The 57,671-nt window shown below is 56.4% G+C and carries 48 protein-coding genes (2 of these 48 running past the window's edge); 11 read left to right on the top strand and 37 right to left on the bottom strand.

Translation table 11 applies throughout. The features are described 5' to 3' along the window. The 11 genes from AC6T8Q_RS02430 to AC6T8Q_RS02380 form a co-directional block, all read right to left on the bottom strand. On the bottom strand, nt 1-971 hold the 5' end (the start) of the coding sequence (locus AC6T8Q_RS02430) for a glycoside hydrolase family 127 protein (RefSeq protein ID WP_500677579.1). 1,408 nt of this gene lie to the left of the window's left edge; only the first 971 of its 2,379 coding nucleotides appear in the window; its start codon is at nt 969-971; its stop codon lies off the left edge, out of view. Between the two features lie 217 nt (nt 972-1,188). Then, the gene (locus AC6T8Q_RS02425) at nt 1,189-1,425 is read right to left on the bottom strand and encodes a hypothetical protein (protein WP_500677578.1); all 237 of its coding nucleotides are present in this window, start codon (nt 1,423-1,425) and stop codon (nt 1,189-1,191) included. Between the two features lie 114 nt (nt 1,426-1,539). Continuing rightward, nucleotides 1,540-2,367, bottom strand: coding sequence for a hypothetical protein (locus AC6T8Q_RS02420; RefSeq protein ID WP_500677577.1), 828 nt, complete (start codon nt 2,365-2,367; stop codon nt 1,540-1,542). Nucleotides 2,368-2,387: 20 nt separating this feature from the next. Next, nucleotides 2,388-2,885, bottom strand: coding sequence for an ExbD/TolR family protein (locus AC6T8Q_RS02415; protein WP_500677576.1), 498 nt, complete (start codon nt 2,883-2,885; stop codon nt 2,388-2,390). Nucleotides 2,886-2,899: 14 nt separating this feature from the next. Continuing rightward, nucleotides 2,900-3,379, bottom strand: coding sequence for an ExbD/TolR family protein (locus tag AC6T8Q_RS02410; protein WP_500677575.1), 480 nt, complete (start codon nt 3,377-3,379; stop codon nt 2,900-2,902). A gap of 21 nt (nt 3,380-3,400) precedes the next feature. Then, a complete protein-coding gene (locus AC6T8Q_RS02405; RefSeq protein WP_500677574.1) occupies nt 3,401-4,189 on the bottom strand; it encodes a MotA/TolQ/ExbB proton channel family protein in 789 nt (262 codons plus the stop codon). A gap of 56 nt (nt 4,190-4,245) precedes the next feature. Then, nucleotides 4,246-5,460, bottom strand: coding sequence for a MotA/TolQ/ExbB proton channel family protein (locus tag AC6T8Q_RS02400; protein WP_500677573.1), 1,215 nt, complete (start codon nt 5,458-5,460; stop codon nt 4,246-4,248). Nucleotides 5,461-5,516: 56 nt separating this feature from the next. Further along, nucleotides 5,517-5,975, bottom strand: a complete 459-nt coding sequence (locus AC6T8Q_RS02395) for a hypothetical protein (RefSeq protein WP_500677572.1) — start codon at nt 5,973-5,975, stop codon at nt 5,517-5,519. An 18-nt stretch (nt 5,976-5,993) separates the two neighbouring features. Continuing rightward, nucleotides 5,994-6,653 (bottom strand): MotA/TolQ/ExbB proton channel family protein, encoded by a 660-nt coding sequence (locus AC6T8Q_RS02390; RefSeq protein WP_500677571.1) that lies wholly within the window; start codon nt 6,651-6,653, stop codon nt 5,994-5,996. A gap of 235 nt (nt 6,654-6,888) precedes the next feature. Beyond that, nucleotides 6,889-9,396: a WD40 repeat domain-containing protein gene (locus AC6T8Q_RS02385; protein WP_500677570.1), complete on the bottom strand. Its 2,508-nt coding sequence runs from the start codon at nt 9,394-9,396 to the stop codon at nt 6,889-6,891. A gap of 202 nt (nt 9,397-9,598) precedes the next feature. Next, nucleotides 9,599-11,257, bottom strand: coding sequence for a sigma-70 family RNA polymerase sigma factor (locus AC6T8Q_RS02380; protein ID WP_500677569.1), 1,659 nt, complete (start codon nt 11,255-11,257; stop codon nt 9,599-9,601). A gap of 604 nt (nt 11,258-11,861) precedes the next feature. Between AC6T8Q_RS02380 and AC6T8Q_RS02375 the strand changes: the two genes are divergently transcribed. Together AC6T8Q_RS02375 and AC6T8Q_RS02370 are read left to right on the top strand one after the other, a co-directional pair. Further along, nucleotides 11,862-13,244 (top strand): hypothetical protein, encoded by a 1,383-nt coding sequence (locus AC6T8Q_RS02375; RefSeq protein ID WP_500677568.1) that lies wholly within the window; start codon nt 11,862-11,864, stop codon nt 13,242-13,244. Between the two features lie 532 nt (nt 13,245-13,776). Further along, the gene (locus AC6T8Q_RS02370) at nt 13,777-14,040 is read left to right on the top strand and encodes a hypothetical protein (RefSeq protein ID WP_500677567.1); all 264 of its coding nucleotides are present in this window, start codon (nt 13,777-13,779) and stop codon (nt 14,038-14,040) included. Between the two features lie 53 nt (nt 14,041-14,093). On the opposite strand, the gene glgC is transcribed toward AC6T8Q_RS02370, so the two are convergent. Then, complete coding sequence (gene glgC, locus AC6T8Q_RS02365) at nt 14,094-15,329, bottom strand: glucose-1-phosphate adenylyltransferase (RefSeq protein WP_500677566.1); 1,236 nt, start codon at nt 15,327-15,329, stop codon at nt 14,094-14,096. A 350-nt stretch (nt 15,330-15,679) separates the two neighbouring features. Between glgC and AC6T8Q_RS02360 the strand changes: the two genes are divergently transcribed. Continuing rightward, complete coding sequence (locus AC6T8Q_RS02360; RefSeq protein WP_500677565.1) at nt 15,680-15,889, top strand: hypothetical protein; 210 nt, start codon at nt 15,680-15,682, stop codon at nt 15,887-15,889. Nucleotides 15,890-15,929: 40 nt separating this feature from the next. Here AC6T8Q_RS02360 and AC6T8Q_RS02355 read toward each other — a convergent pair whose 3' ends face one another. Both AC6T8Q_RS02355 and AC6T8Q_RS02350 read right to left on the bottom strand, forming a co-directional pair. Continuing rightward, on the bottom strand, nt 15,930-17,201 hold the full coding sequence (locus tag AC6T8Q_RS02355; protein ID WP_500677564.1) for a phospholipase D-like domain-containing protein: 1,272 nt from the start codon (nt 17,199-17,201) through the stop codon (nt 15,930-15,932). Further along, complete coding sequence (locus AC6T8Q_RS02350; RefSeq protein WP_500677563.1) at nt 17,183-18,310, bottom strand: glycosyltransferase family 4 protein; 1,128 nt, start codon at nt 18,308-18,310, stop codon at nt 17,183-17,185. The genes AC6T8Q_RS02355 and AC6T8Q_RS02350 overlap by 19 nt, the downstream gene beginning before the upstream one ends. A gap of 34 nt (nt 18,311-18,344) precedes the next feature. On the opposite strand from AC6T8Q_RS02350, the gene AC6T8Q_RS02345 reads away from it, so the two are divergent. Then, nucleotides 18,345-19,151 (top strand): alpha/beta hydrolase-fold protein, encoded by an 807-nt coding sequence (locus AC6T8Q_RS02345; RefSeq protein ID WP_500677562.1) that lies wholly within the window; start codon nt 18,345-18,347, stop codon nt 19,149-19,151. 9 nt (nt 19,152-19,160) lie between these two features. On the opposite strand, the gene AC6T8Q_RS02340 is transcribed toward AC6T8Q_RS02345, so the two are convergent. The 10 genes from AC6T8Q_RS02340 to carB all read right to left on the bottom strand — a co-directional run bounded on the left by AC6T8Q_RS02340 (nt 19,161) and on the right by carB (nt 34,110). Then, a complete protein-coding gene (locus tag AC6T8Q_RS02340) occupies nt 19,161-22,181 on the bottom strand; it encodes a hypothetical protein (protein WP_500677561.1) in 3,021 nt (1,006 codons plus the stop codon). Nucleotides 22,182-22,237: 56 nt separating this feature from the next. Next, on the bottom strand, nt 22,238-22,759 hold the full coding sequence (locus tag AC6T8Q_RS02335) for a KdsC family phosphatase (RefSeq protein WP_500677560.1): 522 nt from the start codon (nt 22,757-22,759) through the stop codon (nt 22,238-22,240). A gap of 136 nt (nt 22,760-22,895) precedes the next feature. Continuing rightward, nucleotides 22,896-24,005 (bottom strand): KpsF/GutQ family sugar-phosphate isomerase, encoded by a 1,110-nt coding sequence (locus AC6T8Q_RS02330; protein ID WP_500677559.1) that lies wholly within the window; start codon nt 24,003-24,005, stop codon nt 22,896-22,898. Nucleotides 24,006-24,098: 93 nt separating this feature from the next. Beyond that, complete coding sequence (locus tag AC6T8Q_RS02325; protein ID WP_500677558.1) at nt 24,099-24,860, bottom strand: hypothetical protein; 762 nt, start codon at nt 24,858-24,860, stop codon at nt 24,099-24,101. Between the two features lie 60 nt (nt 24,861-24,920). Continuing rightward, nucleotides 24,921-25,667 (bottom strand): DUF6624 domain-containing protein, encoded by a 747-nt coding sequence (locus AC6T8Q_RS02320; RefSeq protein ID WP_500677557.1) that lies wholly within the window; start codon nt 25,665-25,667, stop codon nt 24,921-24,923. Continuing rightward, nucleotides 25,645-26,064, bottom strand: coding sequence for a PadR family transcriptional regulator (locus tag AC6T8Q_RS02315; RefSeq protein WP_500677556.1), 420 nt, complete (start codon nt 26,062-26,064; stop codon nt 25,645-25,647). Before AC6T8Q_RS02315 ends, AC6T8Q_RS02320 begins: the two co-directional genes overlap by 23 nt. A gap of 67 nt (nt 26,065-26,131) precedes the next feature. After that, nucleotides 26,132-28,504, bottom strand: a complete 2,373-nt coding sequence (locus AC6T8Q_RS02310; RefSeq protein ID WP_500677555.1) for a hypothetical protein — start codon at nt 28,502-28,504, stop codon at nt 26,132-26,134. A gap of 1,056 nt (nt 28,505-29,560) precedes the next feature. Next, entirely contained in the window at nt 29,561-29,989 is a 429-nt protein-coding gene (locus tag AC6T8Q_RS02305; RefSeq protein ID WP_500677554.1) for a DUF4332 domain-containing protein, read from the bottom strand. A gap of 47 nt (nt 29,990-30,036) precedes the next feature. After that, complete coding sequence (locus tag AC6T8Q_RS02300; protein WP_500677553.1) at nt 30,037-30,645, bottom strand: Uma2 family endonuclease; 609 nt, start codon at nt 30,643-30,645, stop codon at nt 30,037-30,039. Nucleotides 30,646-30,798: 153 nt separating this feature from the next. Next, on the bottom strand, nt 30,799-34,110 hold the full coding sequence (gene carB / locus AC6T8Q_RS02295) for a carbamoyl-phosphate synthase large subunit (protein ID WP_500677552.1): 3,312 nt from the start codon (nt 34,108-34,110) through the stop codon (nt 30,799-30,801). A 280-nt stretch (nt 34,111-34,390) separates the two neighbouring features. On the opposite strand from carB, the gene AC6T8Q_RS02290 reads away from it, so the two are divergent. Both AC6T8Q_RS02290 and AC6T8Q_RS02285 read left to right on the top strand, forming a co-directional pair. Continuing rightward, nucleotides 34,391-35,203 (top strand): hypothetical protein, encoded by an 813-nt coding sequence (locus AC6T8Q_RS02290; protein ID WP_500677551.1) that lies wholly within the window; start codon nt 34,391-34,393, stop codon nt 35,201-35,203. A 17-nt stretch (nt 35,204-35,220) separates the two neighbouring features. Then, entirely contained in the window at nt 35,221-36,879 is a 1,659-nt protein-coding gene (locus tag AC6T8Q_RS02285; RefSeq protein ID WP_500677550.1) for an amidohydrolase, read from the top strand. Between the two features lie 61 nt (nt 36,880-36,940). On the opposite strand, the gene AC6T8Q_RS02280 is transcribed toward AC6T8Q_RS02285, so the two are convergent. From AC6T8Q_RS02280 to AC6T8Q_RS02255, 6 genes are all read right to left on the bottom strand, one after another. Next, nucleotides 36,941-37,723, bottom strand: coding sequence for a hypothetical protein (locus AC6T8Q_RS02280; RefSeq protein ID WP_500677549.1), 783 nt, complete (start codon nt 37,721-37,723; stop codon nt 36,941-36,943). Nucleotides 37,724-37,994: 271 nt separating this feature from the next. Further along, nucleotides 37,995-40,490, bottom strand: a complete 2,496-nt coding sequence (locus AC6T8Q_RS02275; RefSeq protein WP_500677548.1) for a DNA gyrase subunit B — start codon at nt 40,488-40,490, stop codon at nt 37,995-37,997. 19 nt (nt 40,491-40,509) lie between these two features. Then, nucleotides 40,510-40,902 (bottom strand): DciA family protein, encoded by a 393-nt coding sequence (locus tag AC6T8Q_RS02270; RefSeq protein ID WP_500677547.1) that lies wholly within the window; start codon nt 40,900-40,902, stop codon nt 40,510-40,512. A gap of 71 nt (nt 40,903-40,973) precedes the next feature. Next, a complete protein-coding gene (gene dnaN, locus AC6T8Q_RS02265) occupies nt 40,974-42,089 on the bottom strand; it encodes a DNA polymerase III subunit beta (protein ID WP_496920830.1) in 1,116 nt (371 codons plus the stop codon). A gap of 386 nt (nt 42,090-42,475) precedes the next feature. Further along, a complete protein-coding gene (locus AC6T8Q_RS02260; RefSeq protein ID WP_500677546.1) occupies nt 42,476-43,534 on the bottom strand; it encodes a DnaA/Hda family protein in 1,059 nt (352 codons plus the stop codon). A 139-nt stretch (nt 43,535-43,673) separates the two neighbouring features. After that, nucleotides 43,674-44,825, bottom strand: a complete 1,152-nt coding sequence (locus AC6T8Q_RS02255) for a cysteine desulfurase family protein (protein ID WP_500677545.1) — start codon at nt 44,823-44,825, stop codon at nt 43,674-43,676. 206 nt (nt 44,826-45,031) lie between these two features. On the opposite strand from AC6T8Q_RS02255, the gene AC6T8Q_RS02250 reads away from it, so the two are divergent. The 3 genes from AC6T8Q_RS02250 to AC6T8Q_RS02240 all read left to right on the top strand — a co-directional run bounded on the left by AC6T8Q_RS02250 (nt 45,032) and on the right by AC6T8Q_RS02240 (nt 46,800). Further along, nucleotides 45,032-45,604: a hypothetical protein gene (locus tag AC6T8Q_RS02250; protein ID WP_500677544.1), complete on the top strand. Its 573-nt coding sequence runs from the start codon at nt 45,032-45,034 to the stop codon at nt 45,602-45,604. Nucleotides 45,605-45,631: 27 nt separating this feature from the next. Next, nucleotides 45,632-46,315, top strand: a complete 684-nt coding sequence (gene scpB / locus AC6T8Q_RS02245) for an SMC-Scp complex subunit ScpB (protein WP_500677543.1) — start codon at nt 45,632-45,634, stop codon at nt 46,313-46,315. 107 nt (nt 46,316-46,422) lie between these two features. Further along, on the top strand, nt 46,423-46,800 hold the full coding sequence (locus tag AC6T8Q_RS02240) for a hypothetical protein (RefSeq protein WP_500677542.1): 378 nt from the start codon (nt 46,423-46,425) through the stop codon (nt 46,798-46,800). Nucleotides 46,801-46,886: 86 nt separating this feature from the next. On the opposite strand, the gene hemA is transcribed toward AC6T8Q_RS02240, so the two are convergent. From hemA to argH, 5 genes are all read right to left on the bottom strand, one after another. Further along, nucleotides 46,887-48,158, bottom strand: coding sequence for a glutamyl-tRNA reductase (gene hemA / locus AC6T8Q_RS02235; protein WP_500677541.1), 1,272 nt, complete (start codon nt 48,156-48,158; stop codon nt 46,887-46,889). Further along, nucleotides 48,155-49,063, bottom strand: a complete 909-nt coding sequence (locus AC6T8Q_RS02230; protein ID WP_500677540.1) for a hypothetical protein — start codon at nt 49,061-49,063, stop codon at nt 48,155-48,157. Before AC6T8Q_RS02230 ends, hemA begins: the two co-directional genes overlap by 4 nt. Nucleotides 49,064-49,112: 49 nt before the next feature. Continuing rightward, a complete protein-coding gene (locus tag AC6T8Q_RS02225; RefSeq protein ID WP_500677640.1) occupies nt 49,113-50,099 on the bottom strand; it encodes a sigma-54 interaction domain-containing protein in 987 nt (328 codons plus the stop codon). 190 nt (nt 50,100-50,289) lie between these two features. Continuing rightward, nucleotides 50,290-52,452 (bottom strand): hypothetical protein, encoded by a 2,163-nt coding sequence (locus AC6T8Q_RS02220; protein WP_500677539.1) that lies wholly within the window; start codon nt 52,450-52,452, stop codon nt 50,290-50,292. A gap of 112 nt (nt 52,453-52,564) precedes the next feature. Beyond that, nucleotides 52,565-53,944, bottom strand: coding sequence for an argininosuccinate lyase (gene argH, locus AC6T8Q_RS02215; protein WP_500677538.1), 1,380 nt, complete (start codon nt 53,942-53,944; stop codon nt 52,565-52,567). Between the two features lie 352 nt (nt 53,945-54,296). Here argH and AC6T8Q_RS02210 point away from each other — a divergent pair, with 352 nt between their 5' ends. Then, nucleotides 54,297-54,560, top strand: a complete 264-nt coding sequence (locus AC6T8Q_RS02210; RefSeq protein ID WP_500677537.1) for a hypothetical protein — start codon at nt 54,297-54,299, stop codon at nt 54,558-54,560. 61 nt (nt 54,561-54,621) lie between these two features. Here the strand turns inward: AC6T8Q_RS02210 and AC6T8Q_RS02205 are convergent, their stop codons facing one another. After that, nucleotides 54,622-55,722, bottom strand: coding sequence for a helix-turn-helix domain-containing protein (locus tag AC6T8Q_RS02205; RefSeq protein ID WP_500677536.1), 1,101 nt, complete (start codon nt 55,720-55,722; stop codon nt 54,622-54,624). An 886-nt stretch (nt 55,723-56,608) separates the two neighbouring features. Here AC6T8Q_RS02205 and AC6T8Q_RS02200 point away from each other — a divergent pair. Then, nucleotides 56,609-57,328: a PEP-CTERM sorting domain-containing protein gene (locus AC6T8Q_RS02200; protein ID WP_500677535.1), complete on the top strand. Its 720-nt coding sequence runs from the start codon at nt 56,609-56,611 to the stop codon at nt 57,326-57,328. 110 nt (nt 57,329-57,438) lie between these two features. Here the strand turns inward: AC6T8Q_RS02200 and AC6T8Q_RS02195 are convergent, their stop codons facing one another. After that, nucleotides 57,439-57,671 carry the end of a PEP-CTERM sorting domain-containing protein gene (locus AC6T8Q_RS02195; RefSeq protein WP_500677534.1) on the bottom strand. Its footprint extends 517 nt past the window's final position, so 233 of the gene's 750 nt are visible here — the last part of the coding sequence; the start codon falls outside the window, past its right edge; the stop codon is at nt 57,439-57,441.

The raw sequence follows: 57,671 nt of genomic DNA, 5'->3' as shown, positions 1-57,671 counted from the left end.
AACACATTTCCCACGGCCGCGCACGTTTCATTGAACGCATCGTCGTTGGGCAAGAAAAAAGCGGGGCCAAAACCTTCGATGCCATGTACAGCCCCCAGCCCCCCGGTAATGTGCATGCGCGTATCAACAATATCACTCCAAATCGCCGTGAGCGCCTCGTTGTAATGGTCGACACCCAAGCTCGCCCCGACGTCGGCCATCCCCGCATAAAGATAAGTCGCCCGCACCGCATGTCCTGCTGGTGAATGTTGATTCACTACGGGCGCATGCTGCTGGGCATAAGTCGGTGAATTGACGCCCTCGCCATGCGGCACATAAGTCACACCGCGAATGTCGACAAATCGCTGTGCTGTTTTTGCATATTCCGGCTTCCCCGTCGCTTCAGCAAGCTTAACAAGCGCGAGTTCAATCTCTTCGTGACCGGGTGCTTGATTCTTAGGTTTGCCGCCGTTGTAATTCGGATCCCCGTCGAAGAACACACGCTGCACATGTTGGGCATTCCGCTCCGCCACATCGAGTAGAGTTCGCTTCCCCGTCGCACGAGAATAAGCGACCGCGGCTTCGTACAGATGGCCAACAATGTACAACTCATGACTGTGATCGACATAGCTGTATTTGCTGTCGCCCATCATCTCAATCGGCGTGTGCGGATAAAGAGTTCGCGTGGCGTTGAGATATCCGTCGGGCTCTTGCGCCCCGGCAATCACCGCGATGATCTCGTCCATTTGAGCTTCGAGCTCGGGATCGCGCTGAACCGCCAACAGATACGCGGCACTTTCCATCACTTTGAACAAATCGCTCGAGCGGTAGCGATGCGGTGGTGGAGGGTTTTTCAACTCACGCCCCGCGAGCACATCCGCCGCAGCCTTGAGATCAGATAGGGCCTCTTCCGTTTGCTCAAACGCATACGGCACAAGAATTCTTCGCTGAGTTTCTAACCGTGGCCGCCAGAAATTATCTGTGAGCGTCACGTGCTCGAAAGAGACGGGTTTCAGCCTATAGCCAACTGAAGTGTCGGCTCTGGTCGGACCGAGACCTAATCCAAGCCACAAAATCCATGCGAATGCCCAAACAAAAGCTTTCACGACGCGCCTCACGGGAAGAGAATCGAACCTGCATTCGATTATCCGTGCGGCGATTCAAGGCGTCATTGAGATTGGTTGTACAACTTATGCCACCGGAAGCGATCTATTTTGGCGATTCTGGCGAAGGCATCTCTTCTTTGGTCGTCATCACTTTTTCGTCGTCTATTTCTTTCCACTTATCCTGCGTGGGATTGCCCGGATTGCCGTCGTGCACCGTGGTTTGGGCATCGCCGCTCGTGCTTTTGCCATCCCCCGTCGTGTCGGGATGGTCCTCATGCACGTTATCGGGTGATTTGGGATCTGTTTTATACTGATCGTGCTTTTGCCATTGCTGAGCCATCACTGTACTCCATCTGATGAGTGAAGATATCACCAGTCTTAAGAAGCAAGTCGCGTGCCAGCTGACAAACTGGCGAGCATTTCTCACACAATGAGCGCCCACGAGACAGCCTGCTTACGACTGTTCCAACCATTCTTCAAAGAGTTGGTCATTCGGGGTGGCGGGGCTATCAGAATGCGCCGGTTTTGCAGATTTAAAGTAGAAGGCCCGCGATACGAACGAGCCTATCAACGAAACCACCAACAGTGAGCCAATCCCGATCCGCCACCAATCCTTTTCGCTGGCAAACGATCTCGTTGGTAACGTGCCGCGTATCATGCGGCCGATCAAAAGTGGTGCCGCACGGGGAGCAAGTTTCGCTTCTGCTCCCGCGGGGATATACCCTTGCAGCTTGAAAAAGTAACCACAGAACTTGGCTCTCTCAAAAACGGAAGCGCCAATTTTCATTCCATCCGGCAACTCCGTGGTCACCATCACGTACAAATTCCCGGGGGCATCGTCGGCCCATCCCCAAACTTCATAGAGACGCTGCGTTGGCCGTGTGCCTTGCTCAACATCGTAGGCCAGAACGCGCCGCACATTGAGTTCCTTCTGCAAAAGCTGTCCGCGAAACGTCTCCGGGCTTTGAAGCAACTGAGAATAGCTCGCTTGAACATGAGGCTGACATTTCAACTCTTCAAACGAAGTGTCTTCGGCATCACGAACGAGCTGCCAATAGGCTGGCATCTCTTCGGCCCCAAGCTCAGTGGTACGGTCGGTAACGGCTTGAAATTCCGGTGATTCGGTTAGCTGCTGAATCAAGGGCTGTTCGACGACGGCTATTTGACTCGATGCGTGTGCCAATGGCTCGGCTTGCCAATGTTGCCAAGCCAAGGCCACCAATGCCACGACTGGCGCGACGTAAGACACAAGCCGCAGGGCGCTAACTCGTGAAATCTTCATGCGATGGCTCGATCCTTGCGTCATTTTGTTTGCAGCTCCACCAACTTCAATTTGGCCAGCGAATCGCCATTGGGCAATTTCTGCTGCGTGCAGATGTCGACTACTTGCATCAACTCTTCGTAGCAAAGGTTGGCATCGACTTGCACGGTGAGCTGTTCACAATCGTCCCCCTCCCGGCAGATCGCATTGTGAACCGAGGAATTCAATTTCGCGAGATCGCTCACGACTTTGCCACCCACGGCCAGTTTTTCGATTTTGCCAGCTTCAGAGCCTTCCACCGTCACGATAATTTCTGAGTGACTTGCCTGCTGAATTTGGGACTCGGTTTGATTCTTCTCGGTAAGTTGAGGTTTCGTCACCGGCTCGGCCGCGGGAATATACGCGGCGAATTGAGCTTCATTCTGAGCCGGGTTGAACGTGAGGATAAAGAACATCAGCAATTGAAACGCCATGTCCAGCATCGCTGCCAGATTCAGCTCGATACCATCAAGCTTTCGTCGTTTGCGTCGTCTTCGCATGGGTTGTTCTTAGACTACAGCGTGCTTGCTTGGTTTGTCAGAGGCTTGTCCAAGACTTTGAGCGAGATCTTGCGAAAGCCCAGCCGTTGGCATGCCATCAAAACGTGATTTAACTTGGTAAACTCGGTTTGCTTGTCGGCACGAATCACGACGGTCGTGGAAAGCTCGTCGCCAAGTTGCAATTTTGGATTCTGCTTCTGGGATTTCTCCAGGCTGAGTCGCGCTTCTTGCTCTAAAAACTTCTCGGCATCTTGCGATTGCCCGTAAACATTCACTTCTCCCGATGCGGCCATGTTTAGCACCAACACGTCCGTTTCGGAATTTGCCGCAACGGGGCGTGCGGAGCCCATCATTGGCAGCTTGATGTTCGGATCGATCGTCGCCGCACGAAAGTTAATTACGAGCATGAAAAAGGTGATCAACTGAAACACCATGTCGAGCATGGGTGTCAGATCAGGCTCAGCCCTCGTCGCATGTTGCATTGCTGCGGACATAATCGCTCTCCGAAGATCCCATTAAGCCGCGATGGAATCACTTGCCGGTGCCGCGGGTGCGGTCCGCAATCGCGCCGCGTGGGCGAATTGACGCAGCAAACTGTCGGCCTGCAACATCGTCGAAACCGAAATCGACGCCACACGGTTACGGAACACGGCATAGAAGTAAATCGCCGGCACCGAAAGAGCCACGCCCTCAAACGTCAGTAACAGCGCTTCCGAAATGCCGCCCGCGACTTCGCTCGCTTTGAGAACCATGTCCGACATCGCGATGACGCTAAAGCTCGCAATCATGCCCTTCAATGTGCCAATCAGACCAATCATTGGACCGAGTGTTCCCAACACGGCAAGCATGCTGATGCGTTTTTCCATCTCCACGGTTTCCGCTTCGCCGTGGCGTTCCATCGTGTCGCGTGCCTCGGCCAGACCGTTGGGAAGTTCCATCAGTCCGATTTTTAGCATGCGGCAAAGATAAGAATCATGCGAGCGAACAAAATTAAACACGCTTTTCAGATCGCGTTGCTGGATAAACTCCTGGCATTGTTCCATCTGTTCGGGCGGCGCAGCGATTTCCATCCGCATCTCGGAAAACAATCGCACCGTGGTCACGACGAAATAGATCGCCAATCCCAATATGAATAAGCCGATTAGGCCGGAAGAATGAATAAACCACTGGATATAGGACTGTGTTTGCTGGACGGCTGCCTCGTTACTAGTAGCAGTTGCCTCCTGTGCCATGGCCGGCACAGTGGCTACTATTCCCAATGCTAACCAGGCAGCCAGCATCAAAGATTTGATCACGGGTTTCATCATGAACCTTTCCAAATATCTTTTGACCGCTTCTCTGCGGCTTGTGAGCCTTGTCCTCAGGCGGAACGCTTCCAAAGATTCGCTTCGCCGTCGTTGCCATCATGCATCCGCAGTTCGGGACGCTGACGGGCTGGCCGGCCGTCTTTCAATTCGTCGTCAATGATGTTGATCAGCTGTTGAACAACTTCCCCTTCGGTCTCTTGCTTCGCTTGCTGCCGGGATAAATAATTTGCCACTTGTTGGAGAGCTTGTTGCAAAGGTTTCCAGCCTGTCATGTCCATTTCACCACCAGAAGAAATCGAGACCTGCGTCGGCTGTTGCTGCAAAGCGTTCGCCATCGCGCGGGCGACCATGCTTTCCATCTTTTGCTCATCGAGTGCAGCACCTTGTTGCCCCGGTGCTCCGCCCTGAACGGCGTTCTTGAATTGAGCCGACTGTTGCTGCTGGGCGAGTTTTTCGGTCGCCTTCACCATGCTTTGCGTAAGCATCCGCAGTTGTTCCATTTGGGCCGACGAGGGATCGACGGTCTCGGCAAGCTGCGCATCGAGTTCTTCCTCCACTTTTCGGTCAACGACCGCCAGCAGCAGTTGCTCGCATTGGGTGTCAACAAACTTGTATAGCACGAGCAGAATCGACATCCCCAATGCCAAGGCAAACGTGTCGAAGGCCTGGGCCAATCCAATCGTGACCCCTTTGATCAGTTCCTCGGAATTCGTGGCGTTGAGTTGCGTGATCGCCGCGGCAATTCCTAAAACGGTCGCCAAGCTCCCCACCGCGGGCAAAGCCCACGTCAGAAACCGCGTCAAATCATAGTGATGTTCCATTTGTGCCCGATCCACATCGGCCAATTCGCTCAAATGACTAGCAAGCGATTTCGTGCCTGCGACGTTGCGGGTAACGAATTGCAAAGCATTCTTCAATCGTCGATGAAGGTAGGTGTTGTTCGAGGTGCTGCTTTCGCTGAGATTTTCGATCATGGCCTCGGCGAAAACAATTGTGCTCTCCTCATCCGAATCTTGGCGAAGCGGTTTGGTGAGCAACACTGCTTGGAAAATGATATCGACAGCCCGAATCGTCAGCGCGGCGAATCCGATCAAGAACAGCGAGGTGCAAAGATAGGCTTCCCAGCGGCTTGTCAGCGCGCGCACCAACCAGGGATCAAGCCGCTCGTCGATCGCGCCCAAGAGCACATAGAAACCGACCGAAAGCAATCCGCCCCAGAGCAGTGCCGATTGAAAGACCCTTTGAACGACGCGGTCCATCATGTTCATGTCCGAAAACTCCAAATAAAGCCTTGCGGCTGAAAGTTTGTCTTAACTCATTGCGCTCAGCTAATCGCTCCACGGGCTGAACGTTGTGGTCGAGTCGATTTTTTCTTCTTCTCTTTGCCGGAGGCTGGCTCCGAACCGTCTGCTGGTTTCAATTCCAACGCGTCGGCGTTGCCTGCGTCCTGCTTGTTCGTCTTTTCTCGGTCGTCTTCGACCGAGCTTTCAGACTTCGCGAGTTTGATAATCGCATTCTCACTCGCCGGCGCGACGGCTAGCTCAAGCCGCACAACCTGTACGACTTCTTCCACGGCAGGTGTCTCGGTTTGGGCAGCCACCTGCTCGACAGGTGTAGGCCCGCTGAAATCCCAAGACCGCAACAAGGCATAAGCCGCCACAACGTGCAGCACCGCACTTCCCACGAACAGCAAGCTCAACCGATTCACGCGCAAACTCGGACGGCAGGCCTTCGATGCCGGAGTTTTTTCGTTCTGTTCTGTGCCGGTTGTTGCCACTCTCATTCCATTCTTCGATGATTGTTAAGCCGCACGAGCGGAGTACTTCGGCTGCGAACCGACACCCGCATTCGCCGTCAACTGAGCCATGACAAACTCCGTGATGAATTCGATTTGGTTCATCGTTTTCTGAACGTGGCTTGTCAGGATGCTGGCCGCGAAGAATGCCGGCGTCGCCGCGAGCAGTCCCGCTGCCAGTGGAGCTAAGACCGAGATCGCGTTGTAATTCATCAGCGTTTTGCCGCTGCTCGATATCCCTGGCGAGTTCAAAAACTCCCACAGATCGAACACCGTTCCCAACAATCCCACCAACAGGGCCGCGAGTCCCAACGACCTTAACAAACCCAAATGCGCATCGAGTCGCAAGCGTTCTCGTGCCGCCGCGGAACGCATCACGGCTTGCACCGCCTGCGGACCAAAATCAACTTGTGATAACCCCGCCAGGACCGTGAGAGCCGGACTCGCCGGTGATTGCTGAGCCAAATCTTGAGCCCCCGACCAATCGTGAGCTCGCATCAGCGGTGCTAATTGACCGGCAAAGAGATCAACGTCGAGATGCCGCTGGACGAAGTACCACACGCGGTCGCAAATCAGCGCAAGGCTGACGATGCTCACCACAAAGAGCACAGCCAGGGCGCATTCCCCGCCAATTCCAGCAAAGCGTCCGATCAAATCGTACAACATGCCCAACAAACCTTTCGCGGGAATGCAGTCGTGAAGCCACATCCGCGCAGACTTTGTCCGAAAACCTGATCCAGCGGGTCGGAACACTAGACGAGCGCGAGAATCGCGTCAAGAGAACGGCCTGCTACCGAAGCAAATTACGGAATAAGGCGTGCTAGCAGCAATATAGTGATTCGTTCAAACAGGCGAGCGGCCGGTGTTAACCGGCTGCACGAAACTCGAACATCAGTATGGTTCACGGTTTTCCAACCGCACGCATTTCTGCCTCATACCGATCAAGCAGGCTCAAATCCGGTGGTAGCTTGTTCAATCGCAGCCACCGTTCAAACGAAACCACTTCCTTCGCCACAGGCAACGGCTTCGTCCACAACAGTCCATCGCCGCCGAAATTCACAAGCGCGTTGCCATCTTTAGAATGGGCCCGCAAAGAGAAGTCGACATCGTCCTTTTCGTAAGTCAGAAACGTGTAATCCTCACCTCGAATCCCTCGGCCATCGTGTTTCCAACCGAGGGCTTCGATCGCCTTCGTATAGATCTCCGCCGCGTTGGCAAGCGTCGATCCATCGATCTGCACCTCAATCGTCTTCTCGAGCGGATCGTATTTGGCGGTTTTCGACGCATTCAGAATGGGGAAATCCGCCGCCTCGATTCCCACGATTTCTGTTTCTTCTTCATCACCCTCCTCTTCTTCTTCAGGTGGCAACGAACCTTCCCACAGCGAGCCGTTCGACTCGCCAACCCGCACTAAGGTTTTGCCATTTTCCAATTTGGTGAGTCCGATCACCACGTTACTTTGATCCCGTAAGTAACTGAGCCAGGCGTACTCTTCCTTCATCGTGTGGCCGCCGAGGCGAATAATCCAACCCTCTCGCGCCATTTCTTTATCGTAGAAATCGCGGGCTTCCTCCAAACTCATTCCTGTGGTCGCAATCAACTTCGGATCGGTCGAACCATCGAACTCAACATACCCCGCGTCCGGCAGGACGGGCACGCTCGCGGTATTTGGAAACAGCGAATACGAAATCGTGTAGCTATCACGGTCGTCAGGGAACTTGCGCACTGACACTTTCAGCGTGGTGCCATTCTTCAGAAAATCCAGATCACGCGCATCGGTTTGCTCGCTATGTGACGTATTGAGCCGCGTGTACGGAATCCACCCCGCCTTGTGCAACAAACGCAGCAGACCCGTTTCTAGGGTCAGTAGGTCGGCTTTTGCACGATAGCTCACCGTATCTTCATTTTCATAAACTATCTCCACCGGTGCGGCGTCAAACTTTGGAATCTCACGAAGGTCTAAGTTGCCTCCGTGATTGATCATGACATTTATCTTGCCGTCGCCTGCATCGTAAAACGAAGCCGTGATCCGAAAGCCGTCCTTCTCGAACACGAGCATCATGGGATTCGGCGACGGCGTGGCCGATTCCTGCCAACCCGCTTTGTTGAGGAAATGGCGATAGAATGTTTTCGCCTCTTCAGCCGAGACCGGTACGATGCAACTCAAATTCCCGCCCCCGGCGATGCTCATCTCACTCCCGGGAAGTCGTGGCAACACGCGTAAGTTGATTACTTCGTGCATTTGCAGCGGCGTGGCGGGCACATCGTATTTCGCCAGCGCCGGGTGCAACGGTGTGAGACCCACGGCTGCACCCTGTTGGGCTGTTGCCCAGATTCTTGTCACGCCAATCTCCGAAGCAATCGCGAGCAAATTTGTCTCCGGCAACCAGCAGACATCGACGATCGCCCAGCCATAGCCCTCGATCACTTGCGTGATCCGCCGCTCGGCGAGATTCCACAACTGTACCGTGCCGCCGCTGTTAGCCGCCAGAAACTTGCCATCTGGCGAAAACACGATCTGCTCACGGCCAGAGACTTCCTGCGTGATCTCCGCCTCGGCCTTGCCGTTTTGGATATTCCAGATCACCAACTTCTCATCGCCGCCGAAGACAAATTTCATCCCATCGGGCGATCGTGCCAGCGCGGTGCTGTAGCGGTCTGCGGAAAGCTCGCGATCCAACTTGCCCGTGCTCGTGTTCCACGCGGAGATCGTCTCCCCCGCGACTGCCAACACTTGAGGCGCTACGTATTCGAGCTGTTTCACAAATTTGGTCGTGACTTCGAACTTTTTCTTTTCATTAAACTCCGGCACACTCCAGATCGTGACTTCATTGTCGTATGAAATCGTGGCAATTTCTTTCCCATCGGGCGAGATCGTAAGATCTTGAATATCGTTCGTGTAAAGCTGCTTCGTGGCGATCTCCGACTTGTCGGCGAGATTCCACGCCCGCAGCGTTCCTTCCGAATCGCCGACGGCAAACCATTGGCCATCCGGCGCGACGGCCAGCGCCTGCTGATGGCGATCGCCATCGTCGCTCGTGAGTTCAAGAAACACATGCGCGGGAGTCTTTGTATCGTCGAGCGACCACAAGATCACCCGTGAGCCAGCCACAATGAAATGCTTCCCATCGGGCAAAGCAGCGATTCGCCAGGTGAAGCTCGTTTTCTCCCATTCATAAATGCCCAAGAGTTCGAGCGGCTCAAATACCGTCGGTGTCCAAAGTGCAATCTGTTCCGCCGTCGCCGCAACGGCAGCCGGCGCGACTGCCGCCGGCGCACTGTTACCGTTAGCCGCCGTCGTCCCGACGGCGCTCTTTGCAGGTTCGCCGTCACTCTCCGCGGGCGAACCACAACCAACAACAAGTGCGAGACACGACAACGACAAAGCGAACAAAGTCAAACACTTCATGGCAATAACCTGGCGACGGGGTGCTCAAAAACCGCGTACAGGATACGTTGAAGGCCTGGCCAAATCAATTAGCGAGAACCATTCTGGTAAAATTGAGACTATGCTGACAGTTCGCACCTTCCCAACAAAAAAAACGCCACGGAGATTACTCTCCGCGGCGTTCATTACGTTTGTTTTAACCAAGCCGGGACGACTTAGCTATTTAAATCTCGAGCGCGATCTTTTCTTCCTGCACGGCCTGACGCAATTTGGTCAGCGCCCGGGCTTCGATCTGGCGGATGCGTTCCTTGGTCACGCCAAGTTCTTCGCCAACTTCTTTCAAAGTCTGCGGTTCCTTGGTGTGGTCCAAACCAAAGCGTCCGACAATGATTGCCCGTTCACGCTCATCGAGGCGGCTCAAGACGCGTTGAATCTTGCTCACACGGTCTTGTTGCACGTTCTCTTCGATGGTCGGGTTGCTGCGATTCTCTTGGGTCAGGTCGAACAACTCGTCATAGCTCGTGCGGAACCGATCGCGTTGGCGGTATTCACCGGGGATCGTCCGGGCAAAGTTCTTCATGATCGCCCAGCTGGCGTACGTGCTGAACTTGTTGCCACGGGCGTAATCGAACTTCTCCACGGCTCGCAGCAGCGACAAATTGCCGTCGCTCACGAGTTCGAAGAAATTCTGATCCGGCTTCACATGCCGCTTGGCAATCGAAACCACCAAACGCAAGTTGCACCGTGCGATCTGATTTTTGGTATCGACAATCTGCTCGTGCAGTTGTTCGATCTCATCCATCAGCGACGACTTCGGCCGTTCGTAATCGAGCTGATCGCGGAGCTTGTTCGCCTTGTACTTCAGGTAGTTGTACAGGCGGAACAAGTGCTGCTCCTGCTCGCGGGTGAGCAAAGGAATCTCATACAGGCTTGCCAAGTAAGGAGGCAAACCCGACGGACGCCGTGCCTTGCGGCCTTGCTCGACCTCGGGCATCGGTCCCAAAATCGCGTTGTCTGCACCCTTCCGCGCGAAGCGGGGGTTGTCGATAAAATCCAACGGCAATTCTTTGATCCGCTCGGCCCGCATCTCGTTGATCACGCGGTAAACGGTCGTCTTCGTGCGGTTGTAATCGCGGCAGAGCTTATCGACCGACACACCCCGACGGTAAGCGCGGAAGATGTTGCTCTTCTGCACGTCGGTCAGCGGACCAGCCCCAGCGGGGAAGATCGCCGATTCGGGATGCTCAGCATCGTAAGTCCGCAGCGCGGCACGCACGGTTTCGACGCTACGACCGGTCCGTTCAGCCAGCAGACGAGCAATCTCGCCCTGGCCGCGACCGGCATGAGCCATCTCACGCGCCCGAGCCACGAATTCATCGCGCTGCTCGTCGGTGAGTTGGCTGAACTTCGCGCCACGCTCAACACGTTCCGCATTGTTCTTGATGAACCGGTCGACGCTCGAACGCAGGAAGCCCACGCGTTTGCGACCATCGAACACCAACCGACGGCTGACAAGCCCCAGGGCTCGCCACCGCGAAATGGTTTTGGTCGACACGTTGAACTGCTTCGCCAGTTCTTCGACGGTGAAGACTTGCTCGCCGACGGCATCCGCGGCCAGCTCGATCATGTCGGACAGATCTTCCACCAACAGGCGGAGATCGTTCACCAGATCGTGACCGCTGATCTTGCGATTGCCAGCTTCGGGGAGTGGCTTGCCGTCGATCTTCGACAAGACTTCGGCAGCCGGATAGCTGTTTTCCAATTCAATGCTGGCAATGAGCTGCTCGGCGGCATCGATCCGCGCAACCATCTCACCACGCGACGCCTGTTGTTGGCTGTCGCGATACCAGCGAATCACGGGATTTTTATATTCGTTATGCATGGTCCACCTCTCTTGCTGCTCGTTCCTCTTGCCCGACCCTTCGCAATACTTGCGTGAGGCCCGCGACAATGGTGTGGTGTTCCTTGCGATTCCGTCCGCCCACGACCTTTATTAAAGGACTAATTGCCAGCTAACTTGTTACACCTTTCTTAGGAATTAAATGACCTTCCGAGCTTGTTCGCTCGACAGCTAGCAATCTTGACGCTTCTCAACCGACTGCTAGCCCTTTGTGGTCAACAGTTTGTACGCAAATAAGTGCTTTTGGGTCGAGAGAAAGTTCACAAATGCCGACAAGATTGCGCTGCTGGCAAACGACGAGAAACAACATAACTCCTTACTGAATAATACCTTGAGAATTAACTGGACATTTCCGAGCCCGACGGGAATTCGCGGAAACTACGTCGGCCAATTGGGGAGATGCGCGGTTTAGCCAAGCTTTGTGTCGTTTCTACCTGGCAGGTGACTGTCCACCTCTGTTCGCGGTGCTCTTCAAGAAACCCGAAATTCTCGCCGCAACATAACTTACATTTCCTCGAAAAAGCTCACTCGCTACACTCCGCAACTCTCGCAAACTTGGCTGACATCTTTTCAGGGAAGAAAAGCAATGAAGTTTTCGTTCTCGCTGGCACTGGTCGGTTGCCTTTCGTTCTGTTCGTTCATCTCGGCGGCCACTCCGAAATACATGCTCAAGGCGGAGCTCGCCCCCGGCGACGCGGCGCACGTGACCGTCAAGCTCGAAGTCGGCGGCGAACTGATCATGCCGACCGAGAAGGACGCCACCGAGGAAAAGGTTGAGAAGAAACTTCCCACGCGAGTCCTCGGCAATCTCGATTACCAGGAACAACTAGTCGCTTGGTCGGCTGATCCCAACGCGGTCGCGCGCTCGATCCGCGATTACAAAACAGCCACGGCCAAGTTCGACGTGGAAGATCAAACCACCGACCGCACGCTTGTCGACGACGAGCGGCTGATGCTCGCCGAAGTTCGCGACGGTTTGAGCAATCTCACCGGCGCGAACGACAAGCTCACTCGCGAACAGCTCGATTTGGTGAATATTGTCGCCAACACGCTCGCCATCGATCGACTGCTCCCCGGCAAGGAACTTGCCGAAGGCGATACTTGGACCCACGATGCCGCAACGCTAGGCGCGCTGCTTTGCATGGATCACGTCGGTGTCTGCGACGTCAGCAGCGTCGTCACGGCCGAGTCCGAACGGCAGGTGCAAATCCGGCTCGCCGGCACGGTTCACGGCACGATCGACGGCACCCCCACCGAGATGGAACTTCGTGCAGCCTACCTGTTTCACCTCGACAAAAAGCGGATCACCCGTTTCAACTTCGCGATCAAGGAAACACGCAAGTCGAGCGACATCGTCCCCGGCCTCGACGTGGTGGCCAAGGCGTTTGTCGAAATTGACCCCGATCAAAAACCGCTCACCGTTCCCCCAGCCGTCAAAAAACTCGCCGAGCGGACGAGCGAACCACTCACGCGCACTCTCGTTTACGAATCGCCCAAAAACGACTTCCGTTTTGAATACGACGCGGCCTGGTTTATCACGGCCGAGGAACGCGATATGTATTCGTTTCGTTACTTGCACGATCATGAGCTCACGGCCCATTGCAATTTAAGTGTTCTGGCCCCCCGTTCCGCCGGTCGTCACACGCCGCTCGACGAATTCGAGCGTGATGTCCGCCAATCGCTCGGCGATAAACTCGGATCGGTGACCGCCGCGACCGAATGGCAAACCAAACGGGGTTACAACTGCCTGGGCGTGATCGCCGAAGGCAAGGTGAACGACGTGCCGATCCAATGGCGCAACTATCTTGTGTCGACCGACAACGCTCCCCGCTTATCGCTAGCCGTCACCCTGGAAAAGGATCGCGGCGACAAATTCGCCGACGCCGAACGGCAAATCATCGACAGCATCGAGCTCGTGCCAATGACCACCGCCACGACGGCCAACAAAAAGGAAGGCGTGAGTCGTTAGAGCTGGTGTGTGGTAATGTCGTAGGCCGGAACAAGCTCCGCGCAGTTCCGGCAAAGCATTGAGTGTCCTACTTCCTTGCCGGAACTCGCACTACTCGTTCCGGCCTACAGTCTCGCCCAACCGCTAACAGCTTTTCAGGTTTGCCAGCTTGGCGAGGTTTGCTTGGTTTGCGGCCTCCAAATTGTTGCCAAGCTGGAACTTTGTCATCTTGATCAACTTATTCAACTTGATCACGACTCGTCGATGAGCAAGTTGAAATAGGTAATATTCCCGTAGGCCGGAACAAGCTCCGCGCAGTTCCTGCATGCAGCAGAGCACGCGGCCCTACCCACGCGGGAGGCTCGTAACGAACATAGCATAGTGCGCGGCCAAATTCATTTGAAATATTTGGCTGCCTCTGAAGAATAGTTTCACGCGGAGGCGCTGAGGACGCAGAGAGAATTTTTCGGCTTCAATCGACGCAAGGTCGATCCAAGAAATCACTGCGCTGAGCGAATACCTCTCATGTCTCGCTTCAAAGACAATGTTGCAAATGTATTGGCCGCTGGTCGTTGGAGTGTTGCTGTTTATTCCCGCGGCGTGGAAATACTATTCGCTGGGTCAATGGGAAGCGCAGGCCGGGTCGGCGGCAGTGGCGGTATTGGGGCTCGTCTCCATGCTCGCGCCCGACGAAGTTGCTTCGTGGACGGGGCGCTACGGCTGGACTTACGACAGCTTCTGGAACTACCCTCCGACTTATGTAAGATTCTTCGGACTCGCTCTGCAGATTGGGGTGCTCGTGTTTGGGTTTCGGTGAGAGTCTTAAACACGGCATCGGGACGATGCCGGCTAACGCGCACTTCAATTTAGTTAACGGGCGAAAATCTCTTCTGCGGCTTCGATCACTGGCACGACGACGATTCCCCCTTCGGTGATCGTGAACCCGCGGCGGATGTCCTGTTCCAGGTCGACGCCGATCTGTGCGCCGTCGGGGATCTGCACGTACTTATCGATGATCGCGTTGCGTACGATGGCCCCTTTGCCGACCGTCACACCCCGGAACAGGATCGAATTGGTAACCTCGGCCCGCTCTTCGACACGCACCCGCGGACCTAACACGCTTCGCTTCACCTTGCCGCCGGAGATGATTGACCCGGCTGAGATGATGCTGTCGGTGGCGATGCCACGTCGGCCTGTGTCTTCGTCAAAGACGAATTTCGGCGGTGGCAAGTTCGGCTGGTCGGTCCGCACGGGCCAGTGATAGTCGTACAAATTCAACAGCGGTTCGACGTCGGTGAGTTCCAGATTCGATTGATAGTAAGCGTCGAGCGTGCCAACGTCCCGCCAGTAGCAATCGGCCTTCGAGTTTTCATCGATGAAGGGATACGCCATCAAGCGGTGCGTCTTGATTATCGACGGAATGATGTTGCGGCCAAAATCGTGGGCGCTGTTTTGCAACGTCGCATCCTGACACAACTGGTCGAACAAAAAGTGCGCGTTAAAAACGTAAATGCCCATCGACGCGAGGCAATTTTTGTCGTCACCTGGCATCGTCTTGGGATTGGCTGGCTTTTCTTCAAAACCAACGAGGCGGTTGCTGGCGTCGGTCTGCATGACGCCGAACTGCGTGGCTTCTTCTTTGTTGACGCGCAAGGCCGCGATCGTGAGATCGGCGTTGTTGTCCTTGTGGAACTCAACCATTTTGGCGTAATCCATCTTGTAGATATGATCGCCGGCGAGAATCACCACGTGCTCAGGCCGTTCTTTTTCGAGCGTATAGATATTTTGATAGACCGCGTCGGCGGTCCCTTGATACCACTGCTCGTCGATCCGCTGTTGCGGCGGGACAATGTCGATGAATTCGCCCAGCTCGCGGCTGAGCAAATGCCGCCAACCGGTGGCCAGATGGCGGTCGAGGCTCATCGCCTTGTACTGGGTGAGCACCAAAATGCGACGAATGCCGCTGTTGATGCAGTTGGAGAGCGTGAAGTCGATAATTCGATAGTTGCCGCCAAAGGGAACGGCCGGTTTGGCGCGTTCGCGAGTCAAAGGTTCGAGCCGGGTTCCCTTGCCCCCCGCGAGAACCACGGCCAATACGTCTTTCATCACAGTTGCGTACCCTCCCTGCTAGAAAACGGCACGTACTTGCGCCGCTGAAAAGTGCCGGACCGGCGTTGCGGTATGGCTTTGTGTCCCGCCCGTGGAATAGAAGCGTAATTTTAGTGTGTCGAGCCATTTCGGCAAAGCTCGCTCGGAGCGGCGAAAAGTCACGCGATATTCGCAGAGAATTCGCAAAACCTAAACAAAATCCCAACGAAGTGGGGTTACAGTTTGCTCAAGCTTGCCGCCCACCAGGGCCAAGAGCTGCAATAGATGCCCAATCCTAGCCCGCCCGAAGTGGTTCTTGGCCCTGGTTCTTTCCAATTCGGAGTCCAGACAATCTGGAGCCTTAGCCCATGAAAGCTGTCCCTGACTACCTGCCGACGCCTCGCCAGATTCGCATCGAATGCGCGGAGATCCGTCGCCAATGGACCCCCGCCGAATTGCGCCGCCGCACGGTGGGTTACGCCCTGCAACTGCAAGAGGTTCGCTGGCTGCCGCCGATGATCGATACGGCATCCTGCACGTCGCGCGTGCGGCGGATTGCCTGCGAACAATCGGCGTAATCTCGAAGACCGGCGAACCGTCGGTTCGCGGCTATTGAGCTTAAACTTGCGACTTGAACAGTCCGGCGAGATTTTCGATCAATTTTTCGTGCCAAGGGCGCTTTCGCCATTCTTCTAATGTCACGCGACGAGAGACTTGTTTGTCTTGCTCGAAAATGGCGGTCTGCTCCGCGGCGAATTTTTCATTCATCACGTTGAGATTCGCTTCGTCGTTGAGCCGGAACGAGCGGTTGTCGAAATTCGCCGAGCCGACCGAGACCCAGCGGTCGTCGATGATCATCATTTTGCAGTGAAACATGGTCGGCTGATATTCGTAGATCGCAATGCCCGCTTCCAAAAGCGGTCCCCACTGAGAACGCGATGCCCGGCGGGTGAGGTGCGTATCGATAATCGGTCCGGCGAGGACAATTTCCACCTGCACACCGCGCCGAGCGGCGGAGACCAATTCGCGGCTTGTGCGGCTGTCGGGCACAAAATAGGAATTGGCGATTAGAATCCGTTCACGCGCACCGGCAAGCGACAATAAGAACATCAGCCGCGCGCTGTCGCCCCCTTCGCGAGGCGAGCTCTTAAATACCTGCGCGGCGCAATCTCCGACTTCTGCAAGTTCCGGATAGTAATCGCCGTGATTCAGGACGTTCGCGCGGGTTTTGAGCCAATTGTCGGTGAACGCGGCCTGCAAATGGGCGACTACAGGCCCTTCGACTTCGTAATGATTGTCGCGCCAATTCTCCGCATTCTCGGCATTGCCCGACCACTCGTCGGCAATTCCTACCCCGCCAATAAACCCGAGCCGACCATCCACGACTAATATCTTGCGATGCGTGCGGCTATTAAGTCGCGACAAGCTGTACCAATGCAACGGTCGGTAGCGCTCGACCTCCACCCCCGCGGCTTCGAGGAGATCGATCAATGATTGTTCCATCCTGTTACTGCCGATCCAATCCAAGAGAACATGCACTTGCACCCCCGCGCGGGCGCGCTCGGCGAGGGCCTCGGCAAATTCATCGCCGACTTTACCTGACCAATAGATATAAGTCTCGAAGGTGATCGTTTGGCGTGCGGCCCGAATCGCGGCGAGCATGGCGGGGAAAATCTCGTCGCCATTGTTGAGCGTCGTGATGCGGTTGCCACCCACGAGCGGCGGACCTAGTAAATGCCCCATGCAGCGTTCGAAGATCGGCTCGTGGACCGCAAGGTCAGCCAACTGATAGTCGAGCTTACGCTCCGGCGTAGCCAGATTGCGAAATATAAGCGTGGCCAACAACGTCGCCAGCGCGGTCGAGAAAATAATTAGGAACGTGCTGAGCATGAAGTCAATTTCGTGGCGATGAGCTGGGAATAAAGTTGGCTGTAAGCGCGAGTCATGGCCGACAGGGCGAAGCCGTCGCCTACTCTTTGACGGGCTACTTGTGCAAATTTGGTGCGCAGTTGTTCGCTGCGGAGCAGTTGATCTGTATGACGAGCCCAAACAGCCCGCTTCGCGGCAGGAACGAGAAAACCGTTCTGTTCATGCTGAATTACGGCCTGATGCGCGGGGACATCGCTGGCCACCACGGGGAGGCCACTGGCCATCGCGGCAAGCAGCGCCGAGGGAATGGCTTGGCTGGTGCCGGGCTGCCAATAGATTTCGCTGTGAGCGAGCAGGTCGGGAAGCACCGCTTGGTGAGCGACGAAACGCACGGCTTGGGGATCGGTCACCTGTCGGGTGAAGCGTTCGAGGCGGCCAAGTTCGGGTCCGTCGCCAACGATCACCAGCGCGGTGTGATCGTGCAAAATCCGAATCAACTCGAAACTCCAAATCGCTTCGTCGACCAATTGCCAACGCTCGAGCGGTCCAGCCACGGCAATCAAGCGACTCTCCGAGGGCAAACCAAGATGCGTCAGTAATTCGCGGCGGGTGTGAGTTTCGCTCGGCGGTGTGGAAACGCCCGGTGGGATGATGTGGATTTTTTCTTCCCCCTGCCCCGCGTCGACGAATTCCGCGCGAACATCGTCACGCTCGACGGCAATTGCATCCAAGGCATGCAAGCTCTTGTTGGGCCACCAAGGATTGGGGAGCTGCGGCATTCTAACGAGCGTGGCGAGTAGCGCGGCCTCCGGCAGTGCGCGGCGAACGGTGAGCGCGGCCTGCGTGGCGCGCGCTCCCCAGATATGCACGACCGTGGGATTCCACTCTTCCAACGACTGCACAAGTTGCCGCGCGGCGAAAGGATCGTAGCCCCAACGCTTGCGAATAATTTCGGTCTTCACGCCGTGCGATTTGAGAACATCGCGTGCTTCGGAATTCGCCGCAAAGGCGACGACCGTCACTTCCTGCCCGTCGGCAATTTGACCAAGGGCGAGATCGCACAAATACTGCGACGCATCGAACTGGCCGAGCAAGCCGATCAGATGAACAATTTTTTGTGGTGCGTCCATGGCATTCAATCGCGGATGAAGTTGGTATTGTAGTATGGGAAGCCCCGCCGCGATGTCGCAAGCGGCTCAGAGTTTTGGAGCGAATCACGTGCCGACACATGCCGATCAATGGTCGAAAATTTCCGTGACGGGGCATTCCTGCCGCATTTTCGAGCCCACCAACCCGTCGCCACACGGCTACACGATTCTGTATTTGCACGGCAGCCACGTCGAAAATCTCGCCGATTATCCGCGAATCACCCAGCAATTCGAGCAGCATGGCTTGCGGGTGATCGCACCGATCACGGGGGTTACCTGGTGGTCGGACCGCATCGCCGAGGAGTTCGACACTAAGATCACGGTTGAGAAGTACGTGTTGCAGCATGTGCTGCCATTCATCGCGGAGCGTTGGCAATGCACGCCGCCGCGGATCGCGTTGTTGGGACTTAGCATGGGGGGCCAAGGAGCGTTGCGGCTCTCTTATAAGTATCCCAATATTTTCCCCACCGTGGCCGCCGTGTTTCCGGCGATCGATTTTCAAAAGCGAATCGACGAAGGCGATCCCACGCTCTCACGCATGTATCGCGATGCGGAAGACGGCCGACAAGATACGGCCACGCTGCATATTCATCCGCTCAACTGGCCGCGAAATCAATGGTTTTGCTGCGATCCCGACGACGTGCGCTGGTGGGATTCGGCGGACCGATTGCGGATGAAACTCTTCTCGCTCGGCGTGCCGTTTGAATGCGATCTCGAAACCCGCGCGGGGGGGCACACTTGGAAATACTTTTCGCGAATGGCTGAACCGGCGTTCGCGTTTCTGATGGATCGTTTGGAGCGCGAACGTTTGCGCGTGACTTAAACGCAAAGCCTACTTAGCAGGTTGCCCCATATTCAATCCGTTCAATTGACCACGGCCGACGCCGGTGGCTTTCCATTCGTCGGTGGATTGGTTGTATTCGAGCGCGTTGAATGATTGCTCGTCGCGTGGTCCGCCCGGATATTGTTCACGGGTCAGCACGGCAGGGCGAACGCCGTCTCCTTCCAACATGAATTTGGTCTTCTGCTGATCATATTTGGCCCGATGGGCACGAATGTTGAACACCCCCTGCTCGCCGCCGACGCCTTCGATCACAACATCGCCCCCCGGGACGCCAGTTCCCTCGGCCATCAATTCCACCGCCGCCAAGCGGGAATCGCGGTCGAGACGCGCGTTGGGACTCTGTGCGACCTGCAACCGATGGCTTTCTATATATATGGTCTCCGGCCGAAGTGAGCCCTGCGGCATGATTGGCAGTTTTTGTTCCCAGGCATCGACCGGTCCGTAAACCGTGTGAACATTCCCCAGCACTGCCACATAGCGACCTTTTTGTTCTAGCAGATTCCCTTCGACCCCCTTATTGAATTCAATCCGCAAGAATCGCAGCTGTTGCTCTGGGCGTGTTGCCGCAGCCGTTTTGAAATCCGCATCAGGCGTGACATCGACAAACGGCATGGGTTTACGTTCGGTCTTCGACAGATGGACCGATTCCACAAAACCAGGACCCACTCCCGCGACAATGCCCGTGAGTTGATTGGCGGAGATCGATTCGAGCGCCATGCGATGCACCGCCGTTGTCCCCACGGCATCGCGCTGCACGAACTGCGCGGCGATGCCTTCCCAACATTCAATCTGCGCGAGTTGCGTTTGCTCGCGCTGTGTGGCGCCATCAAAGCGAATCGGTTGTGAAAGGACCGCAACCAATCGGTTTGTATTCAATTGACCCGTTGAAGTTCGACCCACGACGTCGCCTTGGAACGTGACGCGGTCGTTCTCCATGTTCATGCCGCCTTGCCAGGTGATCTCAAGGACTTCCGGCTCGCTCAGTTCGTTGCCAGCCAAATCACGGGCCATCGGAATTTGCAACTGGCCGGGCGAATTGATCATCGCACCGCTCGTGCCACGGTTGGCTAAGATTTCTACGGCTTGAATCGACATGCCTTGGGCCGTAATTGACGCGGGTTGGCCTTTCAGCGATAGCTCGGCAGCCGGCGTGTCGGCCTTGCGGACCGTGAGTTCTTTGCCGCGAACAACAAGAGGCTGCGTCCCCGCGTTGCCGAGGGCTTCCTCGCGGAACATCAAATCACCCCGCGCATCAAGCGATCGCACCGCGGCATTGCCCGCGCGGACGACCATCTCCACGGCAAGCGTTTCAGCATTGATGTTATAGGCCCGACCACCCGCGGCACCTCCTCCCAACAGCGAAGAGTTGCCACCCGGTGAACCTGCGCCGCTGGCATTTCCCAGCACCAAATCGCTCGGCGTATAAGCAACGTCAATCACCAGTTCATTGACTTTGCCGCTTAGCTCCGCGGACTGAATATCAACGTGCCCGTTGGCGACCATCCGCGAAGGCACGACTTCCGACGGCAGGAGATCGTCTTCGCTGCCGTCGATGGCTCGTTCGCGCAACGTGAGTTCCAAATCATCCGCCCACAAGCGGCCTCCCGCCATCGTGAGCCGTGGGCGACCGCGAACGTTCAAGACGGGTTGGCCGTTCACGCGGCGAAGTTCCATGCCGTCGGTCCAGCGGACTTCAAACGGTTGCTGCGTGTTGGCAGTGCCGGGGACGCCCTTCAGCCAACCATTCCCCGCGGCGAGTAACGTGCCGATTCGTTGGCCCGAATCTTTAGCAGGCGCCGTGTACTGCACCATCGGGGCGTGAATTTCATTGCCTTGGTAAGTGAGCACGATCTCATCTTGTCCGCTGAAGGAAATTCGTTGCGGCCCCAACTCGATTCGCATCAAACCACATTTTGCCGCGGCATCGTGCGTGTCGGACGACAAATCAACGGGATTAAGCTCCGTGCCATGGGCTTCCACCGTGCCCGCGTGCAAGGCGCTGACCGTGCGTGTGCGACCCGCGATGGAGGTTGCCGCGTTCGGATCATCGACGACGGGGGAAATCGTTTCGTCCTCGGCGGCGAGATAAAGATTCAAAGCATCGCACAGCAAGCGATTCCGCGCGCCGTTGGAATAGGTTTGCAGCACGCGCACCTTGTCGACAAACGAAGCCAGATTCGAAGTGAAGTCGAACTTGAACGAACCATCACAATTGATCTCAACGGGCGGCATTTCTCCTTGGGGCACCTTTTTGCCGTCAAACAAACCGGTGCTTTGTACGGCGAGATGTGCCGAGACATTTTCGCGGATTTCCAACGAATCAATGCCACCAATGCTGGGCCCCGCCGAGGCTTGGCCGCGCTCGATGGCGACCAACCGAATTTCCAAGACCTTGCCCTTGCCCCAATGTTCACCCAGCCGCATATCGACTTCGGCATCGGTGCGAATCAAATCCTGGTTCATGTAGAGGTCGCGGGTCTTGAGCAACAGATCATCCGCGGGGCCGGGCTCGTTCATGTCACTGCGCACGACGATGTCGCCCAACAGCCGGGCCCATTGCAGTCGGCCAACGCCGTTGAATCCCGCCTGAAAGCTTTCGTCGAGTTGAATCACCGCGCCGTGGGGCGCTTCGAGAATGATGGCATCACGCGGCGGTACTTCGCCGGGTTCACGTTCGTGCGGAAAGAACAGCACCGCACATTTATTCACGCGAACTTCGCCGCTGTCGTTGGGTTGATAATCGTCGAGGACGATCATCGCCTGACCGTTGTCAAAACTCTTAGGAGGCGCGGCAAGCGTCCAATGGTTAGCCGGAAAATATGCGGCGAGGAGTTCCCGATGTTTGTGCGTCGGCGTGTAATCGGCAGGGGCTTCCGTGCCGTCGGTGACCTGGGAGATGATCCGCGTGTGAGGCGGCTCGATGAATGGCACCGCCAGCAGCACGTAGAGCTGATAGACCACGACCGTGACGGCAAAGGCGATACCGGCGTGTGTCAGTCGGGCGAGCATGGGGGGAATTTGAGATGTATGATTTAGGATTGATGAATTTGCTAAGCCGCAAGCGGCTAGGCGTAATACTTGCGGAGCGTGGTTTCCCAGCGGTTGGTGTTTTTCAGAATCAATTCGATGATCTCGCGGATGGCTCCCATGCCGCCTGGCTGGCTCGTTACGTAGCCCGCAGCACTTCGCACTTCTTCGGCGGCGTCGGCTACGGAGACTCCCAAGCCTACACTCTGAATTGCTGCCAAGTCGGGCAGGTCATCCCCCACGTAGCAAACTTGGTCGAGTGAAAGCTGATGCTCTGTCGCGATTTCACGCACCGCGGCGAGTTTGTCTTTCGCTCCCTGCCGCAAGATCGCAATATCAAGCTCCTCGGCACGCAGCTTGACGACTTGCGAACTGCGAGCCGTCACGATGCCAAAGGCCAAGCCATTTTGCTGCCACAGGCGAATCCCCTGCCCATCACGGATGTGAAATTGCTTGGCTTCGATCCCTTGGTTGTCATAAATCAACCGCCCGTCGGTCAGCACACCATCGACGTCGGAAAGAATCAAGCGAATCGCGGCGCATTTTTCGGTGAGGGACATTTGTTAGTTCACTGACTCATCAAGACACCGTCATTCCCGCGCAGGCGGAAATCCAGTATGGAACGTCATGAACTGGATCCCCGCCTGCGCGAGGATGACATCAACTTACTCACCCACGCACTTACTCACTCTTCACTCAATCCGCGTACTCATCGGCATCATAGATCCGAATCGAAGGTCGTGCGGCTTTGCGTGTTTGCTTGGCGGCGACTTCCGTGGTTGGCATCATACTCATCAGGTCGGTCACGTCGATCAAACCCACCGGTTTGCCCAAGCCGTCGACGACGGGCAGTTCGCTGATTTTGCGGTCGGCCAACAGATCAACGGCCTCGCACAACTTGGCTCCCACGCCGATGGTCAGCGGGGCTTTGATCATCACCTCTTCCACGGGCCGGTCGAGCGCCACGTCGTGACGCGATTCGATCAACCGCGCCAGATCGCTGTCGGTGAACAAGCCGGTCAGCCGACCTTCGTGATCGGTGAGCATAATCGCCCCGCTGCGGCGACCCGGCTTGGTGCAGGTCACAAGCACTTGGCGAATCGTGAGGTTTTCATTCGCAACGCGGCAATCATCGAGACCACGCATCGAGTCTTCCACGGCGCTGAGTTTCAAGCCGAGCGCTCCACCGGGATGAAACTTCGCGAAATCATCAGCAGCAAAACCACGCAACCGGCTGACCACGAGCGCGAGCGCGTCGCCCAAGGCAAGCATCACGGCCGTGCTTGTGCTTGGCGCAAGGCCCAGCGAACAGGCTTCGTCGATTTGGCCCAGTTGAATCGTAATGTCGGCTTCACGTCCCAGCGTGCTTGTGCGCGAGGAAGTTACCGCGATCAACGGCACGCCCACGCGGCGAAAGCTGGGGATCAGCCCCACGACTTCGCTTGTCTCGCCGCTTTGCGAGAACGCGATCACCACGTCGCCCTGCCGCACGCGGCCAAGATCGCCATGTATCGCTTCGGCCGGATGTAAAAAATGCGCGCGTGTGCCGGTTGAGGAAAACGTGGCGGCCAGCTTCTGACCTATATGGCCCGCTTTGCCCATGCCGGTGATGATCACGTCGCCCGACAGGCGATACATCATCCGCACGGCGCGGAAAAAATTGCTGTCGATTTGCTTGACGAGCTCGTTGAGCGCGCGGGCTTCGGTCCGCACGACTTCGCGGCCCAGCCGCAAGACTTCGTCTTCCGAAAGGGGAGAAAATTGAGGGGCATTCGCTCGTTTGCGGAGCGCAGCTTCCGTGCTCATTGTTGGGTCTTCCTTGACGCAACGAGTGTGATGAAATCCAAGGGCGGATTGTACGTCGGCAGGTGGATTCTCACAACGCGAGCGGAGTGGATGCTAGCACTGCGAAGTCGCGAACTGTGAGCGTTGTCGCCGAATATTTTTCTGCCAGACAAGAACCGTAGCTGTCAGCAGTGGTAGCAACACTTGAGCGATTTGTAGCGGACTGCCGATGTACCACGCAGCAATATCGGTGACCGAGTCGAACGGCATCCCTAGAGGCATTGAAATCATGAACGGATGCTCGACTGTTTCAGGTGATGGCACGAAGCCCGTCCGCACTAAGCCAGCACTGACCGCAATGAGCACCGACGAAGTCGCGATCCAGGCCCAACTCAACCCCGAACGAATTGCCAATCGGAAAAGAATAAAAACGAGCCCAGCGGGTATCACCAACAAGAACCAGCCGACAGCGGCATAGAGAATCACCAGGGAAAGATTGTGGCTGCTTTGAGGAGTTTCCCAGCCGATCGCCGCAAACAGCTTTCCCGTAAAAAACAGTGCCCACAAGCTACTTATCCAAGCAGTGACCAACAACACGACAGGCCCAACTGCGAACGTCGCTATTCGCCAACGTCCGCACCAATGCCGACGTTGATACGCACGAACGGTTTTCTTCACCAGCGACTTCGCATCTCCCAAACGCTCATCAGCCGAAGCGTGCGCTGTCGATTCCGACATACCACCTGACAGGCATTCCTCGACGAGATCGCCATGATGGTCGGCCAATTCCTCGGCCGCACGGCGTGAGTAGTCCACGGGCAATCCGCGGCGAATCAACTCTTGAGTAAAACTACGAAGCGACTCGGGCGTGTTCATGCTTGCCTCCTTGGGAGTCGTTGCTGACGACTATCGGGTATCTATCACCACTGGCGATGATTATTTTTCTGCGGCTGGTGGGCTGGTCAACATTTCTTTGTACATAGCTTTTGAAGTCTGGATATACTCATCCAAGGGTGGCAAACCTACTTTTGCTCGCCGAATGTCGACGTTTTGCGGATCTTCGAGTGGCCGTGGTTTGAAAGCCTCGTCAAATTGAGTTCCGTAACGTTGTGGTTTCTTTTCAGCCACCAAAATTCGATCAGTGAGATATGCGACATGCTGATCCTCGATCTCTCCGTCCGGCATTTTCTCCATGAGGACAAGACACTCCTTTTGGAAGGCGGGATCTAAGTCCGAATGCTGCGCAAGTAGCCATGCTGCGAATGCCCCGTCTTTGCCAACCAAAGACCTGCCAGGCCAACCGTGCCGATCAACGATCTCCTTGAGTTGTTCGCGATTCTCAATATCTACTACTAACAATTTCAATACCTCGTACGCCGCCAGTAGCATCGTCTTCAAATCTTTCATGCCTACGATTTGGTCGCCGGAGATGCCGACCGTCGCCAGCCTCTGCATCATGTGAATGCGTGCTTCTTGATCTACTTTCGCCATGTTCAGCAACTGTTGTCGGAGAGAATCGTTTAAAACCGATGGTTCACCGGCTGCTTGTGTCAAAGCCGCACGGCAACACAATAAGTAAGTCAACACAAAAACAATAACCAACACGAATGATGAGGTCGGGTGATTTCGAATTGCGAGGTAAGCTAAAACTGTATTCTTATCAAGCGACTCGGGCGTGTTCATGCTTGCCTCCTTGCAAGATTTTGTTGATGGCATTCACGATTTGCGACCATTGATCCACGGTCTGCGCTTGTTGCTTGCGACCTGCCGTGGTCACGCGATAGACAACCCGACTCCGCCCCCCCACGTCGATCCGCCGCGAGTTAATTGCTCCACGTTCTTCCAATTTGTGAAGCAAAGGATAAACGCAGCCTTCACCGAAGCGCAGCACATCGCCGCTTTGCGCGCGGATAGCTTGCACAAGTTCGTAGCCATACATGGGGCGCTGGCTTAATAGTTCCAGCACCACAAGTTCGGGCACGCCGTTGAGAAAGTCGGGATTCGTGGTCTTGGTTTTCATGCGGCGGAGGATACCTCGCGGTTTGAGGTATGCCAAGAGCAGTTCGTTTCGTGAGCGCATAAAAAAACCGGACACCGACTTTTGAGGCCGGTGCCCGGAAATCATTGTTGTCAATCAGCGTCCGTTCTTATCGATCACCGCGTCCGCGGCCTCCTCCACCGCCGCCGCCACCGGCGCCACGGCCTCCGCCGCCCATGGGCTTCCCGCCACCGCGACGTCCACCACCCCCTTGGATTTGAGGCCGACCACCGCCCCCTCCGCCGCTACCAACATTCGGAATGCTGCGTTGGATGTTGCGGGGTGCTTGCTGAATCGCACGCTGTCCGCTGCCACCACGCTGAGGTGACTGGATGCTGGGGCGACCCCCTTGAGGAATTTGAACGCTTGGCCGACCTTCCCCACGGTTATAGTTGCCTTGCGGTCGGCTCCCTTCAGGACGCGAACGAAAATTCTGACCTTGGGGCATCACTTCCTGTCCCGATGGCAAACGCATGACGCGCTGTGGGATCGGGCCTTCGATGTTCCGCCCCGCGTTACCAGGAACTTGACCCCGCGGTCTGTCACCAAGTTGTGTTCCTCCCGGCACACGGTTGAACGTGCGATTATCGACTGGAGGAGTTTGATTGGCTCGACTGCGGAGTTGTTGATCCATGTTACGGCGTGCACGGGAAACTTCGTCGTTACCAGTTTCGATTTCGCGCCGTACTTGGCCACGGTTGTTTAAATCGAGTCCCGGGTTCGGTCCGCGAACTTCACTCGGACCGATTCGCGTATTGCCATCGGCACCAACCCGTGCCCGCACGCCTTGATCGGTGCGGATGTTGGTATCAACGCCGGCACGACTTTCGAGTTGACCACGATTACGGCCATCGGGACGTGTTTGTCCATCGACGCCTAGTTGTCCTTCGAGATTACCACGAGGGCGTCCACCTGGACGACCTTGCCCATTGGCGTCGACACCAACTTGGCCTTGAAGATTGCCACGTGGGCGATCCCCTTGGCGAACTTGGCTATCGATTCCGACGCGGCCTTGTCCATTTACACCACCTCGGCCATCACGGCCGCGGACAGCATTATCGATAGCGCCAGTTGCTCCAACATTCGTGTCGGAAATCATATCCCGGCGTGAACGGCCTTGGGCACGCTCGCGATATTGATTGATATCGGTCTGACTCAGATCGCGAGTGCGAATGACATCACGTCCGTTGCGGTTCAAATCGTCAACGGTTGTGACTAATCCGTTTCCACGTCCATCCCGACCGCCGCGTCCATCTCGGTCACCACGGCCATCGGCAATATCGCCGTCGCGGTCACGAGAACCACGACCATCGCCGGGGCGACCATCTCCAGGTCGTCCGTCGCCGGGCCGACCATTGCGATCGCCGTCACGTCCAGGACGTCCGTCCCAATCTCCAGGACGGCCGCCACGGTTACCGCCGCGTCCATCCCAATCGCCACGGCCACGTCCGCGGCCATCCCAGCTGTAGCGATCCCAGTTGTTGCGGTCGTTCCAGAAGTTGTTGTCCCAGTTGTTACGGTTCGACCAACGGAAAGTCGACCACAGGGGATCATATCCAAACTGATTGCCACCACCGTAGCCCCAGCGACCGTAGTTGTAACCCCACGGTTGCAAGTAGCCTGGATAGTTGCCGCCCCAATTGCCGTAGTAATAGTGGCCGTAACCACGATTTACAAACAAGTTAGCAACCAACAAGCCCGTATTGAGCACGCTAGTAGGACGATAAAATCCACCGTACCCACCGCGATATCCACTACCCCAATAAACGGGTGCGTAGAGTAGACCGCGATTCTGCGCTGGGTAGTCCCAATAGCCATTCACGTACACGCTCCCGCGCGAAGAATAGCTGTAATGGTTCGGTACCCACACCCAGTTAGGGTTGCCTTCGTACCAATAGCCGGCTTGCCAAACATAATCGCCGTTCTGATAAGCCCAGTTACCTGGAGCCCACAAATAGTTTTCGCCCGGCGAGGGGCTCGAGGGTCCTGCTTCAAGAGATTCCGGAGGAATGGGCAGCATTGTCAGCTGCTCTTGCTTGGCATCACCCCAAAAACCAGAGACCCATTGATACCCATTATCCACTTCTTGCCATTCACCAGGAATCCAAGTACGGCCTGGCGGAACATCACGCCACATACCGCTGACCCACACGAAGTCGTCGCGGCCATTATCAAACATCCAATAGCCCGATATCCACTGAACGTTCTTACCTTCGGGTTGTTCCGAGGGAGGAAGTTCATTAACGGGTTGCGGTGGTTGTTTGGAAATGATTTCCAGATCTTGCTGGCTCAACGACATGGGCTCGGCAAATGCCTCATGTATCGGGCCGTTGTCCAAGACCTCAGGATCAGGCATGGCGCTTTGTGAGTCTTGCGCAGCAGCCGCCTGCGGAGGCACCGGCGCTTGCGCGGAAGCGTCGTCGCCACGCCAACTCACCAACAGAGCAGCGAGTAGCCCGCTGCCCACAAGGAATTTCTTCATGATCTTTTCTCTCTCCCGAAAATGTGCACTCATCCCCTTAATGGAAGACTGTGCACTAGGGCGCCCCGCGGAAGAGTCGTTCTGGTCGCGGGATTTTGAATGGTTGTGCGGCAAGGTCCCCTCAGCCGCTTATTTTTGAAACCTGGGTCGCGAGCGCAGCTTGAGCTGTGCTAGGGAAAAGCTAGTTGCACTCCGCGTGCCAAAGAGAGTTACAGCGAGAACTATGATTACTCGGGACGAGCAATCATGCTGTTTTAGGTCGTTTGGCAATCATGCTGGACGGTCAGGCTGCCAAAGTTAGAAAAAACCTTATGAAGCGCGGGAAGCCGACTGTCGCGAGCTAGCGGCGCAGCGTCGTCACTTTTTCGAGATTCTCGCCTCAAAGGTTAAGCGCAAACTCGAACCCACCGCTACATCTTCACGTAAACATTCCGTCCGGCGAGCCCGCTTCAGCGGGCGGCGAATAACGCAAAGTTGTAATCCAACAGCGCATAAAAAAAGCTCCCAGAAAAGCACACGTCCCAGGGGGGCAAAGGACGTAGTTACTTTTCCGGGAGCGATTGGACGCAATGACGCTTGCTGTCAGGCGGACAAGTGAGAAGTGTGTCGCATCTCACTCGCCGGTTTGTATCGAGGCGGTGGAAGGCGTCCGTGCCTACCAACCGCTTCGGGGTCGACAATCGCAAGCTAGTCGACCCTTCACGTGTATTGTTGTTTTGATGTTCCTCGCAACGGCAATGACTGCTGTGGCGGCGACGTGATTAAGGAGAGCTTTGAAAAATTTCTTGTGAGCTTTTTTCTTGGCTTCCTTGCCTCGTGCGTCAGCGTCAAACGCGTTGTTCAATCGTTGTGGGGGGGAGAATAAGGCCCTCTCGAAATACGGTCAAGGTCGGTTTTGAAAGTCATGAAAAACTTTTTTGAAACATTCCTGTTGTTGATCAATGCAATAGAGAAATCGTTTGGTTTTATGCTGAATTCTCGTACACCGCGACTTGTGCCTGTTTATGTTCGTTGCCACCAAATAGATTGTGACAGCACGCATAAACGTCGCTAGCATCATGCTGCTTGCGACAAGTTTTGATGTTGTTGATTTGCTAAACCAATCCAAGCACAAATTTCTGCCGTGGATGGTTTTGTTTTCTTCGCGACCCACGATTCGGGCAGCGCATCGCGCCACAGTGCTTCGATCTTCGCGATCAATTCCGTGGGCGTGCTCCGTGCGAGTCGTTCCGCCGAAGCAACTTCAATCGCCGCGAGAACCCGCGCCGCATCGCTCGAAAGTTCCGGCACTCCAACCAGCAATCGTGCTTCACGCTGCCAATCAGCAACGGTTTCCACCGAGAATTGCCGATCCGCAGCCGCTTGCGGCTTAACGGCCAACAATTCCGCCACCGTGCGCACGCCAACGGTCGCAAGCCGCCCCGCAGCACGGGGCCCAAGCCCTAAAACGTCGCACGCATTGCTCTGCCAAGTCCAAGTCACCATGGGGCGGGATGATAGAAATCGCGAGAACCCGCGTGAAGAGCATTTAGCTATTCGCTATCACTCACCAATCGATCGACTTCAGCCCAAAACGTCGCCAAATTCAAGAAAAGTTCGGCCAGCCGCGGCGATTGATACTGATCATCGTGCTGGGGTTGAATTTCGAAGCGGCCATTTCGATTGATCAGAAAATCGAACTGCCGTCTCTCCGGATCAACAATCCAATATTCGGCAACGCCAAACTCGGCATAGAGATTAAGCTTATCGACGCGGTCTCGACGAGTGTTGTTGTCGGAGATAATTTCGATCACCAAATCAGGCGGGCCTTCGACGTGTCGCTTGACGATTTGGCGTCGATCTTTTGAAACGTAGATCAGATCCGGTTGTAATACGGAATGATCCGCGAGAACGACATCCATCGGCGCGGCACATCCCTTACCGCCACCAGTGCGGGCGGCTCGCAAAACAAATTCTGACAACAGCAGGGAAATCGCTTGATGCAAGTAATTGGGCGACGGAGAACTAACCAGCTTTCCCTGGATAAGTTCGATTGGCTCCCCTTCCGGCAATTCCCAATAGTCGGCCGCGCGATAAGGCCCTACGGTGGTTGGCGGCGAGAATCCAGTCAGCGCGGCAAATTGAGGAATGATTGTGCTCATGGATGTATTATAGCTCTTGCTACACGCCGATTGCCAGCAAATCGTTTCTCGCAGTAAATAGGCCTGTGCTTAAATCACCCTGCGATGCGTCGCATCGCGGCTACTTCTCACCTCTGCGTATCTCCGCGCCTTCGCGAACTCCGCGTTGCATCCCTACCGCACTACCGGCGCGAAGCGATCCTGCAGCGCCTCGACTTCCATTTCTTCTTCACGCAAAGCTTCCATCGCCATGACGGCCGCGGTCGCGGCTTCGATGGTTGTGAGACAGGGAACGCCTGCTTGCACGGTCGCCGCGCGAATTTTGCCTTCGTCGGTGCGTGCCCCTTTGCCGCGCGGGGTGTTCATCACGAGCGCCACGTCGCCGTTGGCCAGAAAGTCGAGCAAGTTGGGATGGCCTTCGCGAATCTTTTTCACTTCACGCGAGGGAATTCCTTCGGTGGCCAGAATCTTGGCGGTCCCTTCGGTGGCCAGCAGTGAATACCCCATGTCGTGCAGCCGCTGGCCGATTTCAATGACTTGGGGTTTATTGCGATCCGCCACGCTCAAGAAAACATTGCCACTGTGCGGCAAAACTGTCCCCGCGGCGAGTTGGCTCTTGGCGAAGGCCATGCTGAATCGGGGGCTGATCCCCATCACCTCGCCCGTCGAACGCATTTCTGGGCCAAGTACGATATCGACCCCAATGAATTTGATAAACGGCAAGACGCTTTCCTTCACCGAGACATGACTCGGCACGGGATCCTCCGTGATACCTTGCTCGACGAGCGATACGCCAGCCATCACCTTCGCAGCGATTCGCGCGACGGGCATCCCCGTGGCCTTGGCCACAAACGGCACGGTGCGGCTCGCGCGGGGATTCACTTCGATAACATAGATCACGGGACTGGGATTTGGGGATTGGGGGCTGGTTTCTTCCCCAGTCCCGAGCCCCGAGTCCCCAGTCTCTTCCCAACGCACCGCAAACTGCACGTTCATCAAGCCGACGACTTTCAACTCACGAGCCAGTGCGACGGTCGAATCGCGAATCTCTTTCACGACGGGACCAGGCAAACTGTAAGGAGGAATCGCACACGCCGAGTCGCCCGAGTGAATGCCCGCCTCTTCGATATGCTCCATAATGCCGGGCACGATCACATCGCGGCCATCGCTGATCGCATCGACGTCGACTTCGGTCGCCCCTTCGAGGAAGCGGTCGAGCAACACCGGCTGACCCTGTGCGACGACAAACGCTTCGGCTGTGAACTTTTCGAGTTGCTGTTGGTCGTAGCAAATTTCCATCGCGCGGCCACCCAACACAAAGCTGGGACGCACCAGCAACGGATAACCAATTTTCACCGCCACGCGCCGGGCCTGATCCATCGTTCGGGCGATGCCATTGGCTGGCTGTTTGAGATCCAGTCGCTCCAACAATTGCTGGAACTTCTCGCGATCTTCGGCCGCTTCGATGGCATCGACGCTCGTGCCAATGATCGGCACTCCGGCGCTCTTGAGAGCGCGGGCCAGATTCAACGGCGTCTGCCCGCCAAATTGCACGATCACGCCATCGGGTTCGACGCGGTCGCAAATGTTGAGCACATCCTCGACGGTGAGTGGCTCGAAAAACAACAGATCGCTAGTGTCATAATCGGTGCTGACAGTTTCGGGGTTGGAGTTCACCATCACCGATTCAATGCCAAGTTCGCGCATCGCGAAGCTCGCGTGACAGCAGCAATAATCAAATTCGATCCCCTGCCCAATGCGGTTCGGCCCGCCGCCGAGAATCATAATCCGCTTCTTGCCCGGCTGCTTAGGTGGTGTCTCGTCTTCGGTTTCGTACGTGGAATAGTAGTACGGCGTGTAGGCTTCAAACTCCGCCGCGCAGGTGTCGACCGACTTGAACGTCGCGACGATGCCCAGCGCTTTACGGCGTTCGCGCACTTCGATCTGCGTGCTACCGAGCATGATCGCCAGTTGGCGATCAGAGAAACCTTGCCGCTTCGCGGTGCGCAACAATTCGGGCGAGAGATTGTCCCAACTTCCCACCGCGCGAATCAGTTCTTCTGTTTCGACAATCTCGGCGAGGTTATCGAGGAACCACGGATCGATGCCGGTGAGTTCGTAAATTCGCTCAGTGGTCATACCGCTCTTGAGCGCGTAGCGCAAATACCATACCCGCTGCGGACCAGGCCGGGAAAGCTTCTCTTTGATCTCTTCTTCATTGGGTTGGCGGTCGGTTCCCCAGAGGTCGCTGCCATCGCAACCAAAACCGAAGCTGCCAACCTCCAAGCCGCGCAACGCTTTTTGGAACGATTCCTTAAACGTGCTGCCGATGGCCATCGTCTCACCAACGATTTTCATCTGCGTGGTGAGCGTGTCGTCCGCCTCGGGGAATTTTTCAAACGCGAACCGTGGAATCTTCGTGACGACGTAATCAATCGTCGGCTCGAAGCAGGCAGTCGTCTTGCGGGTAATGTCGTTGGGGAGTTCGTGCAGCCGATAACCGACGGCAAGCTTCGCTGCGATCTTGGCAATCGGAAAACCGGTCGCCTTCGAGGCAAGCGCACTCGAACGGCTGACCCGCGGATTCATTTCGATGACGATCATCCGGCCAGTTTGCGGGTGGATCGCGAATTGAATGTTCGAACCGCCCGTCTCCACGCCGATCTCGCGAATCACCGCGAGGCTCGCATCGCGCATCCGCTGATATTCCTTGTCGGAAAGTGTTTGCGCGGGAGCCACAGTGATTGAATCGCCGGTGTGGACACCCACGGGGTCAACATTCTCGATTGAGCAGATAATCACGACATTGTCATCCGCATCGCGCATCACCTCTGTCTCGTACTCTTTCCAACCGATGATCGACTCTTCGATCAACACTTCCTTGATAGGTGATTGATCGAGGCCGCGGCGGACGAGTTCATCAAATTCTTGACGATTGTAGGCGATCGCCGAGCCACTGCCCCCCATCGTGAAGCTGGGCCTGACCACGGCAGGGAGTCCAATGTCGAGCACCAACTCGCGAGCTTCGTCGAGCGTATGTACCGTCTTGCCACGACAAACTTCGAGGCCAATCTTGTGCATCGCCTGTTTAAAGCGTTCCCGGCTTTCGGCTTTGTCGATCACATCAGCCTTCGCACCGATCATCTCGACGCCGAACTCCTTCAGCACGCCATGTCTCTCAAGATCCATAGCCAAATTGAGAGCCGTCCCACCTCCTAGGGTCGGCAACAACGCATCGGGGCGCTCAGCTTCGATGACCTTGGCCACTATTTCCCACGTGAGCGGCTCGATATAAGTGCGGTCCGCCGTCGCGGGGTCGGTCATGATCGTGGCGGGGTTACTGTTCACCAGTATGACTTCGTAGCCCTCTTCGCGCAGCGCTTTGCAAGCCTGAGTTCCCGAGTAATCGAACTCACAGGCTTGGCCGATCACGATCGGTCCCGAACCAATGATAAGAATGCGTTTGATGTCGTCGCGGCGAGGCATGGCAGGAAGGTTGCTCGTGGTTAGAAGCTAGGGCGATGGGTGCCACTGCTGGCTTGCCCAGCAGTGCCCTAATGAACCCTCAAAACGTGGATAAAATCGCTCGATTTTAGCGAGAAAACGGCCCTGGCGAAAGGGGCGGCGTTCTTGCCCATGACGGTCGATCAGCTGCCCATGTGAGAAATTGAGGTCGATTTCACTGGTGTTTACGGCTATTATGCCTCCTGCCGCTCACCGCCCATCTTTCCCGACAATCCCTCCTCTTTCGCCGCGGAGCGACCTCATGAAACTAGCCACTGTATTCTTGGCTCCAATTCTGTTTTCTTTGGCAGCAATCAACAGCGCCTCAGCATCGATCACCAACGTCGTCGTTACCAATACCAGCAGTCCGAACGAAAGCCTCCCCACAGCATCGTTTGAAACTCAATCCACGCTCTTTCCCATCACGAACTCCGGAGTCACGAGTTCATTCGGTCACCGCATGGGCTTTCACAACGAATACACGGCCGATGGTGGCGCGGCTCAGGTTCATAAGCGCAATGTGATTTTTCAGATCGATTTCACGGTTGAAGATCCGAATAGCTTTGGATTTACACTTGAAGCGGAGAGCGGCTTGATCGGGCGTTCGTCAGTCACCTCGACTTCCGCAGGGACAGGCAACGTGACGGGTGCTTCGTTCTACGTGTCGATTGATGACTCGACGGATGCCCCCAACACTTTCAGTCCATTCACGCCCCTGTTTAATCAAACTCCGGGAACCTCGGCCAGCGATTTTGCTAGTTCCTCGGTTTTGGGCGATCAATTTGAATCCGCGACGGTCGGTTCCTTTGTAGGAACAACTTCGTTTTCTTTTGAATTTTCCACCGTCCCCACGCCAACGACCAATGTTTTCTTTGGCAATAATCACTTGGGATTCGGCTCGGTGGACTACCTGACATCCGGCTTGTTCGGTCACCATCTCACCTTCACGGCGACATTCAATGTGCCAGAACCAGCCGGGGGGTGTCCTCTCTTGTTCGCAGCGAATTTATGGCTCACTGTTCGCTGGCGCCGGCAACTTAGCTGTAAAACGCATTGTGTCTCTACGCTTGAATGATTGACGAGGGAATCCTCTTGGTTCGATTTCTTGCACGACTTGCCTGCCTTGCTGCGATGGTTAACTCGGTGACCTTCGCCGAGAGCCCCTCGACTTTCATTCTGACGGGCCGAATTTGGACAGGCAATCCTCGCCAACTGTGGGCCGAGGCTATCGGCATCGAAGGCGAGCAGATTGTGGCCGTGGGCGAGGAAAGCGACGTCTCGTCAAAGCTCGGTCGCGATGTCCGCAAGATCGATGCGGGTGAAGGTCTCATCGTGCCGGGAATGTGCGACTCGCACATCCACCTTATCGAAGGGGGCAGACACCTTGCTTCGGTTCAGCTCCGCCATGCTAAGTCGAAAGAAGAATTTGCGAGCCTGATTGCCAAGTTCATAAAGACCAAACGACCACCCGGCAAGCAATGGCTCACTGGCGGCGATTGGGATCACACGTTATGGGGTGGTGAACTTCCCGATCGCAATTGGATAGACGAGGTCACTGGCGGCATACCCGTGTGGCTCTCGCGACTCGATGGTCACATGGCACTTGCTAATACCGCAGCCATGAACGCGGCTGGCATCACCGACGACGTGGAGGAGATCGAGGGAGGCGAGATCGTGCGCGATGCGACAGGCCGCCTGACGGGTTTGTTTAAAGACAATGCGATGAGTCTCATCCAGCGCGCGCAACCGAGTGACACCCTCGAACAACGGCTTGAATCCGCAGTCGCCGGAATGAAGTATCTGGCCGAGCATGGCGTTACTGCGGTGCATCACATGGGCTCTAGGGACGACTTGACCGTCTTGCGCCTGGCCCAACAACGCGGTTTGTTGACGGCACGCATTTATGCTTTTACCCCCCTGGGACAATGGCAGCGCCTGGCAGACGAGGTCAATTCCCAGGGACGAGGGGACTCGTGGTTAAAAATTGGCGGGCTCAAAGGCTTTGTCGATGGCTCGCTCGGCTCGCACACCGCGGCATTTCTCGAACCCTTCACCGACCAACCAGCAAGCCGCGGCCTACTGGTCACGACCGAGGACGAACTCGAAGCTTGGACCCAAGGTGCTGACGCTGCGGGATTGCAGGTCGCGGTCCATGCCATCGGCGATCGAGCCAACCGCATTCAGCTCGATATCTTTGAAAGAGTCGCGGCTAAGAACGGCCCGCGCGACCGACGGTTTCGGATCGAACACGCGCAGCATATTCATCCCAACGATCTTGCCCGCTTTGGCAAACTCCAGGTGATCGCCAGCATGCAGCCCTACCATGCAATTGACGATGGTCGATGGGCCGAGGGAGTGATTGGCCAACAGCGCTGTGAAACGACTTATCCCTTTCGGTCGCTGTTAGATACCAAGGCCCGACTGGCCTTTGGGAGTGATTGGTTCGTAGCCCCGGCAGAACCACTTGTGGGGATCGATGCTGCAGTCACGCGCCGCACACTCGATGGCAAGAATTCGACAGGCTGGATTCCGGCGCAAAAAATTGCTGCCCAGGAAGCTTTGCGTGCTTACACATCGGATGCAGCGTACGCTGGCTTTGCTGAAAAAGAACTTGGCACGCTCGAAGTCGGCAAGCTCGCCGATCTGGTCATCATTGATCGCAATATACTCGACCCAGCCGCAAGCGAAATTGGCCAGGCAAAGGTTGTGCTCACCATGGTTGGTGGACGCATCGTGCTTGATCGCCGTTAAGGCACTGTTCGTGTTAATGCGATTTAGTGCTAGCCGTCGGCAAACAATTCAACTTGGCCAATCAATTTGTCATCGCTTCGGGCTCGACTTCCCCATCCAACTTCTTCAGCCGCCGCTGGATATCGAGGTGCATCCCCAGGGCGAGAATCTCGGCGATGAGCAGCAACGCCCACAGGATCCAGGCGTTGCTGATTTCGGTTCCCGACGCGATGAAAGGCAAGAGAAAGCACCCCAAAAAGAACACCGCGACTCTCATCCCGCAGCCCAGCCCAACCGCTACGAAAGGCGGGCCATATTCATAAAGATTTCGGATGCGACCTGGCAGGCCCAACAGTACCCCCGCCATAGCGAACAGGATTGCCCAATGCATGTGGTGATCGGTGATCCAAGCCCACGCTTGTTGAATGTTCAGCAGGAATTGCTGTAGCCAGGGAATTCCTGAACGATGGGATTGATAAGCCACTGCGCCCGCATTGATGAGAGCGAAAATGGCCCACAGCCGCAGGCTGCCAATCGTGTCCTTGCGCATCGCTTGATGTCGGAGAAACAAATAAAGCACCGGCAAGATGGCCAACAGAATCAAATATTCCCCAACCATGGGGAGCACGAGATGCCAAGCCGTCGCTTCGCCGACCCAGATCGCGTAGGCACACGCCCCCGCCACTGCGGCGATTTGAATCACCTGCACCACGATCTGACTGGCGTTGAGTTCCCCCCCCTCGGTCTGCAACAGATGGCGGGCGTCGGCCACGCTCAAATTGTTGACGAGCATGCTCCCTGCTTCGCCAGATTTCTTGGCAGGCGGAACGATTGGAGCCGCGGGTGATTTTTTCTTGCGAGACATACCGGCAATGGTAGCGAGCGGGCGAACGCAAAATCAAGCCGCCCTAGACCATGATTCAGCAGATGAAGTCCTACACGGTCGAATCGTCTTGAGCTCCTTGTCCTCGACCCATTGCGCGGCATAAAGATCCCAACGCTGATGGAAGCGGCCTTCCATCGCCATGATCGGTACTCCTTCGAGCGTACCACACACGAAACGACCACGATGACTCGTCTCCGAGGCTCAATAGATCGTTTACTATGGACCGAGATGAAAAGAACCTAGTTCGCGCCTACACGTCCAAATTCTTCACGTCGAGCGCGTGCTTTTGGATGAAATCCCGGCGGGGTTCGACGTTGTCGCCCATCAGAACTCGGAACAACTCGTCGGCACTGCCGGCGTCTTCCATGCGGATCTGAAGCAGCGTGCGATTCACGGGATCAAGCGTCGTTTCGCGCAATTCCTCGGCGTTCATTTCACCCAGGCCCTTGAAGCGAGTGATCTGCAAACCTTTTTCCCCCGCGGCACGAATTGCCCCCGGCAGGCCGCGCATGTCGTCGAGACCGGTTTCGCTGTCGCCACGACGCAGCGTGTAGCGCGAACCTTCCATGCCCGTGCGGTCGGTCGGAATGATAGATTCAATTTCAAAGCCGAGCTTGGAAAGATCTTTTAAAAGCGTGTTGATCGTTCGCACTTCGTGGAGTTCGACGATTCGCAATTTGGGCCCGACTTCACCGTTGGTTTGCGCATGGTCGTCGTCCGTGAGAGCCGTTCCGGCGTCCAAGCGAACTTCCTTGCCGGTAGCTTGTTCTTGCTCGGCAACAAACTTGTCGAGCGCCGCGCGGCTGTTAAACCAATGCTCTTCGGTGCCCAAAAACGCGTGAAAAATCGGGAGTTCCAGCGTAACCGGGTCTTGCCGCTCGGCATGGGCCTTGAGACTGATGCCTCGGCGCTCCAACGCCACAATCGACTCTTCCATCGCAGCCAATGTGCGGCACAGCTTTTCCATCCGCTCGCCATCAACCAAATCGCCATTGCCGGCATCGAACACGCAATCGCCCAGGCCAAGATCAAGGAGTTGGGCCTTCATCTCCTCGTCGGTTTGCACGTAGTTGGTGTGCTTCCCCTGTCGAACGCGGAACAACGGTGGCTGGGCCACGTAAACGTGCCCTTGGGCCACAAGCTCGTACATCTGTCGATAGAAAAACGTTAAGAGCAGCGTGCGAATGTGCGAACCATCGACGTCGGCGTCGGTCATGATTACGATCCGGCCGTAGCGCCGCTTGCTTAGATCCTGATCCTCGCCGATGCCGATGCCGATCGCGGAGATCATACTGCGAACTTCTTCGTTGGCGAGCACTTTGTCTTCACGGCTCTTGTAGGCATTGATAATTTTACCCCGGAGCGGCAAGATTGCTTGATACTCGCGAATGCGGCCGCCTTCGGCGCTACCACCGGCCGAATCACCTTCCACGAGGTAGAGTTCGCACTTGTCGACGTCCTTGCTCGAGCAGTCGCGGAGCTTGCCTGGCAGACCGCCACCGGCAAGAGCTCCCTTTCGCTCGCGGATGAGTTGCCGGGCCTTGCGGGCGCTTTCACGGGCTTCGGCGGCGACGATCACTTTGTTGATCATCGCCTTGGCGGTTTTCGGGTTTTCTTCGAGAAATTTGCTCAAATAATCGCCGAACGCCGAGTTCACGATGCCTTCGACTTCGCTGTTACCGAGCTTGGTTTTCGTTTGGCCTTCGAACTGAGGATGCGGCACGCGCACGCTAATCACAGCGGTCAGGCCTTCACGAACGTCTTCACCCGAGGGAATCAAATCCTTGAAGAGATTTTGTTTCTTGCCGTAGTTGTTGAGCGTACGAGTCAACGCCGTGCGGAAACCGGAGAGATGCGTGCCCCCTTCGGTGGTACTAATGTTGTTCACATAGGAATGCACGTTCTCGGTGTACTCGCCCGAGTACTGCATCGAGATCTCCATGGTCACGCCTTCGCTCTCCCCATCGAGGTAAAGTACCTCGGGGTGGACCACTTCGCTCGCACGATTGAGCCAAGTCACAAATTCCTTGATGCCTTCCTCGTATTGGAAGGTTTCTGATTCGCTGGTCCGCGCGTCGGCGATCGAGATCTTCACGCCGCGATTCAAGAAGGCGAGTTCTTGGAGGCGCTTGACCAAAATCTGATAAGTGAATTTCGTGTTCGGAAAGATTTGGGGATCAGGCTTGAATGTTGTTTTCGTGCCCCGACGATCGCTGGTGCCAGTGCGGCGAACTTCCCCTTTGGGCACGCCTCGTTCGTATTCCTGGTGATACATGTGGCCGTCGCGGCAGACTTCCACCTCACACCATTCGCTCAAGAAATTGACGACCGTCACGCCGACGCCATGCAAACCGCCGGACGTTTGATAAGCCCCCTTGCTGAATTTGCCGCCAAATTTCAGCACGGTCATTACCCCTTCCAGGGTCGATACGTCGCGATCCATTTGCTCGGAAAGTTGTTCATGCTTTTCGACGGGAATACCCCGGCCGTCGTCTTCGACCGTCACCGAGCCATCGGAATTGACCAGCACGCGCACTTCGGTCGCGTAATCGGCCATGGCTTCGTCGATCGAGTTATCGACAACTTCGTACACCAAGTGATGCAAACCGCGGGTCGAAGTATCTCCGATGTACATGCCCGGCCGTTCGCGGACGTGCTCCAAGTCGCTCAAGTGCTCAAGATCAGAAGCACCGTATTCAGCGTTGCCCGCGTTGCCAGATTTCTTCTTCGGTTCGTCGTTTGACATTTGTTCCAACTGATTGTGTTTAGGGGTCGATGCGTCCGACCTTAAATTTCAATTGCTTAATTCCCTCGCTGGGGAGTGCCGCCTGCAAGCTCGCCAGTAGTTCTTCCTTGCGGAACGTGAGCTCCTGCATCAATAGCGAATTCGCCACAAGCACCTCGAACACGCCCCGCCGTAATGCGGAAACCTGCGTCATAGTGGCGAGTCCTTCGCCGATAGCCGTGTGCCAGGCTCCGTCGCGTTCTCCTGCCGCGCGAACCTGGGCATAACCCCGGCGGCTTACCAACTGAGCAATCACATTGCCAATCGGTTTAGGCCTTCGACCGTGAAACTTGCGTTGCTCGGCCGAACGATGTTCAGCAAAGTCAACCCAAACTTCGCGAATCTCAGGGGTGTCGCCATCGGTGTCGGCCATTGCTTATCTCGTGAGGCTGAGGCTTGTGACCTCGGGGGGAAATCCGACCTCGGAGAGGTCAGCCACAGTTTTTACCGATCACGTGACAGGGGCATAATCACATAGCCGTAACCATCGTCCGTCTTGCACACGGCCGCGCTTTCGGCATCCTTCGCTTCAAAGGTGAACGTCTTCTCGGCGTCCAAGACCTTGAGAAAATCGGTCACGAAACGGGGATCAAGGGTCAACGTGAGTTCATCGCCGTTGTAGCCAATGGGAAGTTCAATTCGCGATTGCCCCACTTCGGCGGCTTTGCCAGCCAGCACCAACATCCCGTCGCCGAACGTGAAATCGACGCCGCGACTCTCTTCGCTGGTAACAATCGCTGCCTGACGTACGGCAGCATGGGTCGCACCCACGGCAAGTTCCAAGCTCACAGCGTTTGAACCACCTTCGGGGAAAACCTTTCTCCAATCCGGAAACCGTCCTTCCAGCAATCGTGCCGAAATCGTGGCTCGTGCGCTGTGAACGAGAATCTCATTGCCCTTGAGCGCGAGTTGCACTTCGCTGTCGGTGGGGGCAATTGCTCGTTCAATGAGCACCATCGCCCGCGTGGGAACGATCGTGGTTTGCTCCGTTTGAGGGGTGCCCGTTTTTGTGACGGGGCCGGTCATTTTGGAAAGTCGGCGGCCATCGGTTCCCACGGCGGTGACTGCATCGTCACCGAACTCCAACTTTACGCCGCCCAGGGCATAGCGGCTGCTTTCGCTGTCGGTGGCGAACACCGTCCGGCGAATCAGTTCACGCAGCAACCGAGCTGAAATCTCGAAATAGCTTTTCTCCTCGAAGGCCGTGACCTGGGGGAACTCCGCGGGGTTTTCGGCAGGCAAGCGGAATTGGCTTCGTTCGCCGCGAATGGTCACGCCCGTGGAGTCGCATTCCAAATGGAGAGTTTGATCGTTGCTCTCTCGCAAGATCGAACCAAACCGCGAAACCGACAGAACGGTCGTACCAGGCACTTGAATGTCGACCCCCGAAACCTGATGGCGGATCCCCACTTCGAGATCGGTGGCAAGTAGCGTGACCGAGTCGCCTGTGGCTTCCAACTTTACGTTTTGCAGGATCGGCTTGGGGCTCCGTGAGGGAGCGACCGAAGCCACGGTTTGGAACGCTTGCAGAAGCTGTTCCCGATCACAAGAAATCTTCATGGACTTGCTGCCCTTTCCGCTGGTGCGAGAGGTCTCCGCCGAGGATTGGTTTTCTAATACGGTGCTCAACGGAATCCTCCTGAGTGTGTTTCTCTTTAATAAAATGTATTTAGTTAGTAGCAGTAGTAATGAGAGGCCGAGAAATGTCGATAACGCTCTGTTAGTAGCGGTAACCTATTGCATTGTCAGGACTTCCAATTCCCACTGAGTTGTGGAAAACGAGTTGGTTGTTTGTTGGTTTGTCGTTAGTAGCTGTTGATGGTTGGTTCGTGTTGTGTCGTTTGTCAGCTTGTGCTGAAAGTGCCTTGAGTTTGTGCGTTGCTAGCAACAATCAATTAACAAGTTTTCCACAAGTGTTGGTGTCTTCTGGGTTTGAACATCGCAGTTCAAGCGGCCAGCACAATCCGGCGTAATTCCTCGACGGCGTGTTGCGTGGCGGTGTCGGTGGCTATTCCCAATTGCAGCGATTCCATCGCGTGCATGATCGTGGTGTGATCGCGTTTGCCGAGTTCTTTGCCAATCTGTGCGTAGCTCGTGTCGGTGAGCGTTCGTAGCAAATACACGGCTACGCTGCGGGCAAAAACGAGCGATTTCCGCCGGGCTGGGCCACGCAAAGCCGCTTGTGTGACCCCGAAATATCGGGCCACCACGGCGATGATTTCTTTAGCGGTGAGACCAGGACGATGATCACCCACGGCCGTGCCGACAATCGAAGACACATCCAGTTCGCGCAACGCACGCAGCAATTGCGGCACGGGACCGGTTGTCTTTTCGGCGAGCGTACGCAGTTGCCGCTCGTCGACCGGAGTGCCCCGCTCGATGGCCGCGAGTCGCAACAGTTCCAAGCGGGCTTCGACGCCAGGATGATTGAACCACAACAGCAATCCCCCGGCGAAGCGATCGCGCAAGCCAGGATCAAGCTCCGCCTGAACGGTAGGCGATTCTTGCGAGGTGCAAATCACAACCGCTTCGGTCTCGGCAAGTTTATCCAGCAAGTCGCGCAGCTCATGATGCAGCGCCAGCTTCGCGGGGAGCTTGTGCAAGTCTTCGATGACTAAGAGTTGCAGCCTTGCGAGCCGTGATCGTAGATCAACAATCTCTCCATCGGTGCGGGCATCGCTCAAACGCCGGGCGAAGTCGATCGCGGTGAAGTAGGCGACTTGTTCGCTCCCCAGCACCGGCAGCCAACGCCTGACAATTGCGTGGGCCAACGCCGATTTGCCACATCCCGAAGGGCCAATGAGAACCAAGGGATTGGTCCATGTTGGCGGCGTGAAGTCGGCTTCTCCCGTGAGAAGCTGTTCCAGGGCCAGGATCGGCAGACGATTTTCGGGACCCGCCACAAAGCAAGGCATTTCCGTCGGCGCAGCAGAATCGGCCCGTCCACTGGGGCTAGGGGGCAGATCGATTCGCAGCACTCCGTCGGTCACGTGGGTTCCGTCCATAATCGGCATTTCGAAGGTGTCGCGGGGAGGCTCGAAAAGGCCTAATTTCCCTGCGAAAAGAAGCGAAAAATGGAATCCCTGATTTTAGCCGATTGCGGAGCACGTAGGGAGGACTCGCGGGGCAATTTTCGCCAAATAGTTAGCGTCGTAAGTGATTGTGTGCCTTGATGATACGGCGAGCACTTTCGCGGGCATCGTCTGGCGTATTTGTCACACCAAAACTGAACCGCAAAGCCCCCTCAATCTGCTCTCTTGGTAGGCCCATGGCGACCAACACAGGCGAGAGTTCGCTCGACCCGCTGGCACAGGCGGAACCGGTCGAACACGCGATGCCAGCTAGGTCGAGAGCGAGAAAAAACGCCTGACGATCAACGCCCGGAAACGCAATGTTCGCGGAGTTGGGAAGGCGTAGTGCATCGTGTCCAATCACGACCGCCGACGGAATGGCGGCTTGGATCAGCTGCTCGAATTCATCGCGCAGTGCCGCGAGGTGTGCTGTGCGTTCTTCACTTTCGCGCTGCCAAATCTCAAGGGCGGTTTGCATTCCCACGGCGAGGGCCACCGATTCCGTGCCAGGTCGCTGGGCGGCTTGTTGATGTCCGCCAAAGAGCTGTGGTGCGAGGGCCACGTCATTGCGCAGCAATAATGCGCCGATTCCCAACGGGCCGTGAAACTTATGCGCAGCACAACTCAGAACGGCTAGATCCCACTCGTGAAAGCGCGTGGGAAGTTTGCCCACCCATTGCGCCGCATCCGTGTGCAGGGGAATATTTCTTTCCGCGCAAAGGCGGCTGATTTCTTCGAGTGGTTGGAGAACCCCCGTTTCGTTATTGGCAGCCATGATGCTTACGAGCCGCGTGTCATCGCGAAAGGCCGCGGCAAATTCGTCGAGATTGACGATGCCGTTTTCACGGGCCCTGACCCGGGTGACTTGCCAGCCCCGGCGTTCCAGCTCGGCCACAGGGCCCAAGAGCGACGGATGCTCGATGGCCGAAGTGAGCAGGTGAGCAGAGGGTTGGTTTGCTAGCAGTCCGAACAAAGCCAGATTGTTGGCCTCGGTGCCACCGCTTGTAAAAACGAGCCGATCGGCGTCCAAACCCGTCGTTTTGGCCCCCAAAAGCTCGGCAACGCGTTCGCGGGCGTTTTCCAGGACCCGACGGGCTGCCTGGCCAGGACGGTGCTGGCTGGACGGATTGGCGGGAAAATCGAGCCAAACCTGGCGCATCGCGTCGGCCACTTCCGGCAGTAAAGGAGTGGTCGCGTTATTGTCGAGGTAGATCATATCGGCCATGCATGCAGTATAGACGTTAGACGCTGGTTGCTGGGCGCTAGCACATCCAAAACTAGCAGCTCGCGCCTACCGGCTCACGTCTAATTGGCATTGCGGGCGAATTTCAACCAGGACTACCATCCGCGCGGCGAAAGGATTCGCCGTTCTAGCCGCAGGCGCAAGCCTGTGGTCCCAAGAAGTACTCCGCACCTCAAGGATGAGATGCCATGGCTGTGATGTTTCGTGCAGTGGTGATGTTGGTCACGCTGGTGGGTTTGCCGACGGCGTGGGTCTATTACGGTCCGTTGCCGCAAGGCGCGCAGCAAGTCGTCGATCGATTTGTCGAGGTGGCGCAGGACGCGTTGGGTTGGAAAAAGTCGTTGCCGGTTAACACGGCCATCGGCGAGAAGACGGCTCCAAGATATGACGATGTGTTGCCGACTCCCACAGCTCGGCCAGCTGTTTCACGCGCGAGCTTTCAAGGCAACGCCGAGCCCGTGCAATTAGTTTCAGCCACGGAAGCTATGCCGACTCCCCCGGCATCGATTACCCAGGACAAACAAGGCGAAATGGCGATGCATCTTTCGCTGCTCAAGAGCCTGGGCGTGGCTCAGTATTCCCTGGAAAAATGGGGGCAGGGCTATCGATTTAAGTGTGCCCTGCCAATTGGGGACAATCCCGATTTCACGCGGCAATTCGAGGCGATCGATGCCGATCCGTTGGCCACCGTGCGGCAAGTTGTGGGTGAAGTCACGTCGATGCAAAATGCCCGACTCGACACGGGAACTTTGTGGCGTTAATCACCTCACCACATTGGGAACTCCGCCATGAAGTCTCGTGCCACTAGCCTAGGGCAGCGATTGCAAAGCGTCGCGCTAAGGTATAGCACTCCCCTAAGCGGTGCAAAAAGTACACGGCTGCGTCGCTTGCCGATTGGCAACCAGTTTGCCAACGCGGTCGTGGGGAATCCCGCAGACGAACAAGAGGCCAAACTCACGCGGCTCGAAGCCGTGCTGTTCTTATCGCGGGAACCGATTTCCACAAGAAAACTGGCGAATGTCGCCAAACTTGCCGATGGAACGGAGGCTCGTACTTTGCTGAAAATGCTTGCTCGGCGTTATGAAGAGCGAGCCAGCGCGATGCAGGTGGTGGAAGTGGCCGGCGGGGTGCAATTGTTTACACGTCCCGTCGTGGCCGATTGGATCCGCCGTTTGCATGGCGAAAGCGAGGAAATTCGGCTCTCCCCGCCGGCGATGGAAACCCTGGCCGTGGTGGCCTTTCGGCAGCCGGTGGTGCGTGCGGAAATCGAGGCAATTCGGGGGGTCCAGTGCGGGGAAATCCTGAGAGTGTTGATGGAACGCGATTTATTGCGTATTGTCGGACGTTCTGAGGAACTGGGCAGGCCGTTTCTCTACGGCACGACGAAAAAGTTTTTACAAGTTTTTGGTCTCCGCCGCTTGGAACAACTGCCCCCTATCGATCAAATTCATAGCGTTGGCACAGAGTGGTAGTCTTGCAAAAAAACAGGTGTCGCAGTTAGGTTACCTATCCGCAACACATTATTCATACAGACCCAAACCCGTATTTGTATTCGTGAGATTGGTGAGAGGAGCATACCGTGCAACTTAATGATTCTTGGCAATTGTCGGCAGCAGGTTTCGAGAGCGAAGGTTCGTTGGCCTTGCTTGAAAAGGAATTTAATCTCGTGGATCCTCGTTTGAGCCCGATCACAAATATGGGCGACGACGACTACGACGATGATGAAGAAGAAGACGAGGAAGAGGACGACGCCGAAGACGGCGATTACGAATACGAGTATGAGGACGAAGAGGAAGACGAAGACGACGACGATTCCGAAGAGGAAGCCGAAGAAGAGTATGAAGACGACGAGTGGGAAGAAGTCGAAGAAGACTCTGCTGAGGACGACGAAGAAGACGATGCCGATTCCGAGGAAGACGTCGAGTACGAATACGAAGAAGAAGACGAGGATGACTGAGCCGCTCGTCAATCTTTGAGAAACTGAGAAACCGACAACGCCCAGCATTGCTTGCCAGGGCGTTTTTTATTGGCCCAATTGGGATATTACTCTTCGATCTTGAACAGACGCCGCAAGGCGTCCAGCAAGCCGTGATGCGTGCCGTTCTGCGAAGCGTCGCGCAAAGACTCCAACGGAGGATGCAGCAGCTTGTTGACCAGTCGATCGGCAAACTGGCGGATCTCGTTGCGGCTGCGATCGTCGAGTTCAGGGAGCTTGTTGAACAAGCGCTCGAGCTCGGCTTCCTTGGGCTGATGCAACCCCTTTCGCAGTCCCGTGATCACGGGAGCGGTCGAACGCAGATGCGTTTCGGCGATAAAGCGGTTAGTTTCTTCGACCACGATGGCCTCGGCGGCGGGAAGTTCAGCGGCACGCGCGGCACGATTCCGCTGGCAGGCCAAGTCTAAGTCATCGATCGAGTAAAGATAGACCCCCAGTTCGTCGTTGATGGCCGCTTCAAAATCGCGCGGCACGGCGAGATCCAAAATCACTAGCGGTCGTTGGTGCCGACGGGGCACGACTTTTTCCGCGAATTGCTTCGCGGTCACAATCGGCTCGGTGGCGGCCGTCGTGCTGATCGCCAAATCGGCTTGAGCGAGTTGATTCCACAGATCGTCCCAAGGGTGGAATGTTCCCTGCCATTTTGTGGCCAGTTGTTGGCCCCGCTCGGGATTGCGATTCACGACGTGTATCTTGGCTTTGCCCACCTCGCGCAAGTAACGCAAGGTTTCGTCGGCCATCTTGCCCGCCCCGGTCACTAGGACGTGCTTGCCGTTGAAGGTTTCAAACACACAGGTGGCGAGTTCCGAAATGGCCACACTGGCGATGCTCACGCGATGGCGGTGGAGTGATGTTTCGCCGGTCACCCGCTTGGCGGTCCGCAGAGCGGCCTGAAAAAGTTCGTGCAGTTGGGATCCGGCCGAACCGGTGAGCTTGGCCCATTGGTAAGCCTGTTTCACTTGCGACAGGATTTGTGGTTCACCCACGACCATGCTATCGAGACTGGCGGAGACGCGGAACAAATGCTCGGCCACTTGTTGATCGGAGAGTGTCGTCAGTTTGCCCGCCAAATCGCTGGCCGACAGATTGTGAAAACCGGCCAAGGCTGTGACGAGTTGTTCCAGTTCGGGCGGCTCGTTCGTTCCGGCCGCATAGAGTTCCACCCGATTGCACGTCGAGAGGATCGCCAGTTCCGTGCCAGGGAGTTGCTGCTGCCATTGGCGTAACGCACGTTCGATTTGGGATTCATCGAAGGCGATTCTCTGGCGAACGCTCAGGTCGGCGTCGTGATAGGTGCAGCCAATCATGCGGAGCTTCATGGCGAATCTCCGAATGACACGGTTTCAATCGGGGGCGGGGACGCCCCGGCTCGCGTGGCTTTTTCTTGATGGAAACTGTCGCCCCACATGACCGAGGCAAACACCAAGAGCAAGAATCCGAACGCCGCGAGGGTGAGAAACGCGACTTTCCGGCCCTGCCGCGCAGCGGGATAGATCATGCGGAAGGTTTCGGCCACCAGCAGCCAAGCGGTCATCAATGTCAGGCTCAGCACGACCGGATTGGTCCACGAGAGCCTGTGCGAATCGTCTTGGGCAAGTTGCGTGAGTACTCCCGTAAGAAATCCGCCAAGGACGAAGACCGTCGCCGCGCCGAGTGAGCGGCTGTTGGTTCGCGCGAGCCATTCCAAGCTCGGGAGCCGAAACCCGGCCGAGGCGGGCCGCTTTTGTTTGAGGCGATAGCTTTGGATGAGGTACATCAATCCGGCGAAGAATCCCACCAGCACGGCGATCGTACCCAGCATCAAGAAGACGCCGTGGACCACTCCCCACACCCGTGGGGCGGCATAAGCGGCGAGCGGTTGCGATGAAGCAAGCGTGGCCGCACCGATCAGCCCGAGTACCCCCGGCAGCAAAAACAATCCCAGCGATTTCTGCGGATAGTACAAACGGGCCGCTACATAAACCGCGGCGAGCAGCCAGGCGGCCAAGAGAAACCATTCTTGCTGGCTGGAAAGCGGAGCGGCGGGTTGGTGAGAGACACGCACGCCCAGATACCACGTGTGGGCCACGAGCCCCGCCCCCGCGGCGGTGATCTCAGCGATGCGGCCTGATTTAAGCGGTCGCCAAAGTCCGAACATTTCCAGCACCAAGGCCACCGCATAGCTGGCCGCGAAACAGACGATGTTGATGCCGGAGTCCATGGGCGTTACGTGGCAAGAAATCACGGAACAAGTTCCGCGGCTAAATAGTTAGCCACGCTGCTGGTAGCGTGTATCACTCGTCCCCTTCCAGGCCGTACTGTTTGAGTTTTTTGTGGAGCGTGTTGCGATTGATTCCCAGGCGAGCCGCCGCTTTAATCTGCACGTTGTCGCAGTTGGTCATTACCTGGGAAATGACTTCCCGCTCGACGTGATCGACGATCTTGCTGTGCAAATCGACCGCGGTATCCCCTGCTCCGTTGAGTCCCACTTGTACGAGTTCCTCGGCCAGCGACCCAAAATCCATGGGCCGATTGCCAAGTCCGCGAGGTGACCTTCCCGTGACGACAATCGAAGGCAACAAATCGAGAGTGAGCTCATCTCCGTGGGCCATGACGACAGCACCCTCGACAATGTTTTGCAACTCGCGGACGTTCCCTGGCCACTCGTAACGCTGCATCGCATCGAGCGCCTTGGGGTCGATGTGCACCACGTAGCGATCGTTCTTTTCATTGTAGATGTTGAGGAAATGCGTGACGAGTTCGGGAATATCCTCGGGGCGTTCGCGCAGCGGGGGCAAATAAATCGGCACGACGTTGAGCCGATAATACAAATCCTCTCGAAACGTGCCTTCCGAGGCGAGCGTCAACAAATCGCGGTTGCTGGCGGCGATCACTCGACAGTCGACTTGAAGTGTCTTCGTGTCGCCGACGCGCTCAAACTCGCGTTCTTGCAGCACGCGGAGCAATTTCACTTGCAGATGGGGGGTCGTGGAGTTGATTTCGTCGAGGAAAATCGACCCCTTGTGTGCCGCTTCGAAACGCCCCGTGCGGTTATCGATGGCCCCCGTGAAAGCGCCGCGGACGTGCCCGAATAGCTCGCTCTCGAGCAGGCTTTCGCTTAACGCGCCGCAGTTGACGCGGACAAACGCCCGTTCGCGGCGATTGCTGAGCTCGTGAATGGCGTGGGCGATAAGCTCTTTGCCGGTGCCCGTTTCACCCAACAACAACACCGAAGCCTGAGATTGGGCCACCTGCTTGGTGACGCGATAGACTTCCGCCATAGCCGGACCGGAACCGATGATTCCGCGTAGCGGATTCGGCGCTCCATTCGGTTCGAGGCTATTTCGCGGAGAGTTCATGGAATTCAAAAAATGCAACCACTAAGGCACGAAGGACACTAAGTCGTTGTTAGGCTTCTGATACGTTGTTTCTTAGGCGTCTATGCACTTCGTGTTCTTTGTGCCTTTGCGGTTAGTTTTTAGTAGGCAGCTTGTTTTCCAACGCATCTAAAATTTCACCGAGGACATTTTGGGTCTCAACGCTTGCGGTTTCGCTGGCGTTATAGCGGTCGTATTGCTGGGCGATCTCGGCGGCGGTCAGCAAGACTCCAAATCGTGAGCGGCTACGAGCGAACGAATCAGCGGCCAATTGGCGGAGTGGCATGGGTTGCGCCGCAAGGCTCGCAAAATCCACGAGCGTGCGTTGGCTGCCTGCGGTGCCGGCGTTGGCTAAGGCGGCAAGCGAGGCCTTTGTCAGGTCGGGGTTATAGACCGTGTGTTCGAGGATCGCCGCATCGCGCAACAGTTCGTCGTATGGCACTCCTTGATCCAAGATTTGGGCGAGCCAATCGATCGCTTGCACGGCTTGCTGCGTGCGCTCGTCGGTGGACAAAGGCTCGCCGGTTTGGGCGATCAGCCGGTCAACGAGCGATTTCATGGCTGCGGGCGTATGGGGCCGCGAGACGGCGAGCAAACGCTTGTCGACTCTGGCGAGTTGCTCGCCGAGCAGCAAATCTTCATTGGTGGTAAGGAGGGCGACAGGCACATGGGCTAAACGAGGCTGAGCCCGAAGCTGGTAGAGCGTTTCGCGCACAAGCGGTTTGCCGATGTCGCTGTCGATGAGCACGAGCCCCAGCCGCGGAGAACCGAGGGCCTGCTGGATCAATCCAATTCCGGTCGTGGCGGAAATCGCATCGTAACCCAAGCCGCGTAAGTTTCCGGCCCAATTATTGGCATGAGCCTGCGAAGGTGCCCCCACCACGGCTTGCTCGATACCCGCTCCTTGGGCCAACAGCCACAAAGCTTCGGGAACATAGCTGGCCCCCGGGAAGGATTTGCGGGGATTGATATTCATAATGGCCGTCAGCGCGGTGAATTTGAGCTCACGGTTGGGATGAGCCACCGCCTGGGCGAGCGGCGTGGAGGTGCCGTCCAACGATTCCAAAGCCGTGGGGTCGGCTCGATCGGCGAGCAATTTCGCGGCGGCAATCGCGGCGTTCACGCGGTTGGTTTTGATCGCGGCAGCCAGGGCGGCGTTGATATCGGCAGTGGCCAAACCCTTGGCAAGTTGAGCGATTTCGGGCGAAGGTTGCTGGCCGAGAATGTGGGCAGCTTCAATCGACGAAATGATGGCGAGTTGCCGATCCGCCGCCGAAGCGTTCGCAAGTACGAGCAAATTCTGTGCGATGCGGGCGTGAATCAACGAACGTCGTTCGCAGGAAATCAGTTCCACACTGGTGAACTTTTTGGTTGTTGGATCATAAGACCACCACAGACCGGTTTCGTTGGGGAGCGAATCGGTGGGGATGCCGGCGTCGGTGCGCTCCAGTTCACGCTGCACCACGGCCAGCGCATCGTGCGAGTTGGGTAGCGTCAGGCCCATTTTCGTAAGTGCGGTTTGCGCGGCGGCGATTGTGTCGGCATCGTTTTGATCATCCGCCACAATCGTGGCCAGCCAGGGCACGGCTTCGAGCAAATGCAGATGTCCCACGAGTTCCGCGGCATCGCGGCGGAATTGTCCTGCGCCGTTGGCTAGGGCTGCAATCGCCAAAGGATCGACCACGGGGCTCATTTCCACCAAAGCCGTGAGCAGATGGCTCCGCTCGGCGTTGTCGGTCGACACGGCCAGCGCTTCCAAAGCCGCTTGAGCGGCAGGGAGACCCGTGGCGGCGAGATCATTTCGAGCTTCTTGGCGGATCGAACTGTCGTCGTTGGCCAAATTGGTTAGCAAGGTGTTCATTCGCTCGGGTTTGGCGGCTTCCGCTGCAGAGGCTGCCAGGGCGGCTTCGGCAAACTCCCGGCCACCGGCGATGCCGTGTTGCGAGGCTTCGCGAGAAAGCATCAGGAACTTCGCGGTTCCGAACTGACGCACCAAATCGGCTTGGTCGCCAGCGGAAAGCTGGGCTTCGGTGAGCGGCTTAAAGATTTCCGCGGCGACCGGGTATTCGCGCAAGTTGATCAACGTGAACACGGCCGCCAAGGCATCGGCCGGTTTTTCATGGGGCGCGTCGAGCACCGCCGCGACGGCGTGGCTCCGCCGGGCCGCTTCCTCGAACAGTGCGGCAGAATCTTGAGCGAATGCCAGGGCAGGAATCGCGAGCCAAAGCAAGCAGAAGTATTTGAGTGAATGTTTCATGGGAGTGTCGTTATTCAGAGCGGTCAATCAGGGAGTTGTTCTCAATCAGCCAATAGCCGCGATTCAACGAATCGCAGTGACTGGCGATGCGATGCATCGCCGTTAGTGGTTGTTAAAGTTTTAGTTTGTGTTGCCAGGCGGCGACTTGCTGGGCGACCATGGCGGGCGCGGTCGAGCCGACGCTCTTAAAAGCGGCGATCGCTTTCTCGACGCCGAGGACATCAAAGACTTTTTCATCAAGCGATGCGTGCGCTTGCTGATAATCGGCGAGCGAAAGCTTGGCGAGCGGTACGCCCTGCTTCATCGCCTTGGCCACCAACTTGCCGATGATTTTGTGAGCCGAGCGTTGGGGGACGCCGAGGCCAATCAGATATTCCATCAGTGTCGTAGCATCGAGATAGCCGTGCTCCAGCCGGGACGCAATCGCCTCGCGGTTGAGTTCCGCCCCGGTTACGACGGCAGCCGCCAGTTCCAGGCAAGCGCTGACCGTGTCGGCGGAATCGAACACACGTTCTTTGTCTTCTTGCAGGTCGCGGTTGTAAGCGAGCGGCAAGCTTTTCACGAGCACCAACAGCGCCTGCAAATTGCCGATCACGCGGGCCGTCTTGCCCCGGGTGAGCTCCAGCACGTCGGGATTAATCTTTTGCGGCATGATCGACGAACCGGTGCAGTAAGCCTGCGGAAGTCGTAGAAAATTGAATTCAAAGGTCGACCAGAGAATCCACTCCTCGGCCCAGGTGCTTAAATGCTCGGCGACGAGCGTCAACGCGAATGCGAATTCGATGGCAAAATCGCGGTCGCTGGAGCTGTCGATGCTGTTGGCCACCAAGCCTTCAAAGCCGAGTGCGTCGGCGACATGTTGCCGGTCGATGGGGATCGTGGTCCCCGCCAAGGCCGCAGTCCCCAGGGGAAGTTGATTCACACGGTGACGGCAATCGGCAAGGCGATCGCGATCCCGCTGAAACTTTTCGCAGTAGGCGAGCCAATAATGGTTGGCCAACACGGGCTGGGCGCGCTGCAGATGGGTGTAGCCGGGCAGAATCACGCCCTCGTCTTGCGTGCAGCGACCGACAAAAGCTCGTTGCAGATCGACGAGCAGCATATCGATTTGGTCGAGCGAGTCGCGAATCCACAGCCGAAAGTCGGTCGAAACCTGATCGTTGCGGCTGCGGCCCGTATGCAACTTGCGGCCCACGTCGCCGATGCGCTCGATGAGCGAACGCTCGATGTTCATGTGGACGTCTTCGAGTTCCTGACGGAACACGAAAGTGCCAGCAGAAATCTCGGCGGCGATTTCCTCTAGTCCCGCCACGATCTTGCTAGCTTCGTCGGCAGTCAACACACCGACCGTGCTTAACATGCGGGCGTGAGCGATCGAACCTCGCACGTCTTGGGCGTAGAGTCGGCGGTCGAAGCTCACGCTTTCGGTGAACTTCTCGACACGGGGGTCTGTTCCCCCTTCAAAGACGCCTCCCCAAGGTTTATCTGCCACACGCGCTCCCAACAAATAGGCACTGCCACGACCAGCGCTCTTCACCACATAACGAGGGCGATCCGTCGGGCGGGATTTGCCAGTAGCTGCCGACACCTAGCAAATTGAAAACGCTCGCCAACACCTTTACGGTAAATGGTTTAGGATGCGTCGTCAATCAACCGCGGGCAGGGTTCGCCCAACAAATAGGCAGCCGTAGCGTGTCTGATTTGTCGATTGTAGGGCGTGACCAAGATTTAGGGCCTTCGGCCATGGAAAGTCCCCTTACCCTGCCAAGAAACTGGGACGCCAAGCGAACGCAGGGTATGTTGGCAGAATCAGCCTTCCGCACCGTTGTCAGATCGAGATTTCCATGCTCACCACCGTGCTTGCTCAAGTATCAGCTCCTGAGGGAATAACCGGTTTTTTGGAGAACCTGGACGGTGAGCAACGGTTCGTCGTCCTCCTCGCGGTCATAGGCTGCGTGACCGCCGTGTTGGTCACCTTGGGATGCGTGATCTCGGCTTCCTGGTGCTCGGTTCGCGAGAAGCAAATCGAAGCCGATCTGAAGCGCGACATGCTCGACCGCGGCATGACCCCCGAGGAGATCCAAAGCGTGTTGAATCCAAACCCATGAGCGGGTTGATCGTTAGGTGGGCAAGTGGTGCCAACGCGACAAAGTCTAATTACGCGCCGTGCTACTCGAACAGCAATTGCTGGCGGGGCGATTCTTCCTCGACAAACCAATCAAGCGGCGGCAGCGTGAGTTCTTCGGCGGCCAGCGCTTGCGCGATTCGGCCGTACACATGGCAAGGCCAGCGGGTGAGTCGCGTGTGGACCAACAGCGGCGGAACCGCGAATTGCTCGGCGAGACGATTCCGCACGGCGCGCGCGGCGATGTCGGTTTCGACCCAACCTTGTTGTTCCACGACTTCGCGGTAGGCCGTCTCCGCGGCAGCAAGCACAGGGGCCGCCGGCAAAAGCATCGAAAGTGCGAAGCGTTCGCAATCTCGCAGCAATTGGGGCCAGTCGGCGTGAAGCTGCAAATGGTAAAACCACTCGGGCCCGACGGTTTCCGTCGGGCTGATCCATAATGCCGCGGGGGCAAAGCAGCGGGCCAACAGTTCCCGATACGAAGCGAGTGGCCGCGAATCGGCGACGATGCGATCCACGAGCAGCGTGAGCTTCCCCTCGCGAATCACGGCGCAGGCTTGCACGCTAAAATGCGGAATCAATCCAGGAATGATTTCGATGGTGGCGTCGGCTTGAGTTTCCAGAACCGCTTCGACGTCGACTGGCGCCGTGGCGAGTGGCGTGTCGCGGCGACCGAGCAATTTGCGGACCCGCCACTCGGCGGCGAGCTCCGTCAGTGCGGGGTAACGGGCGGCTTCGTGAACGGATAGTACTTTGTTTGGCGGCCCTGCTCCGTTGGGGATTTCCAAATGCTTTGTGGCACCGATGAACTCGGTGAGATCACGCAGCGCTGATATGTCGAGTGCCGGCGCGTGGTCGGTCGTCCACCACCAGCCGAGCATGCCACCAGTTGCGGTGGCTGTTCCGTTGGGCGCCGCAATCGTTCGAGCGAGGGCATAAAAATCGCGGCAATAATCGGAGCTTTCCACCAAGCCCAGCACGTCGGCAATGCGATTGAGCTTGTCTTGCCGATGCCAGGGGGCACAGGTTCCCCGTTCGATGGCGCTGACCGTGGAAGTACGTTCAGCGATGAGCTCGGCGAAAGTTCGCAGGCCCAAACCGGCGCGTAAGCGCAAGACTCGAAGATGTTGCCCGAAAGGTCCCATCCAGTGGGTGCGTCCTTGACGAAGCGGCGTGGCGAATCCGATGCCCAGGATCGCGGCCGCAAAAGCTCATGCCCAAAGAACCCTCGATGATAGCGTATCGAGCGGCGGGGGAAAGCACCCGACGATTTCAAGGTTTACCCTTATTTTTGGCGAAAAGTACAATTACGTCTTGCGCAAGGCCGAAACGAACGAAGAACAAGACTCAGGAGATTTGAGAGGCTGAAATTAGAATGTCTGTGTGGCATGCCCTCGTACTCGTGGGCATGTCGAAGCTCTAGCCAACATGCCCACTTCGGAGTACCTCAGAGGGCATGCCACCCAAATAACCTTCGTAGGCGCAGGCGATGAGAGATAATTACGACTTCTCCAAAATGAAAGGACGAAAGAATCCTTTCACAAAGTTGCTCAAACAGCCCGTCACGATGCGGCTGGATAAGGACACCGTCGGGCTCTGTGGAAAACATTCAATGTGATAGCTGAACATGAGTTGCGCATGCATTCGTACGGGTTGCATGTCGCTCACGAGTCAATCGCCGGCCACGGTGTTGCATTCCACTTTTGGATGTCGCCCGTGCTCCTTGCCAGCCTATTCGCATCGGCGAAGAAAGGGGGGCAGGTACACTTAGACAATTCTATTGTATGTGGACCTATCCACTTTTCTTCCACCGGAATGGTGTTGCCACTCGCCGAATCCGGCGACTTGCTTGGCCCCAGGTGAGTGATCGCCCCAAGCTCAAGCCACCAAATTACATTAGAGATTTTTCTTTATCGGCAATTTTTCAACAAAACCATCCCGAGCTTCTTGATTTGCCACCACCCCAAAGTTAGAGTCGGGTTTCGACTCGTTTCCTATTTCATTGATTTGGCACCAAGAGAGTTTAGTCTCATGAGAAAATCGCCTTGCTTTCTAATAGTCATGATACTCGGAATTATTCCGACCTCAGCTCGTGGAGAGGTGTTCGGAGGCATCGATTTTCCAAACGGGGCATCGAGCTTTGCAGACAGCGTGATCCAGTGGAACCCGTTGTTTAGTGGTGGACCGGCTCCAACGGCTGCAAATTATACGAACCCTGATTCAAGTTTGGGCGTACCCGATTATCCTCCAGGTGGTACGATCAATTCTACGGGGGCAGTAAGCCTGGGGCACGGTGGTTTGTTGGAACTCGCGTTCACAGACAATCTGCTCACAAATAGTGGAAACTCCGATTTCGATATACATATCTTCGAAGTCGGCATCCTGGTTGAGGATACTTTCGTAGCTGTACGTCCAACGGCAGTGACACTTGCCCTCTTGGACCCTGCGATGGACTCCAATGGCGATGGGTTCTTCGAATTAGGAAAAGTCTTTGGTTCGACTGCTTCGATCGACATCGATAGCTTTTTTAGTGGCTTTGTGGCCGGACAACTTGCATTCGACGCGGTTCAACTCATTGACGACGTCAACGAAGATGCCGCCTCCGGTAGTACCGTGGGCGCCGACATTGATGCAGTAGGAGCGATTTTCTCAGTGCCGGTTCCAGAACCGTCAACAACTGTGATGCTTGCTACTGTGACGATTTTGCTCGGCGTGGTCCGTCGACGCGGAAGAGCACTCTTCCGAAGCTAACCCTGTTCCGGAAAGTTGAAGTGCCAGGAAAAAGGGGGTCAGAACGGCTCTGTAGAAAACTTTGATTCTGCTAGCTGAACACACTTTGCACATGGTCCCCCAAGTGAAACTCACTTCCGCCAACCGAAGAGCAGAGCCGCCAATCCAAGGCCGGCTGCTAACAATCCGTTGGGTTCCGGCACAGCGATAATCGCGGTGATTGCTGGGTTGGCATAGGCAGACTGCCAGACGGCCAAGTCAGCGGTGTTAATCGCACCATCGAAGTTTGCGTCTCCATCGCTTTGCAGTGGATTGGCCTTCCCCGCGTTGCGTTGCCAGATGAGAAAATCGCGGCCATCGACAT

Source organism: Bythopirellula sp. (assembly GCF_041737835.1).
In the GTDB taxonomy this organism is placed as follows: domain Bacteria; phylum Planctomycetota; class Planctomycetia; order Pirellulales; family Lacipirellulaceae; genus Bythopirellula.
This window is presented reverse-complemented; position numbering and strand designations above follow the sequence as displayed.

Excerpts from the sequence above, each read along its gene's own strand:
- AC6T8Q_RS02425 (WP_500677578.1), bottom strand. The coding sequence starts at position 1,425 with ATGGCTCAGCAATGGCAAAAGCACGATCAGTATAAAACAGATCCCAAA.
- AC6T8Q_RS02420 (WP_500677577.1), bottom strand. The coding sequence starts at position 2,367 with ATGAAGATTTCACGAGTTAGCGCCCTGCGGCTTGTGTCTTACGTCGCG.
- AC6T8Q_RS02415 (WP_500677576.1), bottom strand. The coding sequence starts at position 2,885 with ATGCGAAGACGACGCAAACGACGAAAGCTTGATGGTATCGAGCTGAAT.
- AC6T8Q_RS02410 (WP_500677575.1), bottom strand. The coding sequence starts at position 3,379 with ATGTCCGCAGCAATGCAACATGCGACGAGGGCTGAGCCTGATCTGACA.
- AC6T8Q_RS02405 (WP_500677574.1), bottom strand. The coding sequence starts at position 4,189 with ATGAAACCCGTGATCAAATCTTTGATGCTGGCTGCCTGGTTAGCATTG.
- AC6T8Q_RS02400 (WP_500677573.1), bottom strand. The coding sequence starts at position 5,460 with ATGAACATGATGGACCGCGTCGTTCAAAGGGTCTTTCAATCGGCACTG.
- AC6T8Q_RS02395 (WP_500677572.1), bottom strand. The coding sequence starts at position 5,975 with ATGAGAGTGGCAACAACCGGCACAGAACAGAACGAAAAAACTCCGGCA.
- AC6T8Q_RS02390 (WP_500677571.1), bottom strand. The coding sequence starts at position 6,653 with ATGTTGTACGATTTGATCGGACGCTTTGCTGGAATTGGCGGGGAATGC.
- AC6T8Q_RS02385 (WP_500677570.1), bottom strand. The coding sequence starts at position 9,396 with ATGAAGTGTTTGACTTTGTTCGCTTTGTCGTTGTCGTGTCTCGCACTT.
- AC6T8Q_RS02380 (WP_500677569.1), bottom strand. The coding sequence starts at position 11,257 with ATGCATAACGAATATAAAAATCCCGTGATTCGCTGGTATCGCGACAGC.
- AC6T8Q_RS02375 (WP_500677568.1), top strand. The coding sequence starts at position 11,862 with ATGAAGTTTTCGTTCTCGCTGGCACTGGTCGGTTGCCTTTCGTTCTGT.
- AC6T8Q_RS02370 (WP_500677567.1), top strand. The coding sequence starts at position 13,777 with ATGTATTGGCCGCTGGTCGTTGGAGTGTTGCTGTTTATTCCCGCGGCG.
- glgC (WP_500677566.1), bottom strand. The coding sequence starts at position 15,329 with ATGAAAGACGTATTGGCCGTGGTTCTCGCGGGGGGCAAGGGAACCCGG.
- AC6T8Q_RS02360 (WP_500677565.1), top strand. The coding sequence starts at position 15,680 with ATGAAAGCTGTCCCTGACTACCTGCCGACGCCTCGCCAGATTCGCATC.
- AC6T8Q_RS02355 (WP_500677564.1), bottom strand. The coding sequence starts at position 17,201 with ATGCTCAGCACGTTCCTAATTATTTTCTCGACCGCGCTGGCGACGTTG.
- AC6T8Q_RS02350 (WP_500677563.1), bottom strand. The coding sequence starts at position 18,310 with ATGGACGCACCACAAAAAATTGTTCATCTGATCGGCTTGCTCGGCCAG.
- AC6T8Q_RS02345 (WP_500677562.1), top strand. The coding sequence starts at position 18,345 with ATGGGAAGCCCCGCCGCGATGTCGCAAGCGGCTCAGAGTTTTGGAGCG.
- AC6T8Q_RS02340 (WP_500677561.1), bottom strand. The coding sequence starts at position 22,181 with ATGCTCGCCCGACTGACACACGCCGGTATCGCCTTTGCCGTCACGGTC.
- AC6T8Q_RS02335 (WP_500677560.1), bottom strand. The coding sequence starts at position 22,759 with ATGTCCCTCACCGAAAAATGCGCCGCGATTCGCTTGATTCTTTCCGAC.
- AC6T8Q_RS02330 (WP_500677559.1), bottom strand. The coding sequence starts at position 24,005 with ATGAGCACGGAAGCTGCGCTCCGCAAACGAGCGAATGCCCCTCAATTT.
- AC6T8Q_RS02325 (WP_500677558.1), bottom strand. The coding sequence starts at position 24,860 with ATGAACACGCCCGAGTCGCTTCGTAGTTTTACTCAAGAGTTGATTCGC.
- AC6T8Q_RS02320 (WP_500677557.1), bottom strand. The coding sequence starts at position 25,667 with ATGAACACGCCCGAGTCGCTTGATAAGAATACAGTTTTAGCTTACCTC.
- AC6T8Q_RS02315 (WP_500677556.1), bottom strand. The coding sequence starts at position 26,064 with ATGCGCTCACGAAACGAACTGCTCTTGGCATACCTCAAACCGCGAGGT.
- AC6T8Q_RS02310 (WP_500677555.1), bottom strand. The coding sequence starts at position 28,504 with ATGAAGAAATTCCTTGTGGGCAGCGGGCTACTCGCTGCTCTGTTGGTG.
- AC6T8Q_RS02305 (WP_500677554.1), bottom strand. The coding sequence starts at position 29,989 with ATGGTGACTTGGACTTGGCAGAGCAATGCGTGCGACGTTTTAGGGCTT.
- AC6T8Q_RS02300 (WP_500677553.1), bottom strand. The coding sequence starts at position 30,645 with ATGAGCACAATCATTCCTCAATTTGCCGCGCTGACTGGATTCTCGCCG.
- carB (WP_500677552.1), bottom strand. The coding sequence starts at position 34,110 with ATGCCTCGCCGCGACGACATCAAACGCATTCTTATCATTGGTTCGGGA.
- AC6T8Q_RS02290 (WP_500677551.1), top strand. The coding sequence starts at position 34,391 with ATGAAACTAGCCACTGTATTCTTGGCTCCAATTCTGTTTTCTTTGGCA.
- AC6T8Q_RS02280 (WP_500677549.1), bottom strand. The coding sequence starts at position 37,723 with ATGTCTCGCAAGAAAAAATCACCCGCGGCTCCAATCGTTCCGCCTGCC.
- AC6T8Q_RS02275 (WP_500677548.1), bottom strand. The coding sequence starts at position 40,490 with ATGTCAAACGACGAACCGAAGAAGAAATCTGGCAACGCGGGCAACGCT.
- AC6T8Q_RS02270 (WP_500677547.1), bottom strand. The coding sequence starts at position 40,902 with ATGGCCGACACCGATGGCGACACCCCTGAGATTCGCGAAGTTTGGGTT.
- dnaN (WP_496920830.1), bottom strand. The coding sequence starts at position 42,089 with ATGAAGATTTCTTGTGATCGGGAACAGCTTCTGCAAGCGTTCCAAACC.
- AC6T8Q_RS02260 (WP_500677546.1), bottom strand. The coding sequence starts at position 43,534 with ATGGACGGAACCCACGTGACCGACGGAGTGCTGCGAATCGATCTGCCC.
- AC6T8Q_RS02255 (WP_500677545.1), bottom strand. The coding sequence starts at position 44,825 with ATGGCCGATATGATCTACCTCGACAATAACGCGACCACTCCTTTACTG.
- AC6T8Q_RS02250 (WP_500677544.1), top strand. The coding sequence starts at position 45,032 with ATGGCTGTGATGTTTCGTGCAGTGGTGATGTTGGTCACGCTGGTGGGT.
- scpB (WP_500677543.1), top strand. The coding sequence starts at position 45,632 with ATGAAGTCTCGTGCCACTAGCCTAGGGCAGCGATTGCAAAGCGTCGCG.
- hemA (WP_500677541.1), bottom strand. The coding sequence starts at position 48,158 with ATGAAGCTCCGCATGATTGGCTGCACCTATCACGACGCCGACCTGAGC.
- AC6T8Q_RS02225 (WP_500677640.1), bottom strand. The coding sequence starts at position 50,099 with ATGGCGGAAGTCTATCGCGTCACCAAGCAGGTGGCCCAATCTCAGGCT.
- AC6T8Q_RS02220 (WP_500677539.1), bottom strand. The coding sequence starts at position 52,452 with ATGAAACATTCACTCAAATACTTCTGCTTGCTTTGGCTCGCGATTCCT.
- AC6T8Q_RS02210 (WP_500677537.1), top strand. The coding sequence starts at position 54,297 with ATGCTCACCACCGTGCTTGCTCAAGTATCAGCTCCTGAGGGAATAACC.
- AC6T8Q_RS02205 (WP_500677536.1), bottom strand. The coding sequence starts at position 55,722 with ATGGGACCTTTCGGGCAACATCTTCGAGTCTTGCGCTTACGCGCCGGT.
- AC6T8Q_RS02200 (WP_500677535.1), top strand. The coding sequence starts at position 56,609 with ATGAGAAAATCGCCTTGCTTTCTAATAGTCATGATACTCGGAATTATT.